Consider the following 57,671-nt stretch of genomic DNA (forward strand, 5'->3'; position numbering starts at 1 on the left):
GACTGAATGATAAGTTATTGCCCATTGATGATTATCAACAATGGAAAACAATGCTCACAGGGTGCACGCGCATATATGAAGATTTAGGCCATCTACCAATGATTGAAGATGCTAAACGTGTGGCAACAGATATTGCTGCATTTTTAGCTGCACCTGCTCATCAAGAGTAATATTGCCTTTGAGCACATCTGTAGTTTTCCCTCTTGTGGCTCATATTAAGGCTTGGCCAAAGCATCTACTTTAGCCATCCAATTCAATCTATAATTACCAGTTAAACTTTCATCACAAGCCGCAACATCATTGATTTTTATAGATACTTGGCGTGAAACCTTAAATGGTCCTCTATTAAACTGGCAATAAAAAAGTAACTATGATCGTAGCCTGAGTGATATCTAAAGTTAGCTTCATAGCCTATTTCCTTGGCCACCTCTTCTAATGGTTTAGTTAGCTTTTGGGCATGATAAAAATTGTCGTCTAGTCCTTGGTCAACCAACATAGGAATATGTAAAAAACTCCCTTGTTGACGCATTAGCGCGCAACTATCGTAGTCTTCCCATTCACTTTTGTTGTCACCTAAATAATGACTAAACGCTTTTTGACCCCACTGACAATCAGTTGGGTTGACAATAGGGAAAATGCCGACACCGAGCAATACCGCTTAATATTGGACAGGGCAATTGTTAACGCACCATGCCCCCCATTGAGTGTCCCGCAATGGCTGCTTTGTCTTTTATTTTAAATTCTTTGCTTATGAGAGCAGGTAACTCGTCAACAATATAGTCGTACATCTGATAGTGTTTTATCCAAGGTTCCTGAGTTGCGTTTAGATAAAATCCAGCCCCTAGTCCTAAGTCATAGGCACCATCTGCCGCCTCAGGTACGTTATCGCCCCGTGGGCTGGTGTCGGGCATGATTAACATTATGCCTAGCTCAGCGGCCACTCTTTGTGCTCCAGCTTTAGTGACAAAGTTCTCGTCAGTACAGGTTAAACCACTTAACCAATAAAGAGCCGGCAGTTTCGCGTCTGGGTTTACAACCGGGGGAATAAATACACTGAAACGCATATTACAATTCAATACTTTAGATTTATGGCTAAATCGTTTTTGCCAGCCGCCAAAACATTTATTGGCGCTAAGCTCTGCAAGTTCGTTAGCGCTAGACATTAAAAGTGCACCACTGTACGAATTGATTTGCCTTCATGCATTAAATCAAAAGCGCTGTTAATGTCTTCCAGTGGCATGGTATGAGTAATAAACGTATCTAATTCAAACTCGCCATTCATATATCTTTGTACGTAGTCAGGTAATTGGCTGCGGCCTTTCACTCCGCCAAATGCGGTCCCTCGCCAAACACGGCCTGTCACTAATTGAAATGGGCGAGTGGATATTTCTTGTCCGGCGCCAGCTACACCAATAATGACCGATTCCCCCCAGCCTTTGTGGCAACACTCTAACGCTGAGCGCATGACATTCACGTTACCAATACACTCGAAAGAAAAGTCAACGCCACCGTCGGTCATTTCAACAATCACATCTTGTATAGGCTTATCAAAATTCTTTGGATTGACCACATCGGTGGCACCTAGTTCTTTGGCCGTGGCAAATTTGTCTTCATTTACATCAATGGCAATGATGCGTCCTGCTTTTGCCATTTTGGCGCCAATTAAAACTGATAAACCGATTCCGCCCAAGCCAAATACAGCCACAGTATCTCCAGCTTGAACTTTGGCCGCATTGGTTACCGCGCCCATACCAGTCGTTACCCCACAGCCTAGCAAACAAACCTTTTCTAGTGGCGCATCCTTGGGGATTTTAGCCAATGCTATTTCGGGAACCACAGTATGCTCTGCAAATGTTGAGGTACCCATATAATGATAAATAGGTTGGCCGTTAATTGAAAAACGACTGGTGCCGTCTGGCATCACACCTTTACCTTGAGTGCTTCGAATAGCTTGACAAAGGTTTGTTTTGCCAGACAAGCAATAGTCACATTTGCCACATTCGGGGTGTACAAAGGAATAACATGATCGCCTACTTCAACCAACGTCACGCCTTCGCCCACGGCTTCAACGATGCCGGCCCCTTCATGGCCTAAAATAGCGGGAAATAGTCCTTCGGGATCATCCCCAGATAACGTGTAAGCGTCGGTGTGACAAACGCCAGTGGCCACAATGCGAACTAATACTTCGCCTTTTTGCGGTGCTGCTAAATCTACTTCTTCAATTTTGAGTGGTTCACCGGCTGCCCATGCTACAGCTGCTCTTGTTTTGATTGTTTTCACATTCATTCCTTACTTTTGTGCTAAATGGTGACTGCTTTTAGTTTAATGGCAAAAGCCTAGTAGTCGAATATTGTCAGCTTTCCATGAGACATCGCTAATGTCATATCCTTTGGGACAGAGACTTTCTTTGCGTAGCTTTTGCTTTAAACCCTCAACGGCCTTATCTTCTAAGGCTAGTTTGGTTTGATTATCTGCTCGTAAAGACAAGGCGCTTTGCTGATTCGATTCTTGGTATCTATTTCTACTTTTCGATCTAGCTTGACTCTCTGATAACTCACCTAAAGAGGCTTGAGAGGTATGTCTCCAAGAAATTCCGTAGGCAAATTCGGTGATCCCCGCAGGACTGATCCGGCTGTCAAATCTTTCATTTGTCATAATCGGCGGCTGTGCGCTAGAACAGGATGTTATTAAAATGATAGTGCCTAGGGCAATGAATCTTGGAAAATTGCGCAATTGTCACTCTCTCATTATCTAGGTTGTAGACAATAGTAAACATGGTCATGTGGGATAGCAATTGGCCAAGCTAAATTTATCCTAATTGCAATGAATTATTGCTGAGTGTAGATGTATTTGATGGCATTGTTATTACGCTTAAACAGAGCAATCAAGTCGATACCAATTCAGGGCATTCTGGTAGCTGATGTTTTGCCAACAATCTAACCCTACAGTTGGAATAAGCAGTAAATACTTGTTCCATAACTGCGTATAACTACTGGCCAATAAACACACAGGAAAGTTACTGGCCAACATTACTCTATGTTGTCCGAAAGTGTGTAAACTCACCGCTAGTATCTGATCCAATAAATCAGTCGACCCCGCTTGTAGCATTTCCCAAGCTGAAAGTTTGAGCGCAACATTTTCACAGGTTGCTAATTGCTTTAGGTTAGCTTGCCAGCTTCGGTAACGTTGCTGGGAGGTTACGTCTGGCGGCCAGCCACCGTGATTGAGTATAATCTTCACGCTAGGGTATTGCTGTGCCAGCTTGAGAAGCGCGTCGCACCCATTTTTATTCTCCACACTAAGTTGTGCGTCAAAACTCAGTTGATAGTCTTGTAGCAATTTGAAGTGCTGCTGGATGGTATCCGAGGTCAAAATTTCATGGGCCTGCTGGTCTAAAATGTGACGAATGCCTACTACGCTTTCTCGCTGTGTTAGTTGCGCTATTTGTTGGCTAAAATGGCGGGATGTTAAATCTGCAAAGGCCACACTTTTGAAGGGCAGAGTACAATGGTGTTCCAACCAGTCAATTTCTTTCCAAGGGTGTTGGTTGTCAAAGCCAGCTTCAATATGCACTAAGCCCGCTAATGCTACATTTGAAGGTAACACTAAATCTTGTTGCACATAGGTCCGATTGATCTTTTGCTTGTCAGGCCAAGAAGGTGGGTTGTCTGGCTTTAACCAAGCATAATCGCCTTCATGCAATGCAAAAAAGTGTAAATGAGGATCAATTATTTTATGTAAATGGGGACTCATTAATTTGGCGTCATCATTGGGTCGTGTAACCGCCATCAATAACTTGCAAACTGCCAGTAATAAATTTTGCATCGTCACTGGCCAGAAAATACGCTAATGCTGCGACTTCGTCTGCTTGGCCTAAACGACCAATTGGTTGCAGAGCTGCTTCTTCTGCATGCACTTGATTTTTATCTGCGCCAGAACTAGCCACATATTTGTCAATGGCTTGATGGTACAGAGGTGTTTCAATTGTGCCTTGGCAAATTGCGTTCGCTCTGATTTGATACTTTGCATAATCTAAAGCGGTTGTTTTTGCCATAGAGGCGAGGGCCGCTTTACTCATGTTGTAGGCAAAAGAGTTAGTTTTGGCAACTAACGCTTGTTCAGACGCCATATACAAAATGACGCCATTATTTTGCACTTTCATGGTTGGCAAAACGGCTTTCGTTGCACTAATCGCTCCTTTCACATTTAACGCAAATAGCTCGTCGAATTGGGCTTCAGTCGTTTCTTCGATAGTGGCTGACAAGTGTATTCCAGCATTGGATATTAACGTGTCGACTCTACCATACCGAACAATCACCTGTTCGATCAGTTGTTTGACACTCGCTGAACTTTTCATATCGCACTTGAACCACTGTATTTCTTTGGATTGTTGTGGATTATGAGCGATATCTAAATTAATCACTTGATGGTGTTGTCGATTGAATTTGTCACATATCGCTTGGCCTATACCAAAGCTGCCACCTGTGACAATACATACAGGTTTAGATGTTTGTTGAGTCATGTTTGTTGTATTCAGTTGGTTTGCAGCTAGGGTAAAACATAACTAAGCGTTGACCAAGGGTTAAATTTCATTACAGATGAGCGTAAAACCTGTATTATCCTAGTCTAATATTTCATATCCATGTGACCTCAATATTGCTGTTTCAGCGGCTCTCAAAATGACTGAGATAAGGTCAATGTGTGTAAGCTTAGTCGGTTGAAGGCGATGTGTTGGGGTGGTTAGGGTAAGGTTGTGTATCAATGTTCTGCGCATTGATGTGTTAGTCGTTTATAGTAAGTGAGAATCTGTTTGTTCATCCCTATTTTTTCATCTATTCGTTTTAAGCTTTTGGGCTGTATTGTCACTGTGGTGTTTAGCTTAGTGTTTTCGCTTTCTGTTGTTGCTGGCGAACTTAAAATAACAGGTGTCGACAACGATAAGGTGCGCGAAAATATTGAGGTGGTTGTTGCTTCCGTAAGCTTGCCGCAACACAAATCTGACTTTGAACAATACCAACAAACCATTATTGAAAAAGCCAGTAAAGCGGCGCAAGTGTATGGTTATTATGGTTTGCAGTTTACTTTTACAGCAGCTAAGTCAATTAAAGATGATTGGCAACTGCAAATCAAATTAGGTGAAGTGACAAAAATAAGAAACTTGTCAATTAAAGTAAATGGACAAGCCGGTGAAGATAAAGCGATACAGAAATTACTGGCTGGTTTACCTTTAAAAACAGCGCAACCTCTCGATCATTCTGCCTACGAAAGTGCTAAAGGGCAGATACAGAGTCTAGCTTTGTCTCGCGGTTTTTTTGATTTTGAATATACCGAAAGCAGCATTAAAGTGTATGAAAGTTTACATGCGGCAGATGTGACGTTGCATGTTTCTAGTGGTAATCGTTATCGTTTTGGAGAATTGAAATTTGGTCAAGATCTGCGAGCTTCTTCATTAGCTAAGAGTTTAGTGCCTTTTCAAGCGGGCGACTTTTATCTATCAGGTAAATTAGGGTTATTTAATCAATTGCTCAAGCAAACTCAATATTTCAGAAATGTTGTGGTGCGGCCGATTATTGATGATGCAGAGAATTTTCAGGTCCCCATTCAAGTTATCTTAACCCATAAACCAAGAGACAATTTTGACGTCGGTATTGGGGCCTCTTCTGATGAAGGTCCACGATTTACCGGGAAATGGCGCAGACCTTGGGTCAACAGTCATGGGCATTCCGTAGGGGGAGATTTTTGTTTCTGCTCCAGAACAATATGCGGCTTTGGATTATCGCATTCCGATTGAAGATCCGGTGCAAAACTACGTCAGTTTTCAGCTTGGTTACTCAGGCTCAAAATAACAATGATACCCACAGTGACAAATTGTCTGTTAGCGTCACCCGTAATTGGACGGTGGAAAACTCGGACTGGCAGCGCTCGGCATTTTTAAAACTTGAGCAAGAAACTTTTGTGCAAGGTATCGACCCAGAGCAAACCATTCAATTGTTAATGCCTGGTTTTACGTTGAGTCGACTCAGAACCAAAGGGGGACTGGATGTGTACTGGGGAGATAGACAATCTATTACCACCGAGTTTGCATCGGACTCGTTGTTATCTGATATTAATATGTTTCGAGTAACCGCTTTGTCTAAATGGTTGAGAAGTATTGATGAGCATCGATTCTTGCTACGTTTTCAAGCCGGAGGAATATCAACGAGTAGTTTTGATCGCGTACCCGCAAGTTTACGTTACTTTGCCGGTGGTGATCAAAGTGTGCGTGGTTTCGGTTATGAGACATTATCGCCTTACGAACTAGATGAAAATAATGAAAAAAGCTTAACGGGTGGTCAGTACCTAACCGTTGCCAGTATCGAGTATTCATACCCAGTTGTTGAAGATTGGCGGGCGTCAGTATTTGTTGATGCTGGTAACGCTTCAGACAATATCGCAGAAGACATTGCAACCGGTTATGGGATTGGGGCTACCTTAGTTGTCGCCTGTTGGACCCATTCGATTGTACTTAGCACGAGGCCATAGTCAATTGGAGTCAACTGTTCGTTTACACTTTTCTATGGGGCCTGCATTATGAGTACGGCACAGCAACCCTCGTCTACCACCACAAGCGTCAAGACAACAAAATCCTTCAGCATTGGCAAGATCTTATTCAGGACCTTATATGCTATTTTGACAATTATTCTAATGCTATTTGTATTGCTAGTTACGCCTTGGGGTATGCAGTTGGCCGTATCTGTAGCCGATTCTTCGGTCGATGGCTTAGATGTTGACTACTCAAGTGGTGGCCTGCTTTCAGAGTTACACTTATCTGATGTTAGGTGGGAACAAGCGGGTACTCAAGCTACGATAAAAGACCTCAAACTGGATCTGCGTTTATCTTGTTTGTTTGTAGCCGAAGTGTGTATCGATGCCATCAGCACAGGTCGTATTGATGCGAAAATTGTTCCAGCCAAAGAGGTGGTAGACAGCGACTCTACGCCGTTAGATTTAGTGACTATGCCGATGCCTATTTCGCTGAACCGAATTGCTATTGGCCCTTTGGCTGTGTCGGTTGAAGATCAACTTGATTTATCATGGCAATCGCTAAATGCCAAACTCAATTTTTATCAGATTTTAGTCGTCGAGCAGTTCTCAATACAAAACTTGCAGCTAACAACTTATGCGGCTCAAGCCACTCCTCCCACTCAGACTCAGCCGCAAACTAAGAGTAAACCTTTTGATTTTGCCAGTATCAAATACCATCCCATTCAGGCGATGCCCATTACATTGCCGATTCATTTTCAAATAAAACAGTTTACTCTGCCTGATGTACAGCTGAATTTGGCTGAGCAAACACCGATAAAAATTGATTCAGTGCAACTGAAAGCCTCGGCCGGTGCCAAGCAAATTCAATTGAGCAAACTCTTAGTTGAACATGCCAAAGGCAAAGTGGAAGTGGCCGGTAAGCTTGGATTAGCCGGCAACCTAGAGCATCAATTAAGCTTTAACGCTCAAGGTGAGCTCAATGCATTTGGTGAGCCGTTGGTCAAAGACGCGTTAGCGGCTAAACAGGTTACTCAGGTCAAACTCACGTCTAAAGGCAACATTCAAAACATGACGACTGATTTAAACGTCATTGGATTGTTCGAATTTAGCGCTCATCTACAAGCACAACCAGCAAAAGAGACGTTGCCGATGGACCTCAAGGTAACTTGGCAAGACTTGGCTTGGCCTTTAGGCGCTCAAGATACACCAGACTTTACTTCAGCCAAGGGCAATATTGAATTGTCGGGTGACTTGGCTAAGTTAAATTTAGCAATCAACGCACTGTTGTCGGGCTAGGAAATACCGAGCACAGATGTGCATTTGGCAGGCTCGGCTGATATGTTCAATCAGCAAAAATACATCAACATTGAGCAAGTAGTCGTTCAAGCCTTGGGAGGCCAAATCAGTAGTGAGGGGCAGTTATCCCTTACTGACAGTCTTGCATGGCAAGGTTCGACCCAAATTGACTCTATTGATTTAGCCGCACTCTTACCCGATTATCCAGCCCAACTAAATGGAGAGTTAGCCCTTAGCGTGAATAATGAGCAAGGAGTTTGGCAAGGCGCGATAGATAAATTAGACATCCATGGAAGTTGGTTAGGTTATCCTCTTTTAGTCAAAGGGGGCTTGATTATCATCAAACTAATGGAGTGAATGTTGAACAATTATTACTGCTAAATGGTGATAACAAAATAGAATTGGCCGGAACCTTAGATCAACAAAACCAGTTAAACTTTAGCTTTAATTTAGAGGCTCCTAACATCGCACAATCGGTGCCTGAAGTGACAGGCTCTGCCATGATTAACGGCCAAGTGAACGGTGCATTAGCTCAACCGCAGGTTAGTTATCATATCGATGTATCGCAATTGAATGCTGCTGATTTGCACATTAGCCAAATTGCGGGGGATGGAGAATTACTCTGGGATCAAGTCAAGCCTGTGGCGTTAGACTTAACGGTTGGTAACTTAGCGATTGCTGGTAGTCAGGTCGATAAAGCTAGTCTAAAAATTACCGGCAATGCTGAAGAACATCAACTTGTTATACTGGGCAGTGGCGAACAATTAAACGTGAACCTTGCCCTGCAAGGTAAGCTAACGGCAACTGCTTGGCAAGGAAAGTGGCTGTCTGGTGATATTCAAACCGCATACACCAACTTGAGTTTGAATCAGCCTTTTGATATTTCTGCCGATTGGCAACACCAAGTTTACTCGATTTCAGCACACTGTTGGCAAGAAGACGATAGCCAATTGTGTATTAAGCAAGCTAATTTTGAGCAGAATGTCGCTCAATGGGATGTGTCTTTGACTGATTTTGAATGGGCGACTTTATTAGACAAATTAGAGTTAGACATGCCAGCTATTGACACCGATAGTCTATTTACAATGCGCACCAAAGGCAGTTGGAACATAGAGCAAGCGCCATTGGCAGATGTGAGTCTGTCTTTGTCGCCGTCTACTTGGCTCATAGAATCAAATCAGAATTTAAGTCTAGATATACGGGCGTTTGAAATTAAAGGCAAGGTGACCGATAACAGCATTGTAGGTGATGTGAATTTGCAAGGTGCTGAGATTGGTGACATAGGTGTGAATATACAAACCGATAGTGCGCTACTAACGCGCGATTTGTCGCACCCTATTACGGGTAATTTACGTTTAAGTGGCATTGATTTAGCGCCTTTTAAAGCACTACTACCAGAACTAGATATTTTACAGGGGGTGATTAAAGGGCAAACCGAAATATCCGGCACTTTGGCAAAACCTCTGCTGAATGGTGAGTTAGCCCTTCAAAATGCTGCTGTAAAAGGCGAAGCATTGCCCGTTAGTTTAAGTGAGGTCAATCAAACTATTCGCATGAAAGGTGATAACGCGGATTTCAACGGCAGTTATAAATTTGGTAAAGGGGAAGGTGAGTTATCTGGAGAGGTGCGCTGGTTACCTGATTTAGTAGGCAAAGTGAATATTAAGGGCGAGTCGTTGGAGGTGAACTACCAAGATATGATCAAGGCTAGAGTGAGCCCAGATATAACTTTGGCATTTGCGCCAGCAAGTGTTGATGTGCAAGGTGAGGTAGTAGTGCCTTATGCTAGAGTCAAAATAAGAGACCTTCCCGCTGGTTCTGTGTCGCCTTCTGGTGATGTGATTTTGGTTGAGCAAGAGCAAGCAGAGGCAACCGCGCAGCAAAATTTAAAACTTAAGTTATTGCTTAAAATTGACCCGCAGAAAAGAAATGAAGTGAAATTGGATGCCTATGGATTAACAAGTGATTTAACAGGTGAATTGCGAATTAGAAATGATGCAAAAGGCATGTTGGCAAACGGTGAAGTAAATTTAGTGAATGGACGTTATCGAGGAAACGGCCAAAACTTAATGATCAGAGAAGGAGATATTTCGTTTAATGGTACCTTAGACAGACCATACTTAAATATTGAGGCGATCCGCGATCCTACCTTAACTGAAGACGGTGTTATTTCGGGATTACGTGTACAAGGAGCCGCATCTAAACCCACTGTCGAGATTTTTTCCGAGCCAGAAATGGAACAACAACAAGCTTTATCATACATGCTAACAGGGCGCGGTATCGGCGAGTCTAGTGATGATAGCCAAGAGACCGTCATTACCAATGCGTTGTTATCCATTGGGTTAGGTCAAAGTGAAAACTTAGTCTCTAAAGTGGGTAATAAATTAGGCTTTGAAGATGTGGCGCTAGATACCTCTGGGCAAGGTGACGAAACACAGCTTTCATTAACTGGCACAATTGCGCCTGGGTTGCAACTTAGGTATGGGATCGGGGTTTTTGATTCTGTTTCTGAAGTGGCTATTCGATACGAGTTACTACCCAAGCTTTATGTCGAAGCGGTAAGTGGATTGAATTATGCGCTAGACTTTTATTACCAATTTAGCTTTGAAGGCAGTCAAAACAAAAAAGTGTTAGAAAATGAAAATTAATGCCAGTTGGGTAAACGTCTGGATCCTTAAAAGGCCTGACAATGTTTGAATCATTAGCCTACGCTTTAGATGTCACGCTACCCATCAGTATTATTATATTGTTGGGGGTTTTGCTTAAACGGATGGGTTGGATCAATGAAAACTTTGCTGAGGTTGGCGCTAAGTTGGTCTTTAATTTAACCTTACCTTGTTTGTTGTTTATTAATGTCTCTGCTACCCATTTGTCTAAAGACTTTCCGCTGTTGTTGTTTTTTATCGCTGGTGGCGTGGTAGTACTTTCATTTATTGCATTTCATTTTTTAGCTTTAGTTATTCCCAATCGAAATGCCAGAGGCGCATTCGTACAGGGAGCTTGCCGTGGCAACTTAGCAATAGTCGGTTTAGCATTGTCTGTCAGCGCTTTTGGCGACCATGCTGTAGGCCTCGCCTCGATGTTTTTGGCCGTATTGGTTTTGCCTGTTAATATCTTTTCAATCCTAACCTTGTACTATCATCAAGCACAAACCCCTTCCTTTCGCACTGTAGGGCTAAATGTACTCTCTAACCCCTTAGCGATCGCTATTGTGTTGGCGCTACTGGTTACTGTCATGTCTATATCGGTCCCCAAATTGATTTTAGATACCGGTAATTATCTAGCCAGAATGACACTACCTTTGGCCTTGATATGCGTCGGGGCGTCTATTCGCTGGCACGAGTTTCGAGCGTCGCGACTGCTATACATTGCAATTGGCGGTAAGTTAGTTGTGTTACCTATCATCGCCACCCTACTTGGTTTTTTCTTCGGCTTTAGAGGAGAACAATTAGGTGTGCTGTATATCATGATGGCAGCGCCAACAGCTGCTGCGGCGTATCCCATGGTTAGAAGTATTGGTGGCGATTATCACTTGGCCGCAGCAATTATTGCTGGTAGTACTTTGTTGTCTATGTTTACTTCTACCCTTGGGTTGTTTGGGTTACGTTACTTGGGCTGGGTTTAATATGTGTTGCGCGCAGTTATTCACTTCGTTCACAAAGCCAGCGCGTCGTCTCTGAGGCCTCTATCTTTTTTAAGCCGTATCGCGATGACCGCGTCCTACTCCTACGTTATTTTACCTTTTGCCGATGTATGGACTCTACCACTTCACCTGAGTAGGGTGTCAGTAACCAAAAACAGCTAATTGAGACATATATGGGCGCTCCGCTATGGTCAAGGCAATATTTGCCTCCATCTTCAATTAGAAGATGTTTACTTCTTTATTTTCATTAGCACATCCATTTTATCTAGACACCCATCGAAAATTTCAATACAAATATCATTTTATCTAGACACCCATCGAAAATTTCAATACAAATATAACCATTCAAACTGCAAGTTATTTAGCTTTGCTTTGGGGAGTGTTACAGAACTCGATGTTTTTGATAGAAGTCGCAAATATTCGCGGTTTTATCACATTTTATCTAGACACCCATCATAAATTTCAATACAAATATAACCATTCAAACTGCAAGTTATTTAGCTTTGCTTTGGGGAGTGTTACAGAACTCGATGTTTGTGATAGAAATCGCAAATATTTGCGGTTTTATTGGTTTTGTAAATACAATGCTACCTCACCTTGTGATGACTGTGTTTGTCCTTGGTGAAGGTGTTTACCTTAAGCGCGTTTGAGTAAGGTTTTTGACTTGCTCATGCCTCGCATTCGCTGGTGGCCGGTGTGAGCTTTGAATTGATGCATCATTTGCTCAGCGCCAGCGGCGTAGCAAAAATGTTGTTCGAACTCTGTGGTGAGGGTAAGCCATTGTGCGTCTGATAACCCTAATCTTTCAAGTATCGGGTTATGTTTATGGTCTATCTGTCCTGCTTTCTCTTCACGAATACAGCGACCTGTGCAATCTACCAATTCACAATAGTCCTTTAGGCTGTAGGCAATGCCTTTACCCATGCCTTGCTGATAATTGCCAATAAAGGGCAGGAGTTGATGAGGCTGGGCTGTCCTCTTTTGCATGGCTTTCACGCGTTTTTGAATACTGGTGTGTTTGGACGTTTCTGGCGTACTTGCTATTTTCGCTCGCACAGGGTTTAAGTCGACATAAGCCATGCAGGCGAGTACCGCTGATTCATCAAGTAACGCTTGAGATGTAAACCGTCCTTCCCAAAAGCGACCGGTACAACCATCTTCTTTGTTGGCTTCACGGGCGACATATTCATTGAGATTTCCCATAAACCAACTGATGTCGTATAAGCGTTGGCGATAGATTTCTGCGGTCTCGGTTAGGGTCAACATCTCACTATGTGTGAGCGCCTCTTCTCGTAAGTACTTTTGACTGAGTAATGTACCTTTGTGTAATTGATGCCAATGTTCAAGGACCTGTTTTAGGCTCCAATTATCCGCTGTCGCTTTATCAACAAATAGCACCACATGCACATGGTTACTCATGACCGCATAAGCACTGATATCTATCGCAAATACAGACGCCAAAAGCAATAATCGCTCTTCTACCCACCCCCGCCTATGTTCGTAACTTTGACCTGAATAATCATCTACACCGCACAAAAAACAGCGACGAACACAACGTGAAACACAATGATAATAAGGCGTATCGATTAAAGAAACTTGAGATGAACGAGACCTAGGCATGATTGACTCCCTTCAAACAACGTAAATTAAGCTTAGTCCGACAATCTAAAAACTCAATGTTTTATTTGCTTATAATGGGTGTCTAGATAAGTACAATGTTTTATTTGCTTATCGTGGGTGTCTAGATAAGTAGTAGTGGGTGTCTAGATAAGTAGTAGTGGGTGTCTAGATAAGTATTGGTGTCTAGATAAGTATTAATTGGAGCGCTATGACAGATGAAGTATACGGTTTGTTAGCTTTATCTGAATCCACTAGGTTGTTGCAATACCGAGTGGATTTATTTGTTATAAAGCGGCTGAACAATCTATAGATATCACAGCTACGCGCAAAACAGATAATAAAAAACAGCTCTTTGAGTTATCGCCCAGTCTTAGACAAAGGATGTTGTTTGAATAACTGTAGAATAGCGAACACGTAAAATAACCTGTTGTGTTACGTTAAATAATTGTACGCTAGGATCAGCAGCTATACATTGTGTAAAGGAGATAATCTTGCGTATAAAAATAAATCTTATGCTGGGCTTTTGGGTGATATTTTATAGTTCACTGGGTTATGCTTTTGAAGTCCCTACTTTTTTTGCTAGTAATATGGTTGTACAACAAAATAAGCAATTTGTTATTTGGGGGACTGATACGGCCAAGCAACGTATCACAATGACAACCAGCTGGGGTGGTTCAACAAGTACCCGAGCTGACGCCAATGGCAAGTGGCGGCTAACCGTCGATACACCCAAAGCGGATCATAAACCTCATAAAATAGTATTGACTGGCAGCAATAAGAAAATATTCTCTAATGTGTTGTTAGGTGAAGTGTGGTTCGCCTCGGGTCAATCGAATATGGGTATGCCGCTTTCAGGCAATTTTAATCAGCCGATAATCGGTAGTAACGAAACCATATTACATTCAACCAACCCACAATTACGTTTGTTTACAGCAGCAATAAAAGCCAGCGTTACTCCTCTTGATAATGTGCAAGGAACATGGCAAGAAGCGCAGCCAGCGACAGTAAAAACATTTAGCGCAACCGCATATTATTTTGCTGCAAAGTTACAAGCTTTATTAGATGTACCTGTTGGAATTATTGTCAGTGCTTGGGGCGGTACGCCAGTGGAATCTTGGATCGACGCGCCCACTCTCGCACAATATGCCGACTTTAATTTTCATCAAGCTTTAACCAATCAGCCAGTTCATAGACAGCCCAGCCAACTATTTAATGGCATGATCAATCCATTCTTAGGTTTACAAATTAAAGGGGCTATTTGGTATCAAGGCGAAGCCAATCGCTCAAGAGCTCGTGAATACAAAACGTTATTTCCTGCCATGGTAAAAAATTGGCGTAACTTGTGGAACAGTGGAGAGTTTGCTTTTCATTTTGTCCAAATTGCACCCTTTTCTTATAAGGGAGATAGGTCATCTGCTTATTTACGAGAAGCTCAGCTACAAAGTGTCGAGGCGATCCCAAATAGTGGAATGGCTGTAACCTTAGATGTGGGCAATTGTTCGCAAATTCACCCCGCGGATAAACAACCTGTTGGAGAGCGTTTGGCGTATTTAGCGTTAGGCAATCAGTATGGAATGGATGTGAGTCATACCGCCCCTACATTTAAGCATGCTGACATGCTTGATGATGGTAAAGTTAGTGTCGATTTCGCTAACGCACCCTTAGGTCTGACAAGTTTTTCAAAAGCCATTACTGAGTTTGAAGTAGCTGGAAACGATAGAGTATTTTTCCCCGCGCAAGCAAAACTCATGCATAGAAAAGCGAAACTAACGGTTTGGAGCGACGAAGTAAAACAACCTGTCGCAGTAAGGTATGCCTTTAAAGATTGCCCTAGCGGCGAATTATTTGGTGTGAATGGTTTACCTATTTCATCTTTTAGAAGTGATGACTGGTGATGGGAAAAAGAAAGTGTAGGTACATTTGTGGTTTGTCCTTAAATGATAAGAAGGCGACTCAGGTGTTCTGCAACGGCTTAAAAACGTGCTAGAGGGCATAATTTACAAAACCTTTACCTGTTTATATGTAAATTGCATCGTTTATATATTGAATGTGGGGCTGTGAGTTGTTACCTTTAAGTATACGGCTTATTCGATAGTGGCTATTCATCACTTAAGCTACCGATTTTAAATACACAGGTAATCATTTATGAAAAAAACACTTCTCTCTATAGCTATCTGCTCATTATTCGTGGGTGTATCTAGCTGTAGCAATCAGCAAGGGGCGACGACGTCTAGTAGCGACAAGTCTAGCGTAAAAAATGTCACTTACGCAGAAGACTGGGATTCATTGTCTAAAGTAGAAGAGCAGCCAGCATGGTTCTCAAGACGCTAAGTTAGGTATTTATGCTCATTGGGGGCCTGTATCTACGGCTAACCTCAATATGAAAAATGGTGTTGGTTGGTATGGTCTAAATGTTTACATGGATGAAGCCTATAATTGGAAAACAGGTGAAAAGCGTTTAAAAAATGGTAAGCCAGTTGTTAATGCTACTTATAAGCATCATGTTGAAACCCATGGACCTCTAGATAAAGTAGGGTATAAAGACATTATCCCTAATTTTAAGCCTACTGCATTTGACGCCGAAGAGTGGGCTGAGTTGTTTGCTAAATCTGGTGCTAAGTTTGCCGGACCTGTAGCAATGCATCATGATAACTTTGCTATGTGGGACAGCGAAGTCACGCGCTGGAATGTAAAAGACATGATGGGAATTGACGTAACGGGTGAGCTTAAAAAAGCACTTGATAAGCGAGATATGAAGTTCTTAACTTCTTTCCATCATGCCTTCACTTGGGTGTACTATGCGAATGCTTATAAATTCGATGCCACCGAGGAAACTTCAGATTTATACACCGACCAACATGAACTAACGGATTTTAAACCCACCAAACGTTTTCATGATGAATGGTACGCTAAACTAAAGGAGGTAGTGGATAATTATCAGCCCGATGTCGTTTGGTTTGACTGGTGGGTAGAAGAATTAGATGAAGACTACCGCAAAAAATTCATAGCCTATTATTACAATAAAGGTGTTGAATGGGGTAAGGATGTTGTTATTAGTTATAAAAACACGTCTTTCCCAGCAGAGGTAGGCGTACATGATTATGAGCGCGGCCGTCCTAATAAAATCAAAGATAAATTCTGGATGACAGATACTTCTCCAGGCGCTTGGTTTTTCCGCCAAAATGCTAAGTTTGTTTCACCTAATGAAATTGTCGATATCTTAATAGATATTGTCTCCAAAAATGGCTTGATGCTATTAAATGTGCCACCTAACCCAGATGGATCGATCCCACAAGAAATGAAAGATATGTTGGGCGACTTAGGCAAATGGCTTGAAATTAATGGTGAAGGTATATACGAAACTCGTCCTTGGCGAGTATTTGGTGAAGGCCCAACGCGGATCAAAGGCGGTGGCCATAAAGTAGAAAAACAAAAAATTGTGTATTCGGACAAAGATATCCGTTTTACTAAAAAAGGTGATGATACGCTTTTTGCAATCGTCATGGATGCACCTAAGAGCGACATTTTAGTAAAAACACTCAGTACAAGTTTGAGCGTACTGGATGGAAAAATCACCAATGTTGAACTGTTAGGCAGTGATGAAAAAGTTAATTGGACCCTAGATGACACAGGACTACATATTGACAAGCCTAGTAAAGTACCAAGCGAATTTGCCTTAACCTACAAAATTTCGTTGTTGAACGAAGCGGAATGGGGCATTGGCGGAGAAGACGATCCAGAGTAGTTCACTCACTTATAAATACCCACGCTCAATGTGTCCGTTGCAACAGCCAGTTTGATTAGCCCCAAACTGGCTTTTTTGTGCTTTCAGTGAATAGGCATCTCAATGAACCGTTAGTTTTGCAACCAAGTTAGCATATTCAAATCCACTGATGTGCAGTCATCTACTTGTTTGTAGTAGGAGTTCGACACAACATTATCTTACTATAATTCGCTTGTTTTGCTGGGAGGCCTTGCAAGCTAAATAATAACGCCACCCTGTTCTGGTAGATGAAGGGTAACTTGCCCCGTCTGGCCTACAATATACCTAGTGAGTATTTTACGATCAGGCTCGGCCGTGATGGTACTTCTGAGTGGCTAGAGGACTACAATTAGGCTGTTCTGCATCTCGGAAAGTCAGTGCATCTGTATCCCTGTGTTTCCAAGCCATTCATTTAACCGATACTGTTTAACGGCGATATAACACTTTCGTGACGATACATTAATACCGTTTGTGCCTATTCCCCTTGGTGAGTAATACACCGGAAAAATATCGAGGTTACACAAGGTTGGAACTACTTATCGATTAACCTTCTAATAGCCTATTTAACAACAATGAAAAGCAACTTGTTGTTATGGCTGTTGCATTTTTTTAGATCAGTGCTTGATGATTTAAGTGGGCATATCCATTTGAAAGTAAATTGTGTTTATCATGCTTTTTTTGGGTGGTTTTTTTTGCCAATGAATTGTTTTTATTATTTTGCTGGTTTTGCAAAAATTGAATTTTGCTTGGTAATTTTGCTAATTAAAACAGCTGAGAAATAACCCTTATTTGTGGTTTTTTGATATTTGAATGGGGTGTAGAGGGAGTTGTAGGTACAGGCAGAGTAACTCAGACTGCTATTAGGGCGGCTTTTTTCCTCCGTATTTTACGTATAAATGCTAGGTTTTATAGAATGGTGTACCTTAAACAGACAGTAAACGAGGAGAATAACACGCAAGGTGCTCAGTCAAATAATTTGTCTCACCCCAGTGTTTACGCTTGTTAAGGATAAATGTTAGCGTAAGTTAACGGTTTGTTTTAAACAATAAGTCAGATGTTTATATTGTTTAAAATGCAATATCGCTATTTTTTACGTATTTTAGTTTTTGTTTATGCGTTAACGTATAAAAGTAAGCTGTTGATATTGATGTCTAATTGATTTTATTCACCTGTATTCACGCTACCTTTAAAATTTGTTATTTATATATGAATTTAACGTGTTTGTATTTGAATTGTTTTTCGTGGTGTTGTGTTTTTGTGTCTACTTGACTACTGGTGTTTTTTTGTCTTTTTTTGCCTTTTATTATCTTTTTTATGGTTGTAAGTGTTTGTATTTATACGGTTAATTGTTCTTTGTATAATTTGTGTAAAGAAAATTAACGTAAAGTGTTGGTATTATATTTGAAAGTGCTAAACTAAATATGAAATCAAATGTTGTTGTGTCTTTGGTTGGTAGTAGACGTTAGTCAATATTTGAAATTGTACGAAGTAGCTTGTACCTAAGCTTTTTATTTTCTTAAAGCGATGACATTAAAGAAATATTAATGTGAGCGTTTTTGGGGAGGTTGTTGGAGCTTAGTTATAGAAATAATAACGACATGTGAGAAGCACTTATGAAAGAAACTAAAAGTAGCCTTAAATTAAAGAATCTATTACTAGGTGCAGCATCGGCTGCAGCTTTGATGGGATCAATTCATAGCGTTCACGCACAAGAAGCAAACGCAAATAGTACCGAAGACGAGACTGAAGTCATTGAGGTTTCTGGATTTAGAGAATCCTTAACTAGTGCGATGAATATTAAACGTGCAGCAAAAAATATTGTTGATGCGATCAAAGCTGAAGATATAGGTAAATCATCAGACCAAAACATTGCAGAGGCATTGCAACGAGTTACCGGTATTTCTATTGGTCGAAGTGATGGTGAGGGTACGTCTATTACCGCCCGAGGCATAGGTGGTGACTTAAATAACGTGACACTTAATGGTGTTCCTCTTACTAGCTCGGGAGATAATCAGTCAGTCAACTTTAGTGAGTTCTCAGCTGATATTTTGCAAGCCATTGAAGTACAAAAAACGCCAAGCGCGTCTACTGATGAAGGTAGTTTAGGTGCCACCATAAAACTGGTTGGTTTTAAGCCACTTAGTGCGAAAAAAGATCGCCGAGTGTTTGAAGTGCAGAGTCGCTACAACAGCTTTGCTGATACAGATAGTTTTAGCCTGAGTGATTTAGGAGATGACGGTAAGTTACAATTCTCGTTTTCAGAAAAGTTCTTTGATGAAAAAGTGGGCTTGTCGTTTGTTGGGTCAAAAGAAACCCAAGCTACGCGTTTAGACCGTATAAACATTGCTCGTTGGGTGCCTAGCACACCAATTAATGGTGTTACTTATTTAGGTGATACTGAGCCAACAGCTCAAGATGGAACTATCGTAGGTTATGTGCCACAAAATGTGCAATATCATCATCAACAAGTACAACGTGACCGTGATACCTATCAACTTGCCTTGCAATTTAAATTGTGGGAAGGCAGTGATATTCAGTTTACCTACACAAAAACGAATCAAGAAATATTCCGCGATAACCAGTTTATGTCAATTAATGGTGACAGAAGTGCGGTAGATGCTAGTCAGACCATTCTTGATCCTGAGACGGGCAATATTGTAACCAATATCGATACAGCCTTTAGTCGTGATTCGGTTATTCCTTTTGTAGATAATCCTTTACCTAATGGTAATGTTTATACTCGTGCAGGTACTTGGCGTCAGCATAGAGATGTAACTAACGATATTCAAGAAACAGAAGTGTTTGGTATTGATCTAAAACAAGAAGTGGGCGATTTTATTATAAGTTTAACTGGCGGTACTTCAGAAACCGATCAGTATGACGATTTTAACTTACGTTCTTTTTGGCGGCCGAGAATTACCAACGGGACAGGTCTAGGGTTGGATAGATATAGCAATAACTTTGCAGGCTATACCTGCGATAATCCAGAAGGAGACTTGTTGTGCCGTAATGTGGCTACTGAAGGTTACTTCGATGATGGAACTAATTTTGAGTTTCAAACCTTCACTGATAGTCGCCGTTTTTCCAATGACAAAGCCACTAACTTATATTTTGACGTAGAATGGGACAAAGAAATTGGCTTTATCACCAGCTTGGAAACTGGGTTTAAATATAGTGATCGAGATAAAGAGCGCGATAATATCTACATAGGTTGTAACCGAGGTTGTATAGAAGGAGTATTAAACGAATTTACCTTAGCTGATTTCACTACTGAACAAACACCTGACGATTGGGGGGTTGAACTAGGGTTAGACCGTGACCATTTAACAGATGGTTGGTCTACCATTGATATTTTTGCTGTGAGAGATTTTGTTAGAGAGTTAGAGGTAGACGGCAAAATTGAAGCAAGCTTCTCGCCAGATAATGCGCAAAAAATAAGTCAAGAAGCGACAGCTGCTTATATACAAGCTAATTTTTCTTTAATGGATGATGCATTGTTCGGTGATTTTGGTTTACGTTACGCTAAGACTACAGTGACAGCTAATGGTACATCATATTTAGATTATGATGCTAATCAGAGCTTTCAATCAACGGGCATAGATGAAAACTTATCATTGTTTGGGTTTGAGCAAGAAAACGGCGTACCACTTGCCACAAACACGGCTACCGAAGAAGAAGCAAGAGCTGCGTTAATTGCTAAATATGGTCCATTAGTGTCGCAACAAAGTGAAAATGGTGAAACCATCCGTTTTGCAATCGAAGAAGAGCATAGCTATAACAACTTATTACCGAGCTTAAATCTTAATTATATTTTAAATGATGACATGGTATTACGTTTTGCTGCGTCACAGTCTATGGCTCGTCCAGAGTTTAATAAATTATTCCCCGAATTTAATGTACGCGAAAATATCTTTGGTAGCACGTCGAATGGCTCTATTGGTAGTGCACACTTAAATCCTTACAAGTCGACTAACTTTGATTTAGGTTTCGAATGGTATTTTGCTGAAGGTTCATTATTTTCGGCCGCATTGTTTACCAAAACATTTAGTGACTTTACTTCTCGTCGATTCTTTAACAGTTATTGGAAAGACGTGCGTGGCGACTATTTTGATTTATCAATGATTGATCCAAACGATTCGACTAGTCGCGCCTTTAGATTGAGTGAAGATCAGATAACGGCCGATGCACCTACGGCTAGCAATATTCTATTGCCATATTCCGCTGGTGACAATCAAGCAGGTTGTATGATCAATCGTGAGCTAGATCTAGTTGACCCAGATAATAGTAACTATTGTGACGTTGTGACGATGAATCAAACGGTGAATGGCACAGGCGGGTATGTTCGTGGTTTAGAGCTTAGCTTACAGCATAACTTTGTTAACTTGCCGGGTGCATGGTCTGGATTAGGTTTTGTGGCTAACTATACCTACGCTGATTCGCGTACTGATGAAGAGCGTATCACAGACCCAGATGGTAAATTGATTGACTATGTACCTGAAGCACCACTAGCAGGTACCTCAGAACATACTTTCAATACCACAGTATTCTGGGAAAAAGACGGTAAATTGGTACGTTTAGCCTATAACTATCGTACTGATTATTTGAATTCTCTAGTGGTGAATGACTTCGGTTCTCATTGGGTTGAAGGATATGGTTCGTTAGATTTATCGGCTAACTGGAAAATTAATAATATGTTTAACGTGACTTTCCAAGCGGTTAATTTAACAGATACTGTCATTCGTCGATACGATACCCGTCGTCCAGAAGTGGATGGTTCAGGTAATATTGTCGGCGGCGAAAGTAGCACTCTAGGTTCGCAACCTACGGGTCGAACAATTCAGTTACAGAATACCGGTACGATTTACCGTGTTGGTCTACGTGTAACTTTTTAATCGTTAGATAGTTCATTAAAAGAGGGTGACAGATTGCAGGTCTGTTGCCCTTTTTATGTTTGATTTGTGTGTTTAGTAATAAAAAAATAACTTTAAGTTTAAATTTTATCAGTGTTTGCCAACCTTGGTGGTGTATTATTGACAATCTACAATAAATTCTCTGAGGAACCGTTTTGGATATGTTAAAAAAAATAGGCTTGGCGATAACGTGTTTAATGTTAGTAAGCACCGCCTTTGTTAGTTCTGCGTCTGCAAATTTGGGCAAGCGCGAAGTTGATTTCAATTTCGACTGGAAATTTACCCTGGTCGAAGATACTGCTTTACCGGCCAAGTTACCGTTAAAAGACTCGAATTGGCGTGACGTGCGTTTGCCTCACGACTGGAGTGTAGAGCTAGATTTTGACGAATCTTTAGAAGGTGCCACGGGATATTTACCCGGTGGAGTGGGGATTTATCAAAAGCACTTTGTCACCCCAACTAAGCCAGAAGATAGCACCACCTATGTGTTATTTGATGGTGTGTATAACAACGCAACGTTTTGGTTGAATGGTAAATTATTAGGTGAAAATCCATATGGTTATTCACCGGTTTACTTTGACCTGTCTAATTATCTAAAGAAAGACGGCAGCCAAAATGTATTGACTGTACATGTTGATCACTCCCGCCATGGTGATAGCCGCTGGTACACGGGTAGTGGTATTTATCGTAATGTCAAACTGATCACAGTGGACAAATTACATATTCCGGTTTGGGGAACCTTTGTAACTACCCCTGAAATATCTAAAGAAGAAGCCAAAGTCGCCATCGATATTGATGTAAAAAACGATACAAAACGCACTCGTAGTTTTGTCTTGTCTACGCAAATTGTCGATGCTAGCGGGCGTGTGGTGGCTGAAACTGACGATAAGGTTAGGCTAAAAGGCAAGGCGAGAAAACCTATTCGCAAACCCTTAATGTGACGGATCCTAAACTGTGGGACATTCAACAGCCCAATATGTACAAGGCTGTGAGTAGCATTGTATATGATGATGAAACAGTCGATATATATGAAACCCCTTTTGGCATTAGAACCATTGAATTTATTGCCAAAAAAGGCTTTTTCTTAAATGGTAAACCGACATTAATGAAAGGTGTGTCACTACACCATGATGGTGGCTTAGTCGGTGCAGCCGTGCCTAAAGGCGTTTGGAAAAGACGTTTACAAGGGTTACAAGCCGCCGGTGTTAACGCTATTCGTACCGCTCACAATCCATTTTCCCAAGAGTTTTTTGACTTGTGTGATGAAATGGGGATTCTGGTACAAAATGAGTTCTTTGATGAGTTAGATTATGCCAAAGACAAGCGCTTAAATTACCACGACCAACATACAGATAATTTAACTCGTGGTTATGTAGAGAAATTCCAACAGTGGGCTAAGAGTGATTTGGAGCGCACTATGCTGCGTGATCGAAATCATCCTTCAATTGTTCAGTGGAGCATAGGTAACGAAATTGAGTGGACTTACGTACATTATCGTTATGTCACTGGGTTTTGGACCGATCCAAATGATCCTACCAAAGTCGATGGCAGCTTTTGGGGAGCGCCTCCTAAGTTTAGTCCTGAAGAAATGAAGAAACGCTACGAAGATTCACCAAAAGGCGAATATATTCTAGCTGACACAGCGAAACGTCTTAATGGTTGGGTAAAGGCCTTAGATACCACTCGCCCGACTACCGCTAATTTAATTTTACCCCAAGTGAGTCATGTAAGTGGGTATGCCGATGCTGTTGACCTAGTCGGCTACAGTTACCGAAATAGTGTTATCCCTTGGGGCCAAACGTATTTTCCTAACAAGCAAGTGACAATCAACGAAAACCCAGGTACTTGGGATGACTGGAAACAAGTCTTAAACCATCCAGAGTGTGTTCAGTCAGTTTATGTGGACGGGTATTGATTATATTGGTGAACGGCATAAAAAGTGGCCAGAAAAAAGCGGCTGGGGCGATATTCTCGACCTAGCTGGTTTTGAAGTACAAGGTTGGAATTACTTTAAAAGTGTATTTATTAACCAACCCCATATTTCTCTTGGTACGCTACCACTAAAAGACTCGGGATTTGAAGTTGAAGAATTGTCTGGCTTAGCCGTCGCTATAAATAATGGCAGTTACAGATGGCGTGATTCTAATATGCATTGGAATTATGAAAAAGGCGAACCTGTACTAGTTGAGGTCGCGTCTAATTATTCAATCGTAGAGTTATTTTTAAACGGTGAATCGTTAGGCTCACGTAGTATGTCTGAAAGTCCAGACCGCTTGTTTCGCTGGGTGGTGCCATTTAATTCGGGCACATTGACTGCTCGTGCTGGTTTTGATGGGCAAGAGATTGAAGCTAGCTATGAAACCGCGGGGCAAGCTACCGGCTTTACTTTAACAACCGATAAGTCTGAACTGGCTGCCGACGCCTACGATGTCGCACACTTAGTTGTGCAACTACATGATAAAGCAGGTCGTGTTGTTAAAACGCAAAATGCTCATGTAAGTTTTGAGATAGAAGGTCATAGTAAGCTCTTAGGTGTGGATAATGGTGCGCCTTATAATATTCAAAATTTCCAATCTAACCACCTGGATACCGCTAAAGGTCGTGCCTTAGCTATTATCCAGTCCACTAAACAAGCGGGAACGATTAAAGTTGTGGCGAAGATGGAAGGATTTAACCCCCAGACTATTTTGTTAAATAGCAAGTAGTCTGAACTAAATATAGGCTTGATAGGGAGTGTTCCCTAGCAAGCCTTTTTTATAACCGATGAAAACTAAAGGTTTGCATATGCGACTCAAAATCAGTCATTTAATTGTTGTTTTTAGCCTCTTCAGTGTAGGAGTGTTCAGTCAAGCCTTACCTGAAGGTTATCCACATACAGAACGTTCGAAGGTCATGTTAACCGCGGGCTGGAAGTTCCATTTAGGTGACCCTGAGGCTGCATATTATGCCACTGATTTTGATGACGCTAGTTGGCAAAGTGTCTCTGTTCCTCACACTTTAGCACTCACGTCTTTAGCTTTAAACGGCGTGCGAGACAGCAAAGTGCAAGAAACCTTTCAGCGCGAAGTCGGTTGGTATAAACGCACAATTAAGGTGACGGCAGACAGTTCTAAAAGCGTTTTTTAGAATTTGAGGGCGCCCATCAAGAAACAGATTTATGGGTCAATGGCCAACATGCTGGTAATCATGCTGTAAGTGGTTATACCCCTTTTATTTTTGATATTTCAGAATACGTAACATACGGAGAAGAAAATCAGATTACACTATTGGTGGACAATCGCCGTAGCCAGCATATTCCACCCGATCCGGGGCCATTTGATTATGTGAAGTTCAGTGGTTTATATCGCGATGTGTATCTAGTTGAAACCGCACCAGTGCGTATAACCTTCAATATTGAAGGTATGAATAATGGCATTACCATCACCACACCTAGTGTCGACCCGGTTAATCTTAATGCCACTCTAAATGTTAAAACCCATGTCATCAACCAGTCTACGCAGACACAACAAGTACAAGTCATTAATCGTTTGGTGGACAAGTCGGGTAGTGTGCTACTGAAACTGTCAGATAGCTATGCTTTGCCAGCAGGCGAGGCGTTTGAGTTCAATCAAATTGGCGGCATTGAACAGGGGCTAAAACTTTGGTCGACGGATGATCCTTATTTGTACAAGTTAAATACGTTATTGCTAGTGGACGGCAAAGCGCTGGATGTTGCCGACAATAACGTTGGTTTTCGTAAATTTGAATTTGACCAAAAACATGGTTTTAAGTTGAATAACAAACCGATTAAATTAATTGGCTTTAATCGTCATCAGCATTACGGCTACATAGGAGACGCCTTGCCTAATTCGTTGCACAAAAAAGATATGCAACAGTTCAAAGAGCTAGGGTTCAATGTTGTGCGCACCGCTCATTATCCACAAGATGATGCATTACTAAAGGCTTGTGACGAACTAGGTATTTTAGTGTACGAAGAAGCGCCAACTTGGACTGGCATGCAAAATTCAGGTAAATGGTGGGATAACCTTGAGGCGTCGGCACGAACTATGGTGAGAAATCATAGGAATCATCCATCCGTGATCATTTGGGGGCGGGTATTAACCACAGAGGGTATGTACCTAAGTTACATTATGCGGTCAAACAAGAAGACCCTAACCGTTTAACGGCTTCTCAGAGCAGTCGCTGGACAGGGTGGCAGTCAAGTGGTTTGACTGACGTGTTTGCTAATATGAATTATGGTCCAGGTGAATGGGCGAGGCATGAGCAAATATTGGGCATGGAAGGTTGGTATGGCCCATCAGTTGTGGCCGAGTATAAAAATGATCCTATGAAAACAGGGATAATTTACTGGACAGCGCACGCTTATTATACTTTTCATGATATCGGAGTTTGGGATGACAGAACCCGTTCAGGCGCATTGTCGGTATTCAGGTCAGTGCGCAACCCTAAAGTTATGTGGTATCCAACAGAGCTAGTTGATACGCCTAGCTTATATGTCAAAGATCCTTGGACAGAACATAGCAAAATGCTAACTATTTACAGTAATGCCGATGAAATTGAACTAGCGGTTAATGACCAAGTAAAAGGTCGCTTTAAGCCCTCTACAGCACTTAAATATATTGGTCTTGATCATCCTCCATTCGAGATCCCTGTCACATTTTATGAAGCGGGTAAATTAACCGTTACGGGCTTTATTCAGGGCCAACAGGTATTACAACAGGAGCGGTATACGCCCGGTGAAGCTTACAAGATCAATCTTAAGTTTGACACAAAAGACCGAGTATTTGCCGCAGATGGCAACGACATCTTAGTGGGCTACGCAGAAATATTAGATAAAAATGGGATGCTGCTTACCGATGCTAATGTGGATGTTGAGTTTTCAATATCAGGTCCAGCTGAGATCATTGGTGACAATGTTAATATTCAGGCTAATCCCGCTAAGGCTAGATTAGGTGTTGCGCCAATATTAGTGAGGGCTAGTACTAAAGCAGGTAGTATAAAAATTCGGGCCAAAGCCAAAGGGCTGAAATCAGATTCGGTAAAATTGCGTAGTCAAGAGGTCAGCAAAGATGCAATTTTAGTGAATGCGTACCCGATAAAAGACTATGCGAAAATTCGTGTCGACATGGGCGCTGAAGATCAACTTGTGCAATTTGGATGGCAAGCTTGGTATGGTCAAGATAACCAAAATGCTTCGGTGCATTTTGATGACTTTGGTGGTTTTGATGTCTCGCTGCTAAAAAACTCAGAGCAAGGTATATTACGTTGGTTAGGCGAAATGAATGTGATTGGTTTACATGGTTATGTTTATGGCGAGGGCGTGGTAGGTGTTGATAAGCAAGGTATCAGTTTAATTTTCGATGGTTTAGAGAAAGGCCAATACAGCATTAAAACGTACCATCATGCACCTCGCTCTAATACCGATTCAATGGATCCTAACTTGGATAAGTTAAAGACTATAACGATCCATAAATTACCCTATGCCACCGCGTTAGAAGCATTAGTAAGTGATGCATCAGGAGCGCGGAGTGTTAAAAATATTGCAGTGACAGAAGGCAAGTCTCTACAATTAGGACAGCCAGGTTCACAAACCATCAGTTTTGCAGCGGACGGAACCAATCCGGTATCGATTGTGTTCAGAGATCCCAAGGCTGAAAAAGGTATTTGGCTGAATGGATTTGAACTAACATCCCATAACAACATGCATTAAGACATTTAGCGGCAGGGGAGTTGCACGACTCCCCCTAAGGTACGCCAATAGCCTGCTACAATTTTGCGGATTTAGCCGTAATGCTTAAAATTATCACCGGCTCAGCTAACATTTGGCCCTTTACATATTGGTCTGCGACCGCTTTGGCATTTCTCATTTGATGAATTTTCCGTACTACCTCCATTCCTGCGATCACTCTGCCAAAAGCTGCAAACCCCTGTCCATCTGGATTGCGCTTGCCAGCAAAATCTAATGAAGGTTGAGGGCCTACACAGATAAAAATTCGGAAGTCGCGGAACCAGGGGCGCCACGAGCCATGGATAATGTGCCATCTAAATGCGTTATGCCGGTTTGCAGGGTTGTTTCTAAAGGAATTTCACTGAAATTCTTAAATCCTGGATTCGCCCCTCCTTGGATCACTTCAATTTTCGGCTTGCCATTGTCATTGTCTAACCGAACCACTCGATAAAAGCGCCCGTTTTCAAACGCGCCTGATTCGATGTAACGTAGAAAATTATTGACTGTGATTGGCGCTTGTTGTGGATACAACTCGATGCTAATAGTGCCTATACTCGTTTGAATCGTCGCGTGTTGAGGTTGGCTGGGACTAGTGTTGTTTGCAAAAGCAAGTGTTATGGTTTGAGCTAACAGCAGTATGATAGCGATTGGAATAGTACGGAGTCGTTGCGATAGTGTCATTATTCTCACCCATGGTAATGTTGAGCTTCAGTGGATCCTGAATATCTTTTCAATTTAGAATTTATTAATATGGCGGTCATTGTTTATTATTAGCGTAATGCCTACCAGCCCCAATGTTGAAAAAAATGAAATTTACTAAGTATCACGCCCTCGGCAACGACTACATTGTTATTGCGCCGAACGAACTAGATCATGATATGACCAGCGCCGAAATCAAAACTATATGTGACCGCCATTATGGCGTGGGTTCAGATGGGGTTTTGTACGGTCCGCTGCCAAGTGCCAGTTGTGATTTTAAGTTAAGAATTTTTAATCCTGATGGTAGTGAGGCGGAGAAAAGTGGTAATGGTTTACGAATATTCTCTCGTTATCTATGGGATACTAAATTGGTGACACACGACACCTTTAGTATTGAAACAAAGGGCGGAGAAGTGAAAGCCACGGTTCATGCCGAAGGAAAACGTGTCACGGTAGACATGGGTAAGGTTCGATATACCCACGGTAGCGACCACTCACTGGCCATCCGAAAAGAGACTATTCAGATAGCAGACCAGACATTTGTTGGTTATCGAGCCAGTGTCGGTAATCCACATTTTGTCATTCCTGTACAGCAGTTAAGTGCAGATCTTGCCCACCAATATGGCCCTTTGATTGAACAGGACGCCCGTTTTGAAAATCGCACTAATGTACAATTTCTAAAAGTACTGGATCGCCACACCATTCAGATAGAAATTTGGGAGCGCGGAGCAGGCTATACACTTGCATCTGGCAGCAGCAGTACAGCAGCAGCTGGCGTAGCATGTGGCTTAGGTCTATGTGATGAAATTATATCGGTTAATATGCCGGGCGGCGAAATCAAAATTAGTTTGGATCAGGACTTATTCGCCACCATGCAAGGTGCCGTGTGTAAAATTGCAAACGGCGAACTAGCGATGGAAGCACTAGAAGACTATCGTAATACGTTTTAGTCGGTGACCCCTTAACAAGATCCAGTGAGTCTTAACTGAAGCCTTTTATACCCTTGCTGAGTGGCCACATATAAAAATCAATGGATAGTCATCAAGTTGCTGAATATCCTATTCCAAAATAGCAGATGCTTTCATGCATTTTTACTTTTAATTTGTAAGTGAAAACTGCTATTTTCGAACCTATAAAATTGTGTTTGATGATTGAGTGAATAGACAGTGAGCAATATAGAAGTGAATAGCCTAAACGTAGCCAAATTTGGCGGAACTAGTGTCGCCAATTTTTCCGCTATGAGTAATTGTGCCAATATAATTAAGAATAACAGTCATACCAAAGTTGTGGTGGTAAGCGCTTCGGCGGGTGTCACTAACTTGTTGGTAGATATTGCCCATACGGCCATGTCAAAAGATCAAATCAAACAAAAGTTAGCTGAAATCGAAGGGATCCAAGCTAATATTTTACAAGATCTAGGAAGTCCTGAAGATGTGGCAGAAAAACTAACCCAGTTACTATCATCTTTAACTGATTTAGCCTTACATGAAGAAATTATTCACCGCGCTGATTTAAAAGACGCCTTGTTATCCCACGGTGAAAGAATGTCGTCTTTGTTATTTAGTGCCGTACTACAAGGTATTGGGGTGAAGGCTGAGAACTTTGATGTACGTAATGTACTGAAAACGGACAGTGAATTTGGTAAAGCCACGCCGCAATTGGAAGCAATTAAATTAGCGGCTGAACAAATCATGCTGCCTAGTCTTGCCGATACCGTTTTTGTTACTCAAGGTTTTATTGGTTCTGATGAACAAGGTAATACCACGACTTTAGGACGAGGTGGTTCGGACTTTACAGCGGCCTTGTTAGCTGAAGCATTAGGTGCCAGTACCTGTGAAATTTGGACCGATGTGATAGGTGTGTATACCACTGATCCTCGAATTACAGATGCCGCTAGACCATTGCCAGAACTTAGCTTTGAAGAAGCCGCAGAAATGGCCACATTTGGCGCTAAAGTGTTGCACCCCGCGACTATGGAGCCGGCGTTAAGACAGGATATTAAAGTGTTTGTTGGTTCAAGTCGTGAACCAGAAAAGGGGGGACTTGGATTGTCCGAGATTGTCAAACTGAGCCAGCTTACCGAGCAATTACTCGTCGTAAAGAGCAAGTGATGGTGACAGTTAAGACGCCAAAAATGATGTATGCCCAAGGCTTCTTACAACGGGTATTTACGATTATTGCTAAACATAAATTGAGTGTTGATTTAGTGACAACGTCAGAAATATCAGTGGCATTTACCTTAGACAATCCAGCTAATTCTGTGGTTGAGCAACTCAATCGTGCGACGTTAGATGAGTTACGCCAATTTTGTGATGTGCTCGTTGAAGACAATTACGACCTTGGTCACTGTGGTGGGGAACAATATGCATGGCGAAGCGGGTATATCCAACCGAATATTTGATGCGGTTGCGGAACATAATTTACGTATGATTTGTTATGGCGCTAATCCTCATAATTTGTCTATCTTAGTCAGCGCAAATGCGAGTAACGAAGTGGTTAAGTCGTTGCATAGAGCCTTGTTTGAATAACTCAATATCCTGATGATTGTATAAGGTGATGATAAACAAAAGCAACAAACAGACTGGCGTTTATCAATCACCTTTATCTAAATTGTTTTTGCGGCAGCAGCCTAAAGTTCGAGCAAAAAAAGGTATGGCGAATTTGTTAATGGCTTATGCCGATGACGACGTGCAAAAAATTGCGCAGGTTATTCGAGCTTGGCTTGAGGCTGACTAGGCTCGCTCGATGCAGCAACAGGTTGCAGTCTTTCGTACTGTAGCCAAACAGAAACGTTATTTTCTGTATAAATTTCTCTCTATTTTTTATTCTATGGAAGGTGTCCGTTAATGATCCCTCGTAAACATCACAAACTGGTCTTTTCGTTTTTTATGTCATTACTGATGTCTTGTATTATGTCGTTGGTGATCAGTATTTTTAATGTGGGATTGGTGGCAAATATAATAGGTATTTGGTTAAAAGCGTGGAGCTTTGCTTTTGCGGTGGCTTTTCCGACTATCTTAGTCGTGGGGCCTATTGTGCATAAGTTGGTGGCGCTTGTATTGCAAGATGAGCAGGAAAATGGATAGCTGTAGCTAAGGTCTTGATATTGTTTGGGTGAGAATTATGACAACTAATTTAACCCTAGGTTAGTGTTAAATTAGTTGTCATAAATGACCGAAAACCTTAATCGAGGTTTTCAGTTAAGCGTTTTTTAAGTTCAACTTGCTCAGTTTGGCTGAGTGGTTCGTCATACTGATTAGTGAGTATGAATAAATCTTCTGCTCGCTCACCTATAGTAGATATTTTAGCCATATGTAGTTTGAAGTTGAGTTCAACGAACTGTTCGCTAATTTTGGCCAATAAACCTGATGCATCTAATGCTTCCAATTCGATTATCGTCCCTTTACTTTGGCTAGGATAAAATCTCACTTTAGTTTTAACATCTAGCTGCTCCATTTGGCGAGACATTTTACGTTTATTGCTATGCTTCTCACCGGGTTTATTTAATTGAGACTCAACTGCCTCTTTTAAGCTATCTAAGCGTGAAGTAGAGGTAATACGCTCACCATTTTGCTCTAGGATGATAAAGCTATCAAATATGTAACCATCATGGGTATGCATGATTTGCGCATCATGAATAGTGCAATTACGGCTATCTAAAACTGAAGCAATTTGAGCAAACATTTTCGGTTTATCTTTACCATACACTATTAGCTCTGCTCCGGCCCTAGAAGCCTTAGCGCTGGTACCTACTAGTAAAAAGTCATCCGTCATGGGGTAAGACGCTAAAATAACCTGTGCATGCCAAGCGATTTGCTCCGGAAAGAAACGGGCAAAATAGTCGTTATTTAAACGCTTCCAAAATTGTGATATTTGCGATTCGTTCATGCCACAATCAAACAGTATTTTGCGGGCCTGCTCTTGGTGATCTTCAATTCGATCTTGCAAGGCTACTTTGCATTCTAAGCCGTTTTCTAAGGCTTTTTGGGTGAGTAAATATAAGTCTCGCAATAGCTGCGACTTCCAGTCGTTCCAAAGATTATCATTGGTGGCTCTAATATCGGCCAAAGTCAGCACATACAAATGATTGAGGTTGTTGTGGGTGCGGACGATATGCGCGAACTCATTGATCACTTCGGGATCATAAATATCACGTCTTTGCGCGATGACAGACATAGTTAAGTGACTTTCAACTAACCAGCGAATAAGCTCAGTATCTTTCTCATTTACTCCATGAGCAACACAAAAGTCTTTCACGTCTGCTGCGCCGAGTTCTGAATGGTCGCCATTTCTACCTTTACCGATATCGTGAAAAATAGCGGCAATAAATAGCAATTCAGGTTTATCTAAGTGTTTGACAATGCGCCCACAGCGTGGGAAATGCGTATTTTCTGGTTGACCATAGTGATATATGTTTTTAACTAATCTGTGGGTATGCTCGTCTACAGTGTACGCATGAAATAAGTCAAACTGCATCATACCCACAATGTGATCCCACTGAGGGATATAGGCTTGTAAAATGCCATGTTTATGCATGATATTCCAAGCTAAAGCAAAGAAATTTGGGTGTTTCATTAAGCCCATAAACAATACTCGACATTCTGCTCTTTCTGCAAAGTATTGTTCACGAAATGCGCGTCTGGCCTGTCTTAGTAAGCCTAAACAATTAGAGTGTAACCCGGTAATTTCTGGATGATCTGCAATCAGCTGAAGAAAGCGTAATATATCTTCTGGGCATGCAAATACATTCTCATGTTTTGGATAAATAAGGTCATCTAATAGCTCAAAGTTCTGATCGATATCTTTGGTTTGCTTAACCTTGATGGCTAAAATATCTTGACGAAATCGTTGTAGTAACATTTCATTCAGTTCACTAATGCGTCGAACTGTTCTGAAAAACGACTTCATCATTTTCTCAACACAGGCTTTGTTATCTTCGCCATAACCTAACTTGCTTGCCACGTCTTGTTGATAATCAAACAATAAACGGTTTTCACTACGTCCTGAAACTAAATGTAGAGCAAAACGAATTTCCCATAGGGCATTTCTACACTCAATTAATTCTATAAATTCTTGTTTAGTGAAATATCCGGCTGCGACTAGTTCGCTGCCATCCATTGCCTTAAAATGTTTCTTCGCCACCCAGCCGATAGTTTGAATGTCACGTAAACAACCCGGGTTTTCCTTAACATTGGGCTCCAAGTTGAATGAGGTATCTTTGCATTTAGCATGACGTTGAACTTGTTCATCATATTTAGCGATGAAAAAATCTTTACTACTCCAATAACTGCGGCTTTGCAATTTGCTAATCAAATCTTTAAAGGTATTTTCACTACCAATAAGGAGTCGAGCTTCTACCAAATTTGTCGCTATAGTGACATCCTGTTTGGCCTGCTGCACAGTTTCTTTAATACTACGAACCGATTGACCTACATCTAGTCCTATGTCCCACATCAATGTGATAAATCTGCCAATGGTTTCTTGCTGGCTTTTGCCTAATGTTCTGTGACTCAAAATTAATAAGTCGATGTCAGAATATGGTTGTAGTTGTCCTCGGCCATATCCGCCCACTGCGACTAGGGCGAGTTTTTTTCAGTGTGTAGGCCCATTAATTGCCAGATATGTTGCAATAGCGAGTCAACAAAAACGGCTCTTCCCTCTACTAGTCCTTGTATTTCACTGCGACCGAATTCGGTGTTTAGCCATTCATAACTATTGGCAACGATAGTTTTATAAGCCGCGATGTTATCGGTATTGTTAATCAGCTTTATTTGGCTTAACAGACTATGGAGAGACAAATTACATTCCTTACAGCAGAAAATTCAGTCGCTGAGGTTAACGCCAAATTAGACTCATGTATCTTGATTTTTGTGTAGTTATCAAGATACATGTAAGTCAATAGTTGGGGGATATTAATGGTTAATGATTCGATCAATGGTTTCGTCATCACGAAGAGTGAGAATTTCTACTCCGGTTTCGGTGACAAGTAAGGTATGTTCCCATTGAGCACTTAGGCTACGATCTTTGGTGACGACCGTCCATTGATCGGGTAACACTTTAGAATAACGTTTACCGGCATTTATCATTGGCTCGATAGTAAAGCACATACCAGCTTCTAACGTCTCTCCAGTATTGGGCTTACCATAATGCACAACTTGTGGCTCTTCATGGAAATTAGCGCCGATACCATGCCCACAATACTCACGTACTACTGAATAGTTGTTACTTTCAGCGTATTGTTGAATAGCGTGGCCTATATCGCCTAATCTAGCCCCGGGTTTGACCATTTTTATGCCTAAATATAAACATTCTTGTGTAATACGAATTAGGCGCTCAGATAAAATGGATGGCTTACCTACCACAAACATCTTCGATGTATCACCATGATAGCCGTCAGCAATAACAGTCACATCGATATTTATCGAGTCACCGTCTTTTAACTTTTTGTCGGCTGGAATACCATGACAAATTACATGATTGACCGATGTACAGATTGATTTGGGAAATGGAGGATTGCCATAATTTAATGGGGCAGGAATACATTTTTGTACGTTAACGATATAATCATGACAAATTTTATCCAGCTCATTAGTGGTAACGCCCTTTTTTACGTGTTCACCAATCATTTGTAATACATCAGCGGCAAGACGCCCAGCTCTTCGCATTTTTTCAATTTCTGCTGGGGTTTTTATAGTGGCAGACAATATTTTTTCCTATCTAATGAGAACCTTAGTGTGCGCCTATATTAACGATTACGCTGTTCCTTGTATAGAGTGATTACGTTAAATTTGAACTCGAACTTGTATATAATTGGCTAGCATGCTATAAAGCGCACCGCTGAATTTAATGATCGTTAGCGACTATTAGATATCGCGAAGTAGCTAAGAATTTTTAGCATAAATAACACACATACATCGGCACATTTTTCGGGGTGTCTGCATAGAAATTCTTAATTGAAATTCTGCGTGGATCGAAAACTGGGATGTATGGAGGCCTAACCCCATATTGAGGAATCTTTATAATGGCAAATGTATCTATGCGCGACATGCTTCAGGCAGGCGTACACTTTGGACACCAAACTCGTTACTGGAATCCAAAAATGAAACCTTTCATTTTTGGCGCACGTAACAAAGTTCATATCATCAATCTTGAAAAAACAGTTCCTTTGTTCAACGAAGCATTGAACTTTGTTGGTGGCGTTGCCGCTAAGAAAGGTAAAATACTTTTCGTTGGTACTAAGCGTGCTGCAAGTGATGCAGTTAAAGAAGCAGCTGACAAATGTGACCAATTCTATGTTAACAAACGCTGGTTAGGCGGTATGTTGACTAACTGGAAAACAGTTCGTCAGTCAATCAAACGTCTTAAAGATCTTGAGCAACAGAGTCAAGACGGAACGTTTGAAAAATTAACTAAGAAAGAAGTGTTAATGCTTCAGCGCGAAATGACAAAACTTGAGACTAGCCTAGGCGGGATCAAAAACATGGGCGGATTGCCTGATGTATTGTTTGTTGTTGATGCTGACCACGAACATATCGCAATTACTGAAGCCGGCAACCTTGGTATTCCAGTAGTTTCAATCGTTGATACTAACTCAAGCCCAGATGGTGTTGATTACATCGTTCCAGGTAATGATGATGCAATTCGCGCGATTCAACTTTATTTGAATGCAGCAGCTGATGCTGTGACTGAAGGTCGTAACCAGTCAAATGAAGTACCTGCTGAAAAAGGCGAGTTCGTAGAAGCTGCTGAATAAGCAACAAGCTTTTAACCGAGTCTAGGTAATTAGATTTCGGTTTATTGTCGAAAAATAAAACGGGGGCGGTTGCCCCTGTTTTTAAATGTTAAATAAAATATTTGCTGAGGAAACGAAAATGGCAGTGACTGCAGCCCTAGTTAAAGAATTACGCGAGCGTACAGCCGCAGGCATGCTTGATTGTAAAAAAGCATTGGTAGAAACCAATGGTGATATCGAACTTGCAATCGAGAATATGCGTAAAAATGGTCAAGCTAAAGCAGCTAAAAAAGCGGGACGTATCGCCGCTGAAGGTGTGATTTTGACTAAAGTTGCTAACGGTGTAGCAACTATGATTGAAGTAAACAGTGAAACTGACTTTGTTGCACGTGACGAAGGTTTCATTAAATTTGGTTCACAATTGATTGAAGTTGCTTCTGCAAACAAAATCAATGATATGGACACATTAAACAACGCAGAAGTTGATGGCGTTAAAGTAAGTGACTTGCGTGATACGTTAGTGGCTAAGATTGGCGAAAACATCAGCCCTCGTCGTGTTATTTCTGTTGAAGGTGATAACCTTGGTGCTTATGTACATGGTGCACGTATTGGTGTTATCGCTATTCTACAAGGTGGCGATGAAGAGCTAGCTAAAGATATTGCGATGCACGTTGCAGCATCTAGCCCTCAGTTCGTTAAGCCTGAAGAAGTACCAGCTGAAGTGGTAGCAAAAGAAAAAGAAATTCAACTTGATATCGCTGTTAAATCTGGCAAGCCTGCTGAAATAGCAGAAAAAATGGTTTCTGGCCGTATGAAGAAATTCACTGGCGAAATCAGCTTAACAGGTCAACCGTTTGTTAAGGATCCTTCAATCCTTGTTGCTGACTTACTTAAATCTAAAGGTGCGGATGTGATTAACTTCGTACGTTTTGAAGTAGGTGAAGGTATCGAGAAAAAAGAAGAAGATTTCGCTGCAGAAGTAGCTGCACAAATGGCAGCGGCTAAAAAATAAGCGGATTACGGCTTAATTAAGTTAAGTCTGAACCCTAAAGCCTTAAATCAGTTTTAATTCTTGCATGAAACATGCATTTTGAACTTGTTTGGGTATAATACTGGCACCTCAATTAGAGGTGCTTTTTTATGTGTGTGAAGTAAGTCAATATGGCTTACAATTTCGTCACTTTTTTCATCGTAAGGAATTGCTAATCTATGAGTACTGTACCTAAATCAGCTTATCGAAGAATCTTGTTAAAATTAAGTGGTGAAGCACTGATGGGGGATGAGGGCTTTGGCATTGACCCTAAAGTACTCGATCGCATGGCCCAAGAAATAAAAGAACTACTCGAGCTTGGCGTAGAAGTAGGACTTGTTATTGGTGGCGGTAATTTATTCCGCGGTGAAGGGTTAGCCAAAGCAGGTATGAATCGTGTTGTTGGTGACCATATGGGAATGTTAGCCACGGTTATGAATGGCACTGGCGATGCGAGATGCACTGCATCGTGCATTAGTTAATGCTCGTTTGATGTCGGCGTTTCCCCTGAATGGTGTTTGTGACTCTTATAACTGGGCTGAAGCCATAAGTTTACTAAAGTCTGGCCGCGTAGTGATATTTTCAGCTGGTACAGGAAATCCTTTTTTACTACTGACTCCGCAGCCTGTTTGCGCGGAATCGAAATCGAAGCAGATGTCATTTTAAAAGGCACGAAAGTCGATGGGGTTTATGATTCTGACCCAGCCAAAAATCCAGATGCCGTATTATTTAAAACACTTTCTTATAATGAAGTGTTAGAAAAAGAATTGAAAGTTATGGACTTAGCAGCTTTTACACTGGCTAGAGACCATAATGTTCCAATCAGGGTATTTAATATGAATAAACCTTGGTTGTTTGAAGGATGTTGTCATGGGTAAAGATGACGGCACTCTTATTACACATACAAAATAAAAAACATATTAGCGATTAGGAAGATTAACGTGATTGATGAAATAAATGATGATGCGCGTCAGCGTATGGAAAAAAGTGTAGTGTCATTAAAAGGCCAATTATCTAAAATCCGTACTGGCCGTGCACACCCCAGTTTACTAGACAGTATTATGGTGCCTTATTATGGCGCTCCAACGCCATTGAAACAGTTAGCCAATATAGTTGCAGAAGACGCACGTACTTTGGCATTGACTGTATTTGATCAAAGCGCTGCTCAAGCCGTCGAAAAAGCCATTATGCAGTCTGATTTGGGGCTCAATCCAATGAGCGCAGGGGCCGTTATGCGTATTCCGATGCCCGCACTAACCGAAGAGCGACGTAAAGACTTGATCCGCGTTGTACGTGCCGAAGCTGAACAGGGTAAAGTGGCGATACGTAATATTCGTCGTGATGCGAATAGTGATATTAAAGAGCTATTGAAAGAGAAAGAGATAAGCGAAGATGATAGTCGTCGCGGTGAAGAGTCAATTCAAAAACTTACAGACACCTTTGTAAAAGAAGTTGATGAGATACTTGTATTGAAAGAAAAAGATTTAATGGAAGTATAGTTAGGCTTAACAAAAGTAATGAAATCAACGACTAGTAACATACAAAAGCAAACGCCTAAACATGTTGCCATCATTATGGATGGCAATGGTCGGTGGGCAAAAGAAAAAGGGAAAATTCGCACTTTTGGGCATAAGGCAGGCGTCAAAGCGGTAAGAGCTTCGGTGTCTTTTGCCGTTAAAAGTGGTGTTGAAGCATTAACATTATTTGCTTTTAGTAGTGAAAACTGGAAACGACCGGCAGAAGAAGTCGGTGTGTTGATGGAATTGTTTAAATTAGTGTTAGGCAGCGAAGTAAAAAAATTACATAAGAATAATGTTAAATTGCAAGTGATCGGCGATACAAGTCGATTTGATAGCAAGTTAATCAAAAAAGTACAAGACGCTGAACAATTAACCAAAGACAACGACGGGTTAACGTTAAATATTGCTGCAAATTATGGTGGTCGATGGGATATCGTCAACGCCGCTCAAATTATTGCAGACAAAGTGAAAGCGGGAGAATTACAAAGTTCTGATATAAATGAAGAGCTTTTTACTGAACACACTTGTGCGTCAAATTTACCTGCCGTTGATTTGTTGATTCGAACTGGTGGAGAACAGCGGATTAGTAACTTTTTGTTGTGGCAAGTTGCTTATGCTGAATTATATTTTTCTAACGTTTATTGGCCTGATTTTAGTGAGCAAACATTCCAAGACGCTGTGAATGATTTTAATCTCCGTCAACGACGATTTGGAAAAACTGGAGAGCAAGTAAAATGATCGTCATTTGTCTTGCCGCTCATGTAAATTAGGATGAGACTTTGTTAAAACAACGCGTTATTACCGCCCTTATTCTGGCACCGTTAGCACTTTTTGCTATTTTGTTTTCGCCTCTTTGGATGTTTGAGCTACTGATCGCTTTAGTGATGGGCTTAGGGGCGTGGGAATGGTCTAGTATGTCAGGTATTACTAGAAAATTTACCAAAATGTCTTTTGCTGTGCTTGTCACCTCATTGTGTTTATTTCTGTCCTTAATTTTGCCTGTCGACATGATTTGGTATCAAGGGCAACTTAATAGCTTGTATACCTATATTTTGTCCTTAGCATCTATTTGGTGGGTAATTTCATTGGCTATGATTATAGCCTACCCGCATTTCAGCTCTGCTTGGTACGAAAGTAAACCACTACGTGGTATTTTTGGGTTGTTGACTTTAGTGCCAACCTGGGTAGCAGTTGTCTCACTTCGAACAAGTCTTTATGACGTGGATCCTTTTTATGGTGCCTCATTGATCTTTTATGTTTTAGGGATCGTTTGGGCGGCAGATATAGGGGCATTTTTTGTTGGAGTGAAGTTTGGTAAACACAAACTAAGACCCCGGGTTTCGCTAGGTAAAACGATAGAAGGCTTGATGGGGGAGTATTTGCCTCGTCCGCTATCATTGCTTTTGCCGCGTTACATTATCACGTTGAACCGTCACGTATTTGGTTGCATGTTGTGATTGGAGCATTAACCGTTGGCGTGTCAGCATTAGGTGACTTAAATGAAAGTATGTTTAAACGCTGCGCGGGCATAAAAGACAGCGGCACGTTGTTACCGGGTCACGGTGGTATTATGGACCGGATTGATAGCTTAACTGCAGCCTTTCCTGTTTTTGCATTTTGTTATGTAACGTGGATGGCGTAATGCAACAAACTGCACAGAAATTGACTATTTTAGGGGCTACCGGATCGATAGGCCAAAGTACCATAGATGTCGTTTTACGCCACCCTGAACAGTTTACTGTTTTGCGCTTACCGCTAATGCCAATTACGAACTGTTATTTTCTCAGGCCAAAATGTGTCAGCCAGAATATGTGGTCATTTCTGACCCAGTTTATTTTTCTCAAGCAACCGCTGCTTTTAAACAAAGTCATCTTAATTGTGAATTGTTGTTAGGCAATGAAGCATTAGCTCAAGTGGCTAGTGCCAATGAAGTCGATGTAGTGATGGCTGCGATTGTTGGGGCTGCAGGGTTATTGCCTACTTTAGCTGCGGTCAATACGGGTAAAAAAGTATTGCTCGCAAATAAAGAGTCCTTGGTGATGTCTGGGGATTTATTTGTTCAAGCCGCTAATCAACATAAAGCGACATTGTTGCCCATAGACAGTGAACACAATGCCATTTTTCAATGTTTACCAGAACGTTTTTGTTACGGTGATTTGGCGGGGTCTGGTATCAGTAAAGTCCTACTTACTGGCTCTGGTGGTCCGTTTCTAAACAAACCATTGGCCGAGTTACCCAAGGTTACGCCTGCTCAAGCTTGTGCTCATCCTAATTGGGATATGGGCAGAAAAATCTCCGTAGATTCAGCCACTATGATGAATAAAGGCTTAGAGTTTATTGAAGCGAGATGGTTGTTTGGCTTACAGTCAGATGACATTCAAGTGGTGCTACATCCTCAGAGTATTATTCATTCTATGGTGCAATATGTAGATGGTTCGGTGATTGCTCAAATGGGCAATCCTGACATGCGTACACCTATTGCCCATGCATTAGCCTACCCTGAACGAATTGCTTCTGGGGTCGCGTCTTTAGATTTTAGTCAAGTCGCTAATTTTAGTTTTACAGAGCCCGATGAACACCGTTACCCGAATTTACGTTTAGCGATTGAAGCTAGTGATGTTGGGCAATATGCGACTACTGCGTTAAACGCTGCGAACGAAATCGCGGTTGAGGCTTTTTTGCAAGGCCAAATAAGTTTTACGCAAATAGCTGAGGTAAACGAACAATGTTTACAACAGACGCCAGCTCAGTCTTTAGGTTCGATTGAAGCGATAATAGCTAGTGATCAGTCGGCTCGTATACGTACTCAAAAAATTATCAGTGGACTGAGTGGCGCGATGGGAGGAGTTGGCTAGATGTATTCAATTTTGATTAGCATTGTTTCTTTCATTGCTGCGTTAGGCATACTGGTAGCGGTACATGAGTGGGGGCATTTTTGGGTGGCCCGTCGTTGTGGAGTGAAAGTCGAAAAGTTCTCAATTGGGTTTGGCAAAGCGTTTTGGCGTAGAACGGATAGGCACGGAACAGAATTTGTACTCGCCGCCATACCTCTAGGCGGATACGTAAAGATGTTAGACGAACGTGTGGACGAGGTGGCAGAAGAAGACTTACCCTACGCCTTCAATCGACAACATGTACTTAAAAGAATTGCAATTATAGCAGCTGGCCCTTTGGTGAATTTTCTATTTGCTATATTGGCACTTTTTGTCATGTATTTGATTGGTCTACAAACCATTAAGCCTGTGATTGGGGAAATTACGCCAAATAGCATTGTTAGTGTCAGTCAAATTCCAGCAAATGCGACCATTATTGAAGTGGGGGGCGTGCTGTTACTGATTGGGAAGACGTTAATTTAGAGTTAATGTCGCATATTGGCAAAGCGCGTTTACCTATCAAGTATGTAGCCAATCACCACCCCTTACCACGCAGCGCAAATATTGATATTAGCCAATGGTCTTTTGACGTCGATAATCAATCGGCCTTAGCTAGTTTAGGGATTACGCCTTTTAGACCAGCGGTATCAAATATACTCGGATATGTGCAAGAAAACTCCGCTGCGCAAGGTATTGGCTTGTTAGCTGACGATAAAATTTTGCGTCTAGATGGAACTAGTATGGAAAATTGGGAACAAATAGTCAGTCATGTTACTGCAAAGCCTGATCAAGCAATCGAGATTGACGTATTGAGAAATGGAAAAGTAGTGCGTCTAACCGGGTCAGTGGGTCACACTGAGCGTGATAACGCCGTAATCGGTTATATGGGCTTTACGCCTAAGTATGAAGCTTGGCCAGAAGGTATGGTGTTTATTCATCAATATGGGTTAGGTAAAGCGTTTAGTAAAGCGGTAGATAAAACATGGCGACTGATGACATTAAGTATTGAAATGCTAGGAAAGCTATTTACTGGCGATGTATCAGTAAAAAATCTAAGCGGTCCGATAGCGATAGCCCAAGGTGCGGGTATGAGTGCTAGCTCCGGATTAGTTTACTTTTTAAGCTTTTTGGCGCTAATTAGTGTTAATTTGGGAATAATTAACCTTTTACCGCTTCCAGTACTTGATGGTGGGCACTTACTCTATTACTTTATAGAACTTTTAAGTGGCCGTCCTGTACCAGACGCAGTGCAAGAAGTCGGTTTTAAAATTGGTGGCGTTTTGCTACTCCTGTTAATGAGCATTGCAATAGTCAATGATATTGCACGTTTATAATTTTTTGTCGGTCAACTTGGCCATGTACGCACTTAATGATGCGTTTAGGAAGAATACTAATCAATGAAGTTTAAACAGTTAGTTGTTGCCGGATTATTGTTATCCATTGCTAGCTCTGCAAAAGCAGCGTCAAATAGTGAGTTTGTTGTTAAAGACATCAAAGTAGAAGGTTTGCAAAGGGTTGCTCTGGGGGCAGCATTGACCTATTTACCGGTCAACGTTGGCGACGAAATGAATAGTTTTCGAGTTGCACAACTTATTCGATCTATGTATTCATCTACGCACTTTGAAAGCATTCAAATACTTAGAGATGGCAATACTCTGCTTGTGCGTGTGCAAGAACGTCCGACTATTAGTAGTATTGAATTTGAAGATAATGACGACATTAAAGACGAGCAATTACAAGAAAGTTTAGATGGTAACAATATTGTTGTCGGTGAACCGTTAGATAAGACCATGCTGACGCAGGTTGAAAATGGCTTAAAAGACTTCTTTTATAGTATTGGTAAATATAATGCTGACGTAACGGCAATTGTCACTCCGTTACCCAGAAACCGTGTTGATCTAAAGTTATTATTTGAAGAAGGTGATGCCGCCAGTATTCAACAGATCAATATTGTAGGCAACTCCATTTATACCGATGAAGAACTGTTAGAACAAGTTGAATTGCAATTCGACACGCCGTGGTGGGACTTTTATCAGAAACTCGCTATCAGAAACAAACACTAACTGGGGATATGGAAACCATCACCAGTTACTACAAAGATTCGGGATATTTACGTTTTAATATTGATTCCACTCAAGTGTCAATGACACCTGACAAAGAAGGTATTTACATTACGTTGAATGTCAACGAAGGCGAGAAATATAAGATTTCTGATGTCGAGCTAATTGGTGATTTGTTAGGCTTTGAAGAGTATTTAAAATTAGTTTTACCCCTTAGAAAAGGGCAAATGTATAATCAGGCAACGGTTACTTATACCGAAGAATATATCAGTAAGTATTTAGGCCGTTACGGATACGCTTACCCAACGGTCACCACTATTCCAGATATCAATGACGAAGATAAAACGGTTAAACTAGTGTTGTCGGTAGATCCTGGCAAACGTATATATGTACGTCGGATTAATTTTGAAGGTAATGTTAGCACTTCTGATGACGTTTTAAGACAATCAGTCAATCAGATGGAAGGGTCTTGGTTATCCAATGATACCTTAGAAGTGTCTAAAAACAGTTTGTCACGGTTAACCTATATGGAAAAAGTGGATTTTGAAACGGTTCGCTTACCCGGTGAAGAAGATAAAGTAGATGTTAACTTTACGGTAAAAGAACAAGCTTCAGGATCGTTTAATGCTGGTATTGGCTATGGTGATAGAACCAAATTAAGCCTGCAAGCTGGTATCCAACAAGATAACTTTTTAGGCACCGGTAAACGCGTGGCATTTAATGTCAGTACCGTTTCTTATCAAAAACAAGTGCAACTTTCATATACCGATCCATATTTCACCATTGATGGCATTAGTTTAGGTGGCAGCGTTTCGTATAGTGAATTTGATGGTAGCTCCGCTAACCTGATCCAGTACAACAGTACACAATATTCAATTGGCGCTAATATTGGATACCCAATTGACCAATATAATAGGATTAATTTTGGTTTAACCTATTCGAATGTTGAGTTGTTTCAAAACCAACCTTATGTACAGACCATTCGTTTCAATGATCAGTTTATAGATGAAGAAAACCCCGATGCGGCTATTAATTATGATAGTTTCTTAGCATCTGTGGCATGGTCTCGCTCGACATTAAACCGTGGTGTTTTCCCTACAGCTGGTTCATCGCAACGTGCCTCATTTGGAATCACTACACCTAATTCAGACGTCAATTACTTTAAAACAGAACTTGATGGAAAATGGTACTTTCCATTATCACGGAATCAACGTTGGTCTTTCTTAGCTCGTTTGAAAATGGGTTATGGGAACGGTTATGGTGACGTAGGTGGACTGGATCAAGTGCTGCCATTTACCCAACACTTTACCGCTGGTGGTGCCGATACGTTACGAGGGTTTGAAAACAATACTGTTGGTCCACGAGGTATTTTAGTTACTCCTTCAACGGTAGCAACAGATCCAAATGGCGTGCCGATTTTAGGCAGTACTGACAACGATAGTATTTCAATTTCTAGCCGTTCGTTGGGTGGTAATGCCATGCTTCTTGGTGGAATAGAATTAATTGTTCCAACGCCTTTCGTAGAAGTGGATTTCGATAACTCTGTTCGCACCAGTATGTTTATTGATGTAGGTAACGTTTGGGACACAGAATTTGATTATAACCGTTACCGAGATCTTAATGTTATTCAGCAATTTAGTGATGACGACTTAATTGATTATAGTGATCCAACACTTTATAGAGCATCTGGTGGTATTTCTGTACAATGGCTGTCACCAATGGGACCTATGGTGTTTAGTTTCTCTAAAGTGATTCAAGAACGTAAAGGTGATGATACAAAATTCTTTACCTTTAACATTGGCCAAACATTTTAATTATTCGGTTGGATAACCAGCCCATTACAAGAAGAAATAGGAGTTTCCTTTGAAAATATTTACAAAAAAGCTTAATTGCCGGCGCTGTTATGACAAGTGCTTTGCTTAGCGCAACTGTTCAAGCTGAACAAAAAATTGGTGCAGTTAATGTACAAGGAATTTTTCAATCTTTACCACAAGCTGCAACTATTCAACAAACAATTGAAGCTGAGTTTAAAGATAAAACTGAAGAAGTAAGCCGTTTAGAAAAAGACATCAAGTATTACCTTGAAAAAAATCAACGTGATGCGGCAACGATGAGTGAAAAAGAGAAAAAAGAACTACAAGAAAAAATTATCTCTTTGAGAAATGATTACACGGCTAAAGCTCAGCCACTTCAGCAAGAAATTCAAGCTCGAGCTCAAGAAGAGCAAAATAAGCTTCTTGGTCTAATCAAACAAGGAATTGACGCTGTTGCTGCAAAAGGTAAATATGACGTTATTTTGAATGCTAACGCAGTCGCCTTTATCAACCCTGAAAATGATATATCTAAGCAAGTAATTGATCAGGTTAATAAAATTAAATAAGTTTTATTAAATTAGTATATTTGATCTTTATGCATAAAGGTCAAATTACTTTTAGGAGTTATTTTGAGTCATTCAATAAGTCTAGCGGATCTTGCCCATGCAATTGAAGCTGAATTACATTTGGCCGACGGCGACAGCCACGATACCCTTATTACTGGAATATCTACTTTAGCAAAAGCTGGCGTTGGTCAGCTTTCATTTTTGTCAAACAGTAAATATCGTCACCATCTTGTGGACTCTAAGGCGCAAGCCATCATATTGCATCCAGACGAGTTGTCTCATTGTTCGCGCACAGCCTTAGTGATGAAAAATCCTTACGTTGGATTTGCTAAAGCAGCGCAAATTTTAGATACAACGCCCGCTGCAGCTCATGACATTTCAGCTAAAGCCGTTATTGGTAGTGGCGTGAAGATAGGGGCAGAGGTAAGAATTGGTGCCTTTGCGGTTATAGAAGATAATGTTGTTCTTGGCGACAATGTACAAATTGGTGCAGGTTGCTTTATCGGTAACGGTACTAAAATAGGGGCTAATACCAAGTTATGGGCCAATGTTTCGATTTATCATAACGTTGTTATGGGCACAAATTGCCTAGTCAATCTAATACAGTAATAGGCAGTGATGGATTTGGCTACGCTAATGATAAAGGTTGTTGGATAAAAATTCCTCAATTGGGCAGTGTTATTATTGGCGATCGCGTTGAAATTGGCGCAAGTACCACTATTGATCGCGGCGCGCTGGATAATACGATCTTAGCCGATGGCGTGATTATTGATAATCAGTGTCAGATTGCTCATAACGTCGAAATAGGTGAAAATACAGCAATGGCAGCCTGTTCTGTGATTGCAGGTAGTACGGTTATTGGCAAAAATTGCAGTATTGCTGGGCTGGTTGGTATTAATGGCCATATTTCTATTTGCGATGGTGTTATTATGACGGGTATGAAGTATGATGACTAAAAATATCACTGAACCAGAGCGTCTACTCTTCTGGTATGCCAGCTGAACCGAATAAGCAATGGCGCAAAAATATGGTCGCGATGAGAAATATCACAAGCCTTAATCAGCGTGTTAAAGCATTGGAAAAGTATCAAGATTAGTAGCTAGCCCTACATACTTGATTGTTTAGGAGTTACCCCTTTGGCTAATAGTTTACAACCTCTCGAAATAGAAGAAATAATGGCGCTTTTGCCCCATAGATACCCATTTTTATTAGTGGATAGAGTGACCGATTACACCATTAATGAATCGATTGTCGCCTACAAGAATATAACCTTTAATGAACCTTGCTTTACTGGGCATTTTCCTTAGTAAACCTATTTTTCCTAGTGTGTTGATTTTAGAAGCGCTAGCACAAGTTGCAGGTGTTTTAGGGTTTAAAACAGCAGGTAATTCTGATGATTTATATCTGTATGCGGGTATTGATAAAGCGCGGTTTAAGTTACCAGTAGTTCCCGGCGATCGATTAGATATGAGTGTAAAACTAATTAAAGAACGTCGCGGTATTTGGAAGTTTCATGGCATAGCTAGCGTAGACGGAAAAGATGCCTGTGAAGCTGAGTTTATGTGTGCGATGAGGAAGATTTAAAAGGTGATCCATTCCACAGCAATTATTCACCCAACTGCAATAATCGGCGACAATGTATCTATCGGGCCATACAGCGTAATTGATGCTGATGTGACTATTGGTGACAATACTGTTATCGAACCACATGTGGTGATCAAAGGTAAGACTACTATTGGTCAAGGCAATCATATTTATCAGTTCTGCTCTATAGGTGAAGACTGCCAAGATAAAAAGTATGCAGGTGAACCTACAGAATTAATCATTGGTGACAATAATGTCATTCGTGAAGGGGCCACTGTTCACCGTGGCACTGCGCAAGACAAAGGTGTGACTCGCATTGGCTCTAATAATTTGATTATGACTTATGTGCACGTTGCTCACGATTGCGTAATAGGTAATAACTCTATCTTAGCGACTAACGCTACATTGGCTGGCCATGTGACTATTGGTGACTGGGTGATTATGGGGGGCTTATCGGCTATCCATCAGTTTTGTCATCTTGGAGACCATTGTTTTGTTGGCGGCGGCGCTATCATTTTAGCTGACGTACCACCATACGTTATGTTAGGGAATGACAGCAGGCCTCGTGGAATTAATTCTGAAGGATTAAAGCGCAGAGGATTTACTTCGGATAGGATTTTACAAATAAAGCGTGCATATAAAGTACTATATAGAAATGGCAATCGAGCTGAAGAAGCCGTGACTCAATTATTGGAAATGGCAAAAACTAGCGATGAAATTAAAATACTGGCAGACTTTGTTGCCAACACATCTCGAGGGATTGTACGCTAAATCATGAGCGACAGAGCAGTTAGGATCGGCATCGTTGCCGGAGAAGCATCGGGTGATATTTTAGCCGCTGGATTAATTAAGCAACTTAAAGGGCATTTTCCTCATGCTACTTTTGAGGGGATTGCTGGCCCGAAGATGCAAAATCAAGGGTGTCAGTCCTTATTTGATATGGAAGAGCTTTCGGTGATGGGGCTGGTTGAAGTTCTATCGCGAATTCGTCGTCTTATGTTTGTCCGCAAAACCCTAACTCAACACTTTTTAGATAACCCCCCTGATGTATTTATAGGTGTTGATGCACCTGACTTTAATTTAACCCTCGAGCTTAAATTAAAAAGGCAAGGGATCAAAACAGTTCAATACGTCAGTCCTACCGTGTGGGCTTGGCGCGAAAAAAGAATATTCAAAATAGCGAAGGCCACGAACTTAGTGTTGAGTATTTTTCCGTTTGAAAAGAAAGTGTATGACAATTATCAATTACCTTGTGAATTTGTCGGACATACCATGGCTGATGAAATTCCTATAAAGCCTGATTTTGCTGCGGCTAGACAAGCATTGCAAATCCGTGAAGAAGATTTGGTATTAGCACTGTTACCTTAGCAGTCGAAAACGTGAAGTCGATAGTCTATTGGATATTTTCATTCAATCTTGTTTATTGCTAAAGAAAGAAATCCCTCACTTAAAAGTCCTCATTCCTGTGGTCAATCGACAGCGCAAGCAGCAAGTTGATGAGTATTTCCATAAGCATTTACCCGAGCTGGATTATCGCGTAGTGCTTGGCCATGCGCGCGAGGTCATGATTGCGTCTGACGCGGTTTTATTAGCCTCTGGTACTGCCACGCTTGAAGCCATGTTATGTAAGAAAAATATGGTGGCGGCCTATAAACTAAGCGGTTTAACCTATCAAATGATGAAGTGGTTATATAAAGCCAAATATTTTGCATTGCCGAATGTGCTCGCAGATGAAAAACTAATTCCAGAACTACTGCAAGAAGATGTTAATCCTCAAGGTATTGCAGAATTATTGTTGCCTATGTTGGTTGATAGAAATAGTGAGCAACAGCAAGGGTTAATTAGTAAGTTTGAAGGTTTACATCAGTCATTACGTCAAGATGCCGATGTGCAAGCTGCAAGAGCTGTGGCTAATTTAATTGGTTCACATTGATGGCAATGATTATTGCTGGTGTTGATGAAGTCGGGCGTGGGCCGTTGGTTGGTGATGTTGTTACCGCAGCCGTTATTTTAGATCCAGCTGTGGTAATTGCTGGCTTAACTGATTCAAAAAGCTTTCCGAAAAAACGTGATGCCTTAGCTCTCAAAATCAAACAACATGCTTTAGCCTTGGTCAGTCGGTAGAGCGAGCCCGGCAGAAATTGACCAACTTAATATTTTGCATGCCACTATGTTGGCTATGACCCGTGCTGTTGAAGGGCTTTCAATACAACCCCAACACGTGCAGGTTGACGGTAATCGTTGTCCTAATTGGTCGTATTCTAGTGAAGCAATTGTAAAAGGTGATGGTTTGATAGCGCAAATATCAGCCGCCTCTATTATTGCCAAAGTGACCAGAGATGCTGAAATGAAGGCATTAGATACACAATATCCCGAGTATGGATTCGCTCAACATAAAGGTTATCCCACCAAATCCCATTTAGCTAAGCTAGCCGAACTTGGCCCGTTAGCTGAATATCGAATGAGTTTTAAACCCGTACAGCGAGCCCTAGCTTTGCGTAATGGGCAATTGGCAGATTTATAAATGACCGAACCTCTAGCACCGCTAGCTAATTTTGTGCACCTGCGAGTGCACAGTGACTTTTCCATGCTTGATGGGTTAAATAAAATTAAACCCATCGTCAATAAAGTTAAAGCATTGAACATGCCAGCTGTAGGGCTAACCGACCAAATGAATATGTGTGGCTTGGTTAAGTTTTATAGTCAAGCCCATGCCAATGGTATTAAACCCTTAATTGGTGCAGACTTTTGGGTACAAAGTAAAGACGTAGAAGGTAATGTTTTTCGTTTGACATTGTTAGCCATGAATAATCAAGGCTACAAAAATATCACGTTGTTGATATCCAAAGCGTATTTACGAGGGGCTATTCAAGATAAGGCTGTGATCGACCGAGAATGGTTAGTCGAGCATAACGAGGGGGTGATTGTTTTGTCTGGCGGTAAAGCGGGGGATTTAGGCCAGACGCTAACCAAGGGGAATGTTGAAGTTGCCCAGAGCATCACAGCGTTTTATCAAGGCACCTTTGGTGACCGATTTTATTTGGAGTTAACCCGTACTGGGCGTTTAGGCGAAGAAGACTATTTGCATCGGGCCGTAGATTGGGCTAATGAATATGATTTAGCCGTTGTCGCAACCAATGAAGTCTGTTTTATTGATCAACAGGGTTTTGATGCCCATGAAATTCGCGTGGCGATACATGATGGTTTTACGTTAATTGACCCTCGAAGACCAAAAGAATACAGCGAACAACAGTTTTTACGCAGTAGCGAAGAAATGGTTGCCTTGTTTGAAGACATACCCGAAGCCATTCAAAATACCCTAGAGATAGCGAAAAGATGTAATGTAACTGTTCAACTGGGCAAGTATTTCCTACCTGATTTTCCTACCGAAGGTATGGATATAAAAGACTTTTTAGTTAAAGTTTCAAGGGAAGGTTTAGAGCGCAGACTGGCATTTTTATTTCCTGACGAAGCTGTGCGCAAAGAAAAACGCGCAGAATATGATGAACGCTTAGAGATTGAATTGGGTGTTATCAATGAAATGGGATTCCCCGGTTATTTCTTGATCGTAATGGAATTTATTCAGTGGAGTAAAGACAATAACATCCCCGTGGGACCAGGGCGTGGTTCTGGTGCAGGTTCATTGGTAGCCTATGCTTTGGACATTACCGATCTAGATCCCCTAGAATACGACTTACTTTTCGAACGTTTTTTGAATCCAGAGCGGGTTTCTATGCCTGACTTTGACGTCGATTTTTGCATGGATAGACGTGACGAAGTCATAGATCATGTGGCAGAAATGTATGGTCGTGATGCTGTATCGCAAATTATTACTTTTGGTACTATGGCAGCGAAAGCTGTGGTGCGAGATGTAGGACGAGTGTTAGGTCATCCGTACGGTTTTGTTGATGGTATCTCTAAGTTGATCCCGCCTACACCCGGTATGACCCTAGAAAAGGCGTTTGTTGAAGAGCCTCGATTGCCTGAGTTATACAATCAAGATGAAGACGTAAAAGATTTAATCGATATGTGCCGCATATTGGAAGGAGTCACTCGTAATGCAGGAAAACACGCGGGTGGGGTGGTCATTGCTCCTACTGTGATCACCGATTTTGCTCCTTTGTATTGCGATGACGAAGGTAAAAACCCTGTTACCCAGTTTGACAAGAACGATGTTGAAACAGCCGGGTTAGTGAAATTTGACTTCTTGGGGCTGCGTACGTTAACGATCATTCAATGGGCCATTGATATGATCAAAAAGGGTAAAGGCAAAGATATCAATATTGCCGCTATCTCATTAACCGATCCTAAGTGCTTCAAAATATTACAAAATTCAGAAACTACTGCAGTATTCCAATTAGAATCTCGCGGTATGAAAGAACTGATCAGTCGTCTCAAACCCGATACATTCGAAGACATTATCGCACTCGTTGCATTGTTTCGGCCAGGACCTCTGCAGTCAGGTATGGTAGATAACTTCATCGATCGTAAACATGGCCGAGAAGAAATATCTTATCCTGATGCCGAGTATCAGCATGAGTGCTTAAAAACGATTCTGGAACCTACCTACGGCATTATTTTGTATCAAGAACAAGTTATGCAAATAGCCCATAGTCATGTCGGGTTATAGCTTAGGCGGTGCAGACATGCTACGCCGTGCTATGGGTAAGAAAAAGCCAGAAGAGATGGAAAAGCAGCGAGGTTCGTTTGAAGCCGGTGCGAAAGAAAATGGCATTGAGCCTGATTTGGCCATGAAAATCTTTGATTTGGTTGAAAAATTTGCCGGCTATGGTTTCAACAAATCGCACTCGGCCGCTTATGCGTTGGTTTCATATCAAACCTTGTGGCTTAAAACCCATTACCCAGCAGAATTCATGGCAGCAGTGATGTCGGCAGATATGGATAATACTGACAAAATTGTGACATTGGTGGACGAATGTAGTCGTATGAATTTGACTATTTTACCACCAGACGTGAACGCTGGTAGCCACAAGTTTACAGTAGATGAGCAAGAACGAATTGTTTACGGCATTGGCGCGATAAAAGGTGTAGGTGAAGGTCCCATTGAAGCAATTATTCAAGCTCGGGAAGAGAAAGGTCAATTCACTGACTTATTTGATTTTTGTGCCAAAGTCGATATCAAAAAGATTAATAAGCGGGTGTTAGAAAAGTTAGTTCTGGCGGGAGCCTTAGATAATTTAGGCCCTCATCGAGCGGCAATCATGGCGTCGTTACCTGATGCTATTGCCGCAGCGGGCCAACATGCTAAAGCCGAGTCAAGTGGTCAATCAGATATGTTTGGTTTATTGAACACCGAGCCAGAACAAGTAGAACAGGCTTTTGCCAATGTTAATCCTTGGCCAGAAAAAGTGTGGTTAGACGGCGAGAAAACAACTTTAGGTTTGTATTTAACCGGTCATCCTATCAATCAGTATCTGACAGAGATCAAGCAATATGCGCCTTGTCGGTTAGTCGATTTAAAACCCACTAACCGCGATCAAAGCGCTTTTGCTATTGGGTTGGTAATAGGCGTACGCATCATTGTAAATAAACGTGGTCGGCGCTGGGCCCTTGTCACCTTAGATGATAAGAGTGCTAGAATTGACGTTAGATTTTTCCCTGACATGCTCGAGCAATTCGAAGACTTGTTAAAAGAAGATAAAATTCTATTGGTAACTGGACAGGTCAGCTTTGATGATTTCTCTGGTGGCAATACAATGTCGGCCCGCGATGCGATGGATATTGTACAAGCCCGCGAGAAAAACGCGAAATGGTTACAAATTCATCTTGATTCAAGCTGGTGCAATCCGTCAACTATCGATAGACTACAAGATATTTTACAGCCTTTTAAAGGCGGAAGTTGTCCGGTTCAGGTACACTATGTACATCCGGACGCGAAAGTGGATTTGACCTTAGGCGCGCAGTGGTATGTTACGCCAGAAGATGAGTTAATATACGAGTTGCAGCAGTTGTTAGGCAAACCACAAGTTAAATTAGAGTTTCACTAAGGTTCAAATAGGCCAAGTGTAAGCGTAAACAAATAATATTGGGTGTGAAATGAGCGTAAATTTCTTAGAATTCGAAAAACCTATCGCAGATTTAGAAGCGAAGATTGAAGAGTTAAGGTTGGTCAATCAAGGCGGTGAATTTGACGTTAGTATTGAAGAAGAAATCACAAAACTTCGAGAAAAAAGTGCTGAACTCAGCCGTAAAATATTTGCTGACTTAGGTGCATGGCAAATCTCTCAATTAGCCCGTCACCCAATGCGTCCTTATACTTATGATTATATCGCACGTATGTGTACTGATTTTGATGAGTTGGCTGGTGATCGCGCCTATGCGGATGACAAAGCTATTGTCGGCGGCCTTAGCTAAAATTGATGGCGAACCAGTGATGATTATTGGTCATCAAAAAGGTCGTGATACCAAAGAAAAAATTAAACGTAATTTTGGTATGCCTAAGCCAGAAGGATACCGCAAAGCGTTACGCTTGATGGAAATGGCTGAGCGTTTCAATTTACCGATTATCACCTTTATTGACACCCTAGACGCATATCCCGGTGTGGGAGCTGAAGAGCGTGGACAAAGTGAAGCCATCGCCAAAAACTTAAAAGTGATGGCTGGTCTCAACGTGCCAATCATCTGTACTGTTATTGGAGAAGGTGGTTCTGGCGGTGCTTTAGCGATTGGTGTCGGCGATCGCGTTAATATGCTGCAATACAGTACATATTCGGTTATTTCGCCAGAAGGCTGTGCGTCGATTTTATGGAAAAGTGCTGAAAAAGCATCGTTAGCTGCCGAAGCCATGGGTGTAAGCGCTCCCAAAAGTAAAGAGCTAGGTTTGATCAATAATATTGTTGAAGAGCCTTTGGGTGGAGCACACAGAGATCACGACAGCATGGCGGCTAATTTGAAAGCGGCGATAAAACAGCAATTGGCTCAATTAAGATCATTATCTAAAGAAGAATTATTAGATCAGCGATATGAAAGACTGATGTCTTTTGGGTACTGTTAGAAAGCACGGTATTCGTTAATCCTAATAAATAAGCCATCTGTTAGCTGAACAGGTGGCTTTTTGTTAACTAAAGCTATGAAAATACTCAATACACTAAGACTACATATTCAACATTCGTCTCTTATTCCTACTCGCGATATGGTCGTAGCCTATAGTGGAGGGATCGATTCCCACGTTTTACTGCACGCTTTAAGTCGATTGCGTCCGCAATTTGGGTTCACGTTGCATGCTATTCATATCCATCATGGTTTGAGTGCTGCAGCCGACCAGTGGCAACAGCATTGCAAACAAGTGTGCGACACATTGGCAGTGCAATTTCAAACCGCAAAAGTCGACGTGCCACAAACTGCGCGAACTAGCCTAGAGGCAGTCGCCAGAGAACAGCGATATAAAAAAATCACCGAGTTAGCCCCTGCCAATGCTCAAGTATTGTTAGCTCAACATCAAGATGATCAACTTGAAACCTTTCTGCTGCAACTTAAACGAGGAGCAGGTCCTAAGGGGTTGTCTGCAATGGCTGAAGCTTGGACAGTGCAGCATGGCGACAGTAAATCTGTAGCTTTTTTTAGGCCACTGCTGGCAATTGCTCAGCAAGATATTGTCGAATATGCCCAGCAACATCAGCTCAACTGGTGTGAAGATGAGTCCAATAAAAACACTGAGTTCGAACGCAATTTTTTGCGCCATGATGTATTGCCTGTGCTGCAGAGCCGTTGGCCAGAGTTAGCAAAATCAGTGAGTCGTAGTGCTCATTTATGTGCCCAACAACAAACATTGTTAGATGAAGTTTGCGCGGATAAGTTAGGTGCATTACAAACGGCAGATAATAGTTTGATGGTACAAGGGCTACTTAAGCTGTCTGCCAATTGGTTACAGCAAGTGGTGCGTTATTGGTTATCCCTGCAAGGCATTCAAAGCCCTTCTTTGGCCGTGCTTGAGCGTTTACAACCTGATGTACTGGAAGCCGCAGAAGATGCTAAGCCGATTCTACAGTGGCAAGGGTGGCAGTTTAGGCGATTTAACCAACAACTTTATGTACTGCCGATACAAAGTGAAATACAACCTGTTGTCCTGCAGTGGACAGGGCAAGAAAGTTTGGCTCTTCCTGATAACATCGGCGTTCTGCATTTTGCCAAAGGAGCTGAGACGCTCAACGATAGTGTAAGCTTAAGCCTTGACGATGGCGATATTAGCATAAGCTTAGGGAACTATAGCAAGCGTTTTACCCCAGCTAATTCGGCCCATAGCAAACCGTTGAAACAATGGTTTAAGTTGTGGCAAGTGCCACCATGGAAGCGAGATAAAGTCGTTCAGATAATACAGAACAACAAAATTATCGCTTTGCTGATAGAGGGGCAGTGGCAGCAAGCAACGCCTGTTGCTGGCACCAAAACCGTAACCGTGAGCTTCTCTCAGTAAATAACGGTTACAGTAATCTTCAAGTGACAGCTTGAGGTTTTTTTGTTGAATGCCATGTCTGGTGCATGACTATAAATTTAAAATCTTTACGAATTATCGACTTGGCTCTTTTTACAGTGAATAAGTGAAATGCTGGCTTGTAGGGCTTAAGCAAAGTAAGTATGCTCCGCGACTATAGGTATTCCAATGCTATTAAATTTTCACTGAGTGTACATTTTTTAGACTTGCTTTTATGTGGGGGTGGTTAGTGAAAACGTTTAAGTGCAATTGTAAGGATCAGCAAATTCTGTTTTTTGAGAATAGTCATTGTGGCGCTTGTAATCGAGTGGTCGGCTTAGATGATGAATTTGATAAAGTTGAACCCTACGAATTCGATGAGCAAAGTGGTGAGTATTTCAAAGCGCAGCAGCCTGCCATTCGTTTTCAAAAGTGTGATAACCATGCTGATTATCAGGTATGTAACGGAATGGTTAACCTGAATACTTTCGAACCTGTCGAAGGACGGGATGAAATGTTGTGTTTTGCTTGTCGATTTAATGAAACAGTTCCTGATCTAAGCATAGTTGAGCATATTCCCTTGTGGGAGAAAATGGAAGTCGCTAAACGGCGTGCATTGTATACGCTTAAATCTTTGTCGTTACCATTGAATAATACTATTCAGGATCCTGAAGGTGGATTGAGTTTTGATTTTACTACCGATAGGGATGTAAGTGACCATTTCGTTAGCAAGTTGAAAGATCAAGAGCCTGTCTTTACTGGTCATAATGGTGGCCATATAACGATAAACCTAGCGGAAGCAGACGATATCGCTCGCTCTCATACAAAGCTTGCAATGGGTGAGCATTACCGAACGTTGCTTGGCCATTTTCGTCATGAGTTGGGACACTATTATTTTGATAAGCTAATAATCAATTCAGACGAAAAACATGCCTTGTGCAAAACCTACTTTGGTGATGACGAACTGGATTATAAAGAAGCGCTAGACAAGCATTACAAAAATAGCTCATCAAAAGCAAACCAAGAGTGGCGCGAGGCATTTATTAGTGAATATGCCACTATGCATCCCTATGAAGATTGGGCAGAAACTTGGGCCCATTACATGCATATAATAGATACGCTAGAGACGGCGAAAAATTTTTCTATAAGCGGGTCGACTTCTGGCAATGTGTTAGAAAGCGAAGAAATGAGAGACTTAACCTTACCTCAAGGCTCAATCTTTTTTTCGGGGCAAACGTCAATTGATAGTATCTTAGATTCTTGGATGGATTTCTCTATAATTCTCAACTCTTTAAATCGAAGCATGGGAATGAATGACGCTTATCCGTTCGTGTTAACCGATAAGGTACGTACAAAGTTGTCGTTTATTCACCATTCAATCCATGACCAGTTGAGCAGTATGCACTCTTCAAATTGAACGAGTAGTGTACAGAGGCAAGCGTTGAGCCTATTCAATGTCACTGGGCTCGCTGCATGTTTAAAAAGTCCTATTTAATAGTTGCTGAATTAAGCGGCTATTAAATAAGACTCTTGTCTTATATTTTTCGCCTTACGCTGATAAGAGCCTTTACCTTTTTTCGCTTTAACAATTTGCATTTTATATACTTTTGAGGTCACCAGCGCGGCTAAGAAGTTATCTCTAATGGCTCCTCGACCTAACTCAGTTTCAGCGGCGTTGTTTGGCACTTTCTGTTTGTTGTTTTTACGCATTATTTTTCCTTTAAGTTTGAAGATATACCTTCAGATTACTTGGCCTTATGGCAGTGCCGATTATCAGCTAAAAAACAAAATAAACAAGAGGCTGCACGGTATATTTTTATGTCGCAATTTAACCTAAGCTCGGCTTATCTAGGATTCAGGATACTGACTCTTTTCTT

General features: G+C 41.3%; 32 protein-coding genes and 18 pseudogenes (1 of these 50 cut by a window edge). 40 read left to right on the forward strand and 10 right to left on the reverse strand.

Annotated features, from left to right (window positions below; genetic code table 11):
- A protein-coding gene (locus RS130_RS11875) for an alpha/beta fold hydrolase (RefSeq protein WP_316026132.1) crosses the window boundary here: on the forward strand, window positions 1–170 show its end. It extends 715 nt beyond the left edge of the window; 170 of the gene's 885 nt are visible here — the last part of the coding sequence; its start codon lies beyond the left edge, outside the window; its stop codon occupies window positions 168–170.
- A gap of 137 nt (window positions 171–307) precedes the next feature.
- Here the strand turns inward: RS130_RS11875 and fghA are convergent.
- From fghA to RS130_RS11900, 5 genes and pseudogenes are all read right to left on the reverse strand, one after another.
- Window positions 308–1,163: pseudogene (gene fghA / locus RS130_RS11880) on the reverse strand (S-formylglutathione hydrolase).
- Window positions 1,163–2,280, reverse strand: a pseudogene (locus RS130_RS11885) (S-(hydroxymethyl)glutathione dehydrogenase/class III alcohol dehydrogenase). The pseudogenes fghA and RS130_RS11885 overlap by 1 nt, the downstream one beginning before the upstream one ends.
- 42 nt (window positions 2,281–2,322) lie before the next feature.
- A complete protein-coding gene (locus RS130_RS11890) occupies window positions 2,323–2,655 on the reverse strand; it encodes a hypothetical protein (RefSeq protein ID WP_316026133.1) in 333 nt (110 codons plus the stop codon).
- Between the two features lie 216 nt (window positions 2,656–2,871).
- The gene (locus RS130_RS11895; RefSeq protein WP_316026134.1) at window positions 2,872–3,789 is read right to left on the reverse strand and encodes an amidohydrolase family protein; all 918 of its coding nucleotides are present in this window, start codon (window positions 3,787–3,789) and stop codon (window positions 2,872–2,874) included.
- Window positions 3,767–4,522, reverse strand: coding sequence for an SDR family NAD(P)-dependent oxidoreductase (locus tag RS130_RS11900; protein WP_316026135.1), 756 nt, complete (start codon window positions 4,520–4,522; stop codon window positions 3,767–3,769). The genes RS130_RS11895 and RS130_RS11900 overlap by 23 nt, the downstream gene beginning before the upstream one ends.
- A gap of 288 nt (window positions 4,523–4,810) precedes the next feature.
- Between RS130_RS11900 and RS130_RS11905 the strand changes: the two genes are divergently transcribed.
- The 5 genes and pseudogenes from RS130_RS11905 to RS130_RS11930 all read left to right on the forward strand — a co-directional run bounded on the left by RS130_RS11905 (window position 4,811) and on the right by RS130_RS11930 (window position 11,446).
- Entirely contained in the window at window positions 4,811–5,791 is a 981-nt protein-coding gene (locus RS130_RS11905) for an autotransporter assembly complex protein TamA (RefSeq protein WP_316026136.1), read from the forward strand.
- Between the two features lie 32 nt (window positions 5,792–5,823).
- Window positions 5,824–6,522, forward strand: coding sequence for an autotransporter assembly complex protein TamA (locus RS130_RS11910; RefSeq protein ID WP_316026137.1), 699 nt, complete (start codon window positions 5,824–5,826; stop codon window positions 6,520–6,522).
- 195 nt (window positions 6,523–6,717) lie between these two features.
- Window positions 6,718–9,248 (forward strand): annotated as a pseudogene (locus RS130_RS24085) (translocation/assembly module TamB domain-containing protein); the annotation flags it as partial.
- Window positions 9,249–9,374: 126 nt separating this feature from the next.
- Window positions 9,375–10,469, forward strand: coding sequence for a translocation/assembly module TamB domain-containing protein (locus RS130_RS24090; RefSeq protein WP_487369327.1), 1,095 nt, complete (start codon window positions 9,375–9,377; stop codon window positions 10,467–10,469).
- Window positions 10,470–10,510: 41 nt separating this feature from the next.
- On the forward strand, window positions 10,511–11,446 hold the full coding sequence (locus RS130_RS11930) for an AEC family transporter (protein ID WP_316026141.1): 936 nt from the start codon (window positions 10,511–10,513) through the stop codon (window positions 11,444–11,446).
- 654 nt (window positions 11,447–12,100) lie between these two features.
- Here RS130_RS11930 and RS130_RS11935 read toward each other — a convergent pair.
- The gene (locus RS130_RS11935) at window positions 12,101–13,084 is read right to left on the reverse strand and encodes a transposase (protein WP_316026142.1); all 984 of its coding nucleotides are present in this window, start codon (window positions 13,082–13,084) and stop codon (window positions 12,101–12,103) included.
- Window positions 13,085–13,575: 491 nt separating this feature from the next.
- Between RS130_RS11935 and RS130_RS11940 the strand changes: the two genes are divergently transcribed.
- The 11 genes and pseudogenes from RS130_RS11940 to RS130_RS11990 all read left to right on the forward strand — a co-directional run bounded on the left by RS130_RS11940 (window position 13,576) and on the right by RS130_RS11990 (window position 27,467).
- Window positions 13,576–14,979, forward strand: a complete 1,404-nt coding sequence (locus RS130_RS11940) for a sialate O-acetylesterase (RefSeq protein WP_316026143.1) — start codon at window positions 13,576–13,578, stop codon at window positions 14,977–14,979.
- Window positions 14,980–15,229: 250 nt separating this feature from the next.
- A complete protein-coding gene (locus RS130_RS11945; RefSeq protein WP_316026144.1) occupies window positions 15,230–15,415 on the forward strand; it encodes a hypothetical protein in 186 nt (61 codons plus the stop codon).
- A 49-nt stretch (window positions 15,416–15,464) separates the two neighbouring features.
- Window positions 15,465–16,829: an alpha-L-fucosidase gene (locus tag RS130_RS11950; RefSeq protein ID WP_316026145.1), complete on the forward strand. Its 1,365-nt coding sequence runs from the start codon at window positions 15,465–15,467 to the stop codon at window positions 16,827–16,829.
- Between the two features lie 1,631 nt (window positions 16,830–18,460).
- Window positions 18,461–21,739 (forward strand): TonB-dependent receptor, encoded by a 3,279-nt coding sequence (locus RS130_RS11955; protein WP_316026146.1) that lies wholly within the window; start codon window positions 18,461–18,463, stop codon window positions 21,737–21,739.
- Between the two features lie 179 nt (window positions 21,740–21,918).
- The gene (locus RS130_RS11960) at window positions 21,919–22,698 is read left to right on the forward strand and encodes a sugar-binding domain-containing protein (protein ID WP_346433330.1); all 780 of its coding nucleotides are present in this window, start codon (window positions 21,919–21,921) and stop codon (window positions 22,696–22,698) included.
- Window positions 22,695–23,672 (forward strand): glycoside hydrolase family 2 protein, encoded by a 978-nt coding sequence (locus RS130_RS11965; protein ID WP_346433331.1) that lies wholly within the window; start codon window positions 22,695–22,697, stop codon window positions 23,670–23,672. The genes RS130_RS11960 and RS130_RS11965 overlap by 4 nt, the downstream gene beginning before the upstream one ends.
- Window positions 23,656–24,462, forward strand: a complete 807-nt coding sequence (locus RS130_RS11970; protein WP_316026147.1) for a DUF4982 domain-containing protein — start codon at window positions 23,656–23,658, stop codon at window positions 24,460–24,462. The genes RS130_RS11965 and RS130_RS11970 overlap by 17 nt, the downstream gene beginning before the upstream one ends.
- A 79-nt stretch (window positions 24,463–24,541) precedes the next feature.
- Window positions 24,542–24,883: a hypothetical protein gene (locus RS130_RS11975; RefSeq protein ID WP_316026148.1), complete on the forward strand. Its 342-nt coding sequence runs from the start codon at window positions 24,542–24,544 to the stop codon at window positions 24,881–24,883.
- A gap of 53 nt (window positions 24,884–24,936) precedes the next feature.
- Window positions 24,937–25,065 (forward strand): annotated as a pseudogene (locus tag RS130_RS11980) (hypothetical protein); the annotation flags it as partial.
- 42 nt (window positions 25,066–25,107) lie between these two features.
- On the forward strand, window positions 25,108–25,920 hold the full coding sequence (locus tag RS130_RS11985) for a glycoside hydrolase family 2 protein (RefSeq protein WP_346433342.1): 813 nt from the start codon (window positions 25,108–25,110) through the stop codon (window positions 25,918–25,920).
- The gene (locus RS130_RS11990) at window positions 25,842–27,467 is read left to right on the forward strand and encodes a DUF4982 domain-containing protein (protein ID WP_316026149.1); all 1,626 of its coding nucleotides are present in this window, start codon (window positions 25,842–25,844) and stop codon (window positions 27,465–27,467) included. Before RS130_RS11985 ends, RS130_RS11990 begins: the two co-directional genes overlap by 79 nt.
- Window positions 27,468–27,522: 55 nt before the next feature.
- On the opposite strand, the pseudogene RS130_RS11995 reads toward RS130_RS11990, so the two are convergent.
- Window positions 27,523–28,166, reverse strand: a pseudogene (locus tag RS130_RS11995) (peptidylprolyl isomerase).
- Between the two features lie 125 nt (window positions 28,167–28,291).
- Between RS130_RS11995 and dapF the strand changes: the two are divergent.
- The 4 genes and pseudogenes from dapF (at window position 28,292) to RS130_RS12015 (ending at window position 31,270) form a co-directional block, all read left to right on the forward strand.
- Window positions 28,292–29,134 (forward strand): diaminopimelate epimerase, encoded by an 843-nt coding sequence (gene dapF, locus RS130_RS12000; protein WP_316026150.1) that lies wholly within the window; start codon window positions 28,292–28,294, stop codon window positions 29,132–29,134.
- A gap of 216 nt (window positions 29,135–29,350) precedes the next feature.
- Window positions 29,351–30,712 (forward strand): annotated as a pseudogene (gene lysC / locus RS130_RS12005) (lysine-sensitive aspartokinase 3).
- Between the two features lie 28 nt (window positions 30,713–30,740).
- A complete protein-coding gene (locus tag RS130_RS12010; protein ID WP_316026151.1) occupies window positions 30,741–30,920 on the forward strand; it encodes a hypothetical protein in 180 nt (59 codons plus the stop codon).
- Between the two features lie 110 nt (window positions 30,921–31,030).
- Window positions 31,031–31,270 (forward strand): DUF2798 domain-containing protein, encoded by a 240-nt coding sequence (locus RS130_RS12015; protein ID WP_316026152.1) that lies wholly within the window; start codon window positions 31,031–31,033, stop codon window positions 31,268–31,270.
- A gap of 97 nt (window positions 31,271–31,367) precedes the next feature.
- Here RS130_RS12015 and glnD read toward each other — a convergent pair.
- Window positions 31,368–33,982: pseudogene (gene glnD, locus RS130_RS12020) on the reverse strand ([protein-PII] uridylyltransferase).
- A gap of 114 nt (window positions 33,983–34,096) precedes the next feature.
- Window positions 34,097–34,888 (reverse strand): type I methionyl aminopeptidase, encoded by a 792-nt coding sequence (map, locus tag RS130_RS12025; RefSeq protein WP_316026153.1) that lies wholly within the window; start codon window positions 34,886–34,888, stop codon window positions 34,097–34,099.
- A 317-nt stretch (window positions 34,889–35,205) separates the two neighbouring features.
- Between map and rpsB the strand changes: the two genes are divergently transcribed.
- The 19 genes and pseudogenes from rpsB (at window position 35,206) to RS130_RS12120 (ending at window position 57,211) form a co-directional block, all read left to right on the forward strand.
- On the forward strand, window positions 35,206–35,937 hold the full coding sequence (gene rpsB / locus RS130_RS12030) for a 30S ribosomal protein S2 (protein WP_316026154.1): 732 nt from the start codon (window positions 35,206–35,208) through the stop codon (window positions 35,935–35,937).
- Window positions 35,938–36,055: 118 nt separating this feature from the next.
- Window positions 36,056–36,928, forward strand: coding sequence for a translation elongation factor Ts (gene tsf / locus RS130_RS12035; RefSeq protein ID WP_316026155.1), 873 nt, complete (start codon window positions 36,056–36,058; stop codon window positions 36,926–36,928).
- 197 nt (window positions 36,929–37,125) lie between these two features.
- Window positions 37,126–37,858 (forward strand): annotated as a pseudogene (gene pyrH / locus RS130_RS12040) (UMP kinase).
- A 29-nt stretch (window positions 37,859–37,887) separates the two neighbouring features.
- Window positions 37,888–38,445, forward strand: a complete 558-nt coding sequence (gene frr, locus RS130_RS12045; protein WP_316026156.1) for a ribosome recycling factor — start codon at window positions 37,888–37,890, stop codon at window positions 38,443–38,445.
- Window positions 38,446–38,463: 18 nt separating this feature from the next.
- Window positions 38,464–39,204: a polyprenyl diphosphate synthase gene (gene uppS, locus RS130_RS12050; RefSeq protein ID WP_316026157.1), complete on the forward strand. Its 741-nt coding sequence runs from the start codon at window positions 38,464–38,466 to the stop codon at window positions 39,202–39,204.
- Between the two features lie 41 nt (window positions 39,205–39,245).
- Window positions 39,246–40,108: pseudogene (locus tag RS130_RS12055) on the forward strand (phosphatidate cytidylyltransferase).
- Window positions 40,108–41,321, forward strand: a pseudogene (gene ispC / locus RS130_RS12060) (1-deoxy-D-xylulose-5-phosphate reductoisomerase). The pseudogenes RS130_RS12055 and ispC overlap by 1 nt, the downstream one beginning before the upstream one ends.
- Window positions 41,322–42,673, forward strand: a pseudogene (gene rseP, locus RS130_RS12065) (sigma E protease regulator RseP). It begins immediately after the preceding pseudogene.
- Window positions 42,674–42,736: 63 nt separating this feature from the next.
- Window positions 42,737–45,213, forward strand: a pseudogene (gene bamA, locus RS130_RS12070) (outer membrane protein assembly factor BamA).
- Window positions 45,214–45,302: 89 nt separating this feature from the next.
- The gene (locus RS130_RS12075; RefSeq protein WP_316026158.1) at window positions 45,303–45,779 is read left to right on the forward strand and encodes an OmpH/Skp family outer membrane protein; all 477 of its coding nucleotides are present in this window, start codon (window positions 45,303–45,305) and stop codon (window positions 45,777–45,779) included.
- A gap of 63 nt (window positions 45,780–45,842) precedes the next feature.
- Window positions 45,843–46,875 (forward strand): annotated as a pseudogene (gene lpxD / locus RS130_RS12080) (UDP-3-O-(3-hydroxymyristoyl)glucosamine N-acyltransferase).
- Between the two features lie 79 nt (window positions 46,876–46,954).
- Window positions 46,955–47,363, forward strand: a pseudogene (fabZ, locus tag RS130_RS12085) (3-hydroxyacyl-ACP dehydratase FabZ).
- Window positions 47,364–47,366: 3 nt separating this feature from the next.
- A complete protein-coding gene (gene lpxA, locus RS130_RS12090; protein WP_316026159.1) occupies window positions 47,367–48,134 on the forward strand; it encodes an acyl-ACP--UDP-N-acetylglucosamine O-acyltransferase in 768 nt (255 codons plus the stop codon).
- A gap of 3 nt (window positions 48,135–48,137) precedes the next feature.
- Window positions 48,138–49,296, forward strand: a pseudogene (gene lpxB / locus RS130_RS12095) (lipid-A-disaccharide synthase).
- Window positions 49,296–49,887 (forward strand): annotated as a pseudogene (gene rnhB / locus RS130_RS12100) (ribonuclease HII). The pseudogenes lpxB and rnhB overlap by 1 nt, the downstream one beginning before the upstream one ends.
- Window positions 49,888–49,950: 63 nt before the next feature.
- Window positions 49,951–53,371: pseudogene (gene dnaE / locus RS130_RS12105) on the forward strand (DNA polymerase III subunit alpha).
- Between the two features lie 49 nt (window positions 53,372–53,420).
- Window positions 53,421–54,378 (forward strand): annotated as a pseudogene (gene accA / locus RS130_RS12110) (acetyl-CoA carboxylase carboxyl transferase subunit alpha).
- A 60-nt stretch (window positions 54,379–54,438) separates the two neighbouring features.
- Window positions 54,439–55,797, forward strand: a complete 1,359-nt coding sequence (tilS, locus tag RS130_RS12115; RefSeq protein WP_316026160.1) for a tRNA lysidine(34) synthetase TilS — start codon at window positions 54,439–54,441, stop codon at window positions 55,795–55,797.
- Between the two features lie 247 nt (window positions 55,798–56,044).
- Window positions 56,045–57,211 carry a zinc-binding metallopeptidase family protein gene (locus RS130_RS12120; RefSeq protein WP_316026161.1) on the forward strand — a complete coding sequence of 389 codons (1,167 nt, stop codon included), beginning with the start codon at window positions 56,045–56,047 and terminating at the stop codon, window positions 57,209–57,211.
- A gap of 89 nt (window positions 57,212–57,300) precedes the next feature.
- Here RS130_RS12120 and RS130_RS12125 read toward each other — a convergent pair whose 3' ends face one another.
- Window positions 57,301–57,504, reverse strand: a complete 204-nt coding sequence (locus tag RS130_RS12125; protein WP_316026162.1) for an alternative ribosome-rescue factor A — start codon at window positions 57,502–57,504, stop codon at window positions 57,301–57,303.
- Window positions 57,505–57,671: the final 167 nt, after the last annotated feature.

Source organism: Paraglaciecola aquimarina, from assembly GCF_032464635.1.
Lineage (GTDB): Bacteria > Pseudomonadota > Gammaproteobacteria > Enterobacterales > Alteromonadaceae > Paraglaciecola > Paraglaciecola aquimarina.

Coding starts and splice junctions, on each gene's coding strand:
- RS130_RS11955 (WP_316026146.1), top strand. CDS start 18,461: ATGAAAGAAACTAAAAGTAGCCTTAAATTAAAGAATCTATTACTAGGT.
- RS130_RS12075 (WP_316026158.1), top strand. CDS start 45,303: ATGACAAGTGCTTTGCTTAGCGCAACTGTTCAAGCTGAACAAAAAATT.
- RS130_RS11945 (WP_316026144.1), top strand. CDS start 15,230: ATGAAAAAAACACTTCTCTCTATAGCTATCTGCTCATTATTCGTGGGT.
- RS130_RS11900 (WP_316026135.1), bottom strand. CDS start 4,522: ATGACTCAACAAACATCTAAACCTGTATGTATTGTCACAGGTGGCAGC.
- RS130_RS12010 (WP_316026151.1), top strand. CDS start 30,741: ATGATAAACAAAAGCAACAAACAGACTGGCGTTTATCAATCACCTTTA.
- RS130_RS12015 (WP_316026152.1), top strand. CDS start 31,031: ATGATCCCTCGTAAACATCACAAACTGGTCTTTTCGTTTTTTATGTCA.
- RS130_RS11950 (WP_316026145.1), top strand. CDS start 15,465: ATGAAAAATGGTGTTGGTTGGTATGGTCTAAATGTTTACATGGATGAA.
- RS130_RS11895 (WP_316026134.1), bottom strand. CDS start 3,789: ATGGCGGTTACACGACCCAATGATGACGCCAAATTAATGAGTCCCCAT.
- RS130_RS12125 (WP_316026162.1), bottom strand. CDS start 57,504: ATGCGTAAAAACAACAAACAGAAAGTGCCAAACAACGCCGCTGAAACT.
- RS130_RS11935 (WP_316026142.1), bottom strand. CDS start 13,084: ATGCCTAGGTCTCGTTCATCTCAAGTTTCTTTAATCGATACGCCTTAT.
- RS130_RS11960 (WP_346433330.1), top strand. CDS start 21,919: ATGTTAAAAAAAATAGGCTTGGCGATAACGTGTTTAATGTTAGTAAGC.
- RS130_RS11970 (WP_316026147.1), top strand. CDS start 23,656: ATGTGGACGGGTATTGATTATATTGGTGAACGGCATAAAAAGTGGCCA.
- RS130_RS11890 (WP_316026133.1), bottom strand. CDS start 2,655: ATGACAAATGAAAGATTTGACAGCCGGATCAGTCCTGCGGGGATCACC.
- rpsB (WP_316026154.1), top strand. CDS start 35,206: ATGGCAAATGTATCTATGCGCGACATGCTTCAGGCAGGCGTACACTTT.
- RS130_RS11930 (WP_316026141.1), top strand. CDS start 10,511: ATGTTTGAATCATTAGCCTACGCTTTAGATGTCACGCTACCCATCAGT.
- tsf (WP_316026155.1), top strand. CDS start 36,056: ATGGCAGTGACTGCAGCCCTAGTTAAAGAATTACGCGAGCGTACAGCC.
- RS130_RS24090 (WP_487369327.1), top strand. CDS start 9,375: ATGAAAGGTGATAACGCGGATTTCAACGGCAGTTATAAATTTGGTAAA.
- uppS (WP_316026157.1), top strand. CDS start 38,464: ATGAAATCAACGACTAGTAACATACAAAAGCAAACGCCTAAACATGTT.
- RS130_RS11975 (WP_316026148.1), top strand. CDS start 24,542: ATGCGACTCAAAATCAGTCATTTAATTGTTGTTTTTAGCCTCTTCAGT.
- dapF (WP_316026150.1), top strand. CDS start 28,292: ATGAAATTTACTAAGTATCACGCCCTCGGCAACGACTACATTGTTATT.